The sequence below is a fragment of the Microbispora rosea genome (assembly GCF_044460045.1).
Taxonomy (GTDB): Bacteria; Actinomycetota; Actinomycetes; order Streptosporangiales; family Streptosporangiaceae; genus Microbispora; species Microbispora rosea.
The window spans coordinates 1-54,161 of sequence record NZ_JBITJO010000001.1 but is presented as its reverse complement, the minus strand read 5'-3'; the positions used below and the strand labels follow the sequence as shown (position 1 = coordinate 54,161).

Below are 54,161 nucleotides of genomic sequence, written 5' to 3'. Positions count from 1 at the left end.
GGCCAGGGAGGCCCTGGCGCACGCCGCCGAGGCGGTCCCGGCCCCTGCCCCCGCTCCCGCGCTCGTCCACGTCGCCGATGCCGCCCACACGGCGGGCGAGGTGGAGCTCGCCCGCAGACCGCCGGCCGGTGCGCAGGTCAGGATCGTCCAGGTTCTGGCCCGGGTCGGCACGCTGCTTCGGGCGACCGCCTTGCGGATCGTCATCGTCGTCGTCGCGGGGGCGGCGGGGACCGTGACGGGAATCAACCTCTTCGCTCCTGCCCCCCAGTCCCAGAGAGGGGCGCTGGAGGCGAGCGCCGTGCAGCCGTCCGCCGATCCGGCGGGAACGGGGACGGGCGCGAACCCCGCGGCGACCGGCGGAACGGACGGCGCGGCGGCGGGCGGCACCACGACCGGCGGCACCACGAGCACGGCCCCCGGCACGCCGCAGGTCACGGTGACCGCGACCGCCGCTGGGGGCGGCACCGCCGGGGGCGCCGCGCAGCCCGGCGGACAGCAGGGCACGGCGGCCGAGGGCGCCACTGGCGAGGGTGCCACGCGGTCCGGTGGGCAGGGCGCCGCTCCCGACACCCCCGCATCGCCCGGCGCCTTCCTGATGGGCGCCTGGGGCGTGCAGGCACCGTCCGTCGTCACACTCGACGCGTTCGGGAGGGGGACCCTCACTCTCTCGACGACCTCTGGAAAACCCGTGAAATGGCGGATATCGGCTCCCGGCCTGATGGTCGAGCCGTCCAGCGGAACGCTCAAGCCCGGGCACACCGACGTGCTCACCGTGCGCGCGTTGCGCGTCCGCTACTGGTGCGGGGTTCCCTCGCCCGTGACGGCGCCGCTCGAACTGCACGGCCCGAAGGGCAAAGGCACCGCCACCGCGCGATGGAGCACCTGCTGACCGCCCCTGTTTCCTCCTGTCCTCGGTGAAAGGACCCGCCCATGACCGAGATCCGCACTTCGGTGCCCACTCCTGCCGAGCAGCTCCCGGAGAGCGTGCCTCTCACGGCCGAACATCTGTTGACCAACCGCCGCATAGAGCCCACCGGCGGATGGCGGCGGCTCGTCTACCAGCTCTCCGGCGGCCGGATCATCCCCTCGGAGTCGGCGGCGGAGATGGAACGGCGCACGCTGATCGCCCAGGCCCAGACGCCCGTCGCCAGCGGTCACCACAGGATCGCGGTCATGAGCCTCAAAGGCGGGGTGGGGAAGACCACGACGACGGCGGCGCTGGGCAACACGCTGGCCTCGTTGCGCGGCGACCGGGTGATCGCCATCGACGCCAACCCCGACAGGGGGACGCTCGGCATCAAGGTCAAGTCGGAGACCGCGGCGACGATCAGGACCCTGCTGGCCGAGGCGCCGCACATCGTCAGGTACGCCGACGCCCGCGCGTTCACCTCGCAGTCGTCCGCCCGGCTGGAGGTGCTCGCGTCCGACACCGACCCGGCCGTCAGCGAGGCCTTCGACGCCGAGGACTACCGTACGGTCGCCAACCTGATCGAGCGCTACTACTCGATCTGCATCACCGACTGCGGCACCGGGCTCCTGCACGGCGCGATGGGCGCCACGCTGGAGCTCGCCGATCAGATCGTGCTGGTCACCATGGTCGCGGTGGACGGCGCGAGCTCGGCCGCCGCGACCCTCGACTGGCTCACCGCCCACGGCCACGGCCACCTGGTCAAGAACGCCATCGTCGTGCTGAACGCGGTCGAGCCGAAGTCACACGTGGACGTCGACCTGCTCGAACGCCACTTCGCCGGGCGCTGCCGCACGGTGGTGCGGGTGCCGTTCGACCCGCATCTGAAGGAGGGCGCGGAGGTCGACCTGGCCCGGCTGCGGCCCACCACCCGGGGCGCGTACCTGCGCCTCGCCGCGGCCGCCGGGCAGGCGTTCTCGCAGCGGCAGGACCGGAGCAAGTAGTGGGACCGGTCATCCCCGATCCGGCGCTCGACTGGGACCTGGGACCACCGCGACGGTGGGATCCCCGGCACCTGATCGTCGCCGTCGCGGGGGTCGTCACCGTCGTGGCCGTCGCGGTGATCGTGCTGCAGACCCGGCAGGGCGCGCCGCCGCCCACGCCGGCGCGCGTCGTCGCGCCGGCCGTCGCGCTGGCGGTGCCCACCGGTCACGAGGGCGACGGGGGCTATCCCGTCGGCTTCCCCCACACCGAGATCGGGGCGGCGTCCGCCGCGGCCGCCGCCCTGGAGGCCGCCTGGACGCTCGACGTCGGCCAGGCGGAACAGGCGGCCGCGCTGTACGCCCCGCCGGACCAGCGTGAGGCGGCACGCGAGGGTGCCCGCGACGCCGTACGCGGCTGGCGGGAGACCCTCGGCCTTCCCCCCGAAGGCGAACTCCCCGCCGGGGCGGCCCTGCGGACGCAGACGATCGGCGTCCAGTGGAGGGTCCGCTCCGAGGACCAGGTGCAGGTCTCCGTCCTGGTTCAGGTCACGGCGGCCACGGGCGCCGGTGCCACCGGCCCCGTCTACTCCAGCCCCTACGCCATGAGCCTGCTGATGGCGTGGAAGCCCGATATGCGTGGTGCGGACAAGGGCGACTGGGTGAACATCCCCGACCCGACCCCCCCGTCCGTGCCCGCAGCAGCTCTCCCAGGGACGCCCGAGTTCGCCACGGCGGGCTGGAAGTCCCTCATCGGTCCCCGGCCCACTCCCTAGATCGAGGAAGAGCCCTCAATGACCCCCCGAATGTCCTCCCGGCGCGCCACCCTGGTCTCCGGCCTGCTCCTGGCCGCGGTGTCCGCGACCGGCGGCGCCGTCGTCGCGCAGCCCTGGGCGGCCGTGGCCGAGCCCGGCCGGGACGCCCCCCCACCGATAGAAGGCGCCGCCCCCCTGGCCGCGCCCACCTCCGACGAGCCCGGCGGCGCCATGTCGTCCTCGTCGGATTCGTCGTCATCATCGGACTCGGCGTCGGGTTCGGCGCCCGATTCCTCGTCGGGCGGTCTTTCGCCGGGCGATTCCGGAGGCGTGCGTGCCGGTGCGCACGGCGACGCCGCGAACGCCCCGGACGACACCGCCTCCGACACCCGGACGGAGGTCAGGGCCGGCTCCGGTTCCTCCGCCGGCTCGTCCGATGTGGCCCGCGACTCCTCCGACGCCTCCCGTCGCTCCTCGCGTGGCTCCGATGGCGCCTCGGGCGCGGAGCAGGAATCGTCCCGGGGTACGGGTGATTCGTCCGGCTCCGCGGGCGACGGCCCCTCCGGGGACACGGCGAACACACCCGACCACACGACGATCGCGCCGAACCGTGCCCGCCACGAGCCCGACGGCGCCGGGAGCGCACCACGCGGCGCCGGGAACGCGGCGGAGAACGACGCGCCTGAAACACAGACGGCGGACAGGGCCGGCTCGCGTTCCTCCGGAGGCTCGTCCGGTGCGTCGCGTGACTCCGCCGGCAGCTCCGATCGCCCCTCCCGGGAATCACGGGAGTCCGCCGGATCATCCTCCGGCTCGTCCGGCGGTGCCTCGGGCACCGAGGCCGGAGCCTCCGCCCGCGACCGGACGGCCTACGAGACGCGTGATCGGGACCGTCGGGTCCGGAGCCGGAGGGCCCTGTCCGCGCCGAGGGTGCAGAGCAGGCCGGAGCCGAACGGCGGGCCGAGCGCGGCGGCGGCTCCGAAACCGGCGGCGGGCGGCGGCGCCACCGCGACTCCCGGCCAGACGGGCCAGCCCGGCCCAAACAGCCAGCCCGGCCAGACCGACCGGCCCGGCCTGTCGGGCCAGACCGGGCAGGGAGCGGCGGCGCCGACCGCGAGCAGCGGACCCACCGCGGCGGCGGCACAGGGCGCTGCGGCACAGAGTGCGGCGACACCGAGTGCGGCGGCAAAGAATGCTGCGGCACAGAGCGCTGTGGCACAGAGTGCTGTGGCACAGAGTGCTGCGGCTCGGGGGGCGGGTCCCGCCACTCCCGCACCCACCGCGAGCGGTGCGACCGCGCCCAAGGCGGGCAACGACCACACCGCGGCCGCTTCACCGCAGGCCAGCCCGCAAGCGCCCGTACCGGTGAGCGTCTCGCCCGCCCCGGGCACGACCCCCGGCACCACGCCGGGCACGACTCCGAGCACCACCCCCGGCACCACGGCGAGCACGCAACCGAGCTCCACGCCCACGAACGAACCGACGGGCACACCGTCCGAGAAGCCGTCGGAGAAACCGACGGTCACGCCCCCCGCGAGTCAGAAACCCACCACGAGTCAGAAACCCACCGCAAACCCGAAACCCACGGACAAGCAGGCGCCGACCGAGAAGCCGACGGCCAAGCCGACGCAGCAGCCTCCGCAGCCCAAGCCGAGCATGACCGTCACCGCGACCGCGCTTCCCGCCGCCACTCCACCCGCCGTTCCACAGGCGGGCGGTACGGCGAGGCCGGCGCAGACGGGCCCCCCGGCCGGGACGCCCACGTCTCCCACGGCTTCGACAGCCGGGCCGACGTCGCCGGGCAGCCCGGTGTGGGAGATTCCCGCGCAGTCGCTCACCGGCGGGTCCGCGGCGGTGCCGCCTCCCGCCGGCGGACAGCCGCCGACCGCACCGATCGTGATCCCGGGATATCTGCCGCTGCCGCCGCTGGTCGCCCATGCGCATGATCGGTGCGGGGACGACGGCACGGCCGGCTGCTGGAGTCTGGCGCCCTGGCGAAGCCGTACGTCCGGGCACTCCGCGGAGTTCTCGGCCGGCGAGCGGACGAGCGGCACGGCGACGCCACGTTGGGCCTTCGCCCCGCCGAGCGTGAAGTCGGGCGTGCCCAGCCCGTCGGGCGTCCCCGGCGCGTTCAGCGCGCCGTTCGCCGGGTCCGCGCTCGCGGCGGACGAATCGGACGCGGGCCGGGCCGGATGCTGGGCCTTCAGCCCGTCCGCCCACTGCGCGAGATGGGACTGACCGTACGCCGCCGACCACGTGTTATGCCGTCACCGTTCCGGGCACGCTGCACCGCATGGAGCACATGGCGGAGGACCCGGCCACGGTGGCGGCGGTCACGGTGACGCCCTGCGAGGACGGCCCGCTGCTGGTGCGCGGGCCGTTCACGCTGATGACGCAGGACGGACGGCGCATCGATCCGGGCAGGGCGACGGTGGCGCTGTGCCGCTGCGGCAGGTCCTCGACCAAGCCCTTCTGCGACGGCTCTCACAAGGCGGCCGGCTTCCGCGCGGCGAGCGAGCCCGACCCGCCCGGCTGACAACGCACCGGCGGCCGGTCGCCGAGGTCCCATCCGGAGGGGACGGACGCCTGGAGCGCGCGGTGGCGGAGCAGTCGCGTCGAATGCGCGGCGACACGCAGGCGACGCCCCGCGTACGGCACGCCGCCGAGCACGAACCTCGCGGCGAGGGCCGCCCAGCTGCAGGTGGCGCGTTCGAGCACCCAGACCGGCGCGAACAGGCCGGCCGTGGCGGGGAAGACCCGGCGGCCTCCGGCGCGGCGGCGTCCGATCTCCGCCAGGCCGACCGCCGCCACCGCGCCCGCCACGATCGACGCCGGCCGGCGTCGCCACAACGCCGCGCCCACGCAGGGGAGGACGGCGAGGAAGACCGCCATCCGCGCGGGCTGCGCCAGGTCGTCGTACGCCTGCCGGATCCGCTGCGACCAGAACCGGCGGGTGTCGGGCGGCAGGCGCCGCACGTACAGGTCGAGCGGGCGGACCTCCCGGCCGCCGTGGGCCCGGACCGTGCGAATGAGCTCCAGGTTCTCGAACAGCACGTCGCCGTCGTAGCCGCCCATCTTCTCGAACGTCGAGCGGCGTATGCCGAAGGTGCCCGGATAGTCCGCCCCGAGGCCGCGGTTGAGCAGGGTGCGGGCGGTGTCCCAGCGGGCGTGCCAGGGGAGCGGGTGGAAATGGTTCTGCGGGCGGACGAGGTCGGCGTGGTCGAGCAGGGCGTGGACCCGGGCGAGCGCGTCCGCGTCGTAGCGCACGTCGTCGTCGGCGATGACGACGTGCTCGGCGCGCGCACGGCGCATGCCGGTGAGCACGCCCGCCACCTTGCCGTTCGCGATCGTCAGGTCCTCGTCGGGCCGCACATGCACGGCGATGCCGCGCCACAGGCGTGCGTGCCGTTCGAACAGCGGTGACGGCGAGCCGTCCACCACCACGATCCGGGCGTGCCGGGACAGGTCGCGCAGATAGCCGGTCAGCTCCGTCAGCCCGGCGTCGTCCTGCCAGCGCAGCGGCAGCACGTAGTCGATCTCCGCGATGGCGCGGCCTGATCGGTGCGGGCGGCGGCCGTCTGTGGTCATCGCACCGTCACCTCGGCGTCCGTCTCCCGCAGCGAGGTGCGCCCCTCCCGCCAGCGGCCCAGCAGATGCTCCGCGAAGAGCCGGTCAAGGGTCAGCGCGCAGGCCGCGCCGTACAGGATGTCGCCGGTCAGGCCGGGGTGTTCCGCGGCGAACGCGCCGCACATGTCGTGCGCGGCGATCTGCTCGTGTACGGCGTCGGCCTGCACGTGCTCGTCGAAGTAGCGGCGCGCGCCGGCGTCGCCGCCCAGCCGCCGCAGGCCCTGGCTGTAGCGGCGGTTGGGAAGCGACGAGGTCATCTCGAACGCCGCGAGGTGCCCGAGGAGCGCGCCCCGGCGCCGGCGGTGCAGCCCGAACAGCGACATGACGTTGGTGATCGCGAGCGTCGCCCCGGGGACGAGGCCGAGGTAGGCGCCGTAGGAGTCGTCGAGGCCCAGCCCTCGCATGGTCGCCCGGAACAGCTCGGCGTGCATGCGCTCCGGCCTGCCGCCGCCGTACTCGTCGGACTGGATCTCCACCAGCGCGGCCTTCGGCCGCCCGAGCAGGCGCGGGATGCCCCACGTGTGGGGGTCGGCCTCCTTGAGCTGGTAGATCGACCGGTGGACCACGAACTCGCGGAACTGTGCTGTATTGGCTCTACTGCGCAGGTACGCCGACAGGGAGGGGCCGTCGTCGGCCGCCACCAGCGCCGCCAGGGCCCGGGGCACCTCCCGCGACGGCGGAGCCGGCGGGCGGGGCACGCGCCGGGCCAGCCACCCCTCGAACCACGTCTCCAGGCGCTCCCGCAGGGTGAGCAGCGACGGGTTCCACTCCCAGCGGTCGTCGACGCCGTCGACGCCCTGGTAGTGCAGCTCGTAACAGACGAACAGCGCGAGCTGGGCGTCCTCCTCGCCGAAGCACGGGTCGCCGCGCCGGTCGCCGTACGGGCCGGCGGGCGGCGGGCCGAAGGCGTGCGGCGGCCGGGCCAGCTCCGCGAAGAGCCGCTCGGTGAGCGGCCCTCTGGGCGCGGGCAACTGCATCAGCTCTCCAGCAGACGGTAGACGGACACGTGGGCGCGACTGTCGTCGGTGAACGGGGCGCCGGACCAGTCGGCCCAGCGGTGCTCCCGCCGCATCCCGGCGAGCCGGGCCATGAGGTCCAGCTCGCACGGCCAGGCGTAGCGGTGGTTGGCCGGCAGCAGCCGCAGGCCGTCCGCGGTCATCCGCAGTCTCGTGCTGTGCATGAACTGCTCGGCCGGGCTCAGCCGGGCGGCCTCGACGACGACCTCGTCGTCGCCCAGCGACAGCAGCCGCAGCGACGTCCGATCGCGGAAGGCCGCGGGGTCCGGCACCCACGCCTCGATCACGAAGCGCCCGCCGGGCCGCAGATGGGCGGCCGCGTTGCGGAAGCACCGCACCTGGGCCTCCTGGGAGGGCAACGCGAAGACGGTGTTGAAGGCCAGCAGGACGAGCGCGAACCGCCCCTCGACCCGCACCTCCGAGAAGTCGCCCACGGTCACGGGGATGCGGTCGCCGCCGGGCTTGCCGCGAAGGGCCGCCACCATGTCGGGTGACCCGTCGACGCCCGCCACGGCCAGGCCGCGGGCGGCGAGGGGAAGCGCCAGCCTGCCGGTGCCGATCCCGAACTCCAGGACGGGCCCTCCCCCGGCGAGCCGGAAGACGCGCTCGACCGCCAGACCGGTGGGCAGGTGCTCCACCATCTCGTCGTAGATGTCGGCGATCGTCCGCCCGTACGCGGACTCGTCGAATCCCCCCATACGCTCCCCCCAGCGCCCCAGCGCCCCAGCGCCCTAACGTCCCGGCACCGCGGTCGGTCCGTCACGCCCCCAGGTCGCGGGCGACCACGTCGAGCTGGTCCGCGAGCTCGCCGAGCCGCCGGTCGTCCACCGGGCCGTCTCCCAGCCGGCTCTCCAGGTCGCGCCGGCTGGCGATCACCAAGCCCTCCGCCCGCGACTCCGGCACGACCTCGCACCGGCCGCCCACCAGCACCAGCGTCGCGTCGGGCGACGGCGACTCCAGCAGTGCGCGGACCTTGTCCCGGCCGACGACACCCATGACGTCCCCTCCCGGCGCCGATCGTCTCCTCCGCCTACCCCTGCCACCTGGTCGTACACGCCCGCGCGCTCACCGAGCGTCGGTGGGCAGCAGCGTGCCGAGGGGCCCCAGGTCGAGGTTGAGGTCGGACGGCGAGAGGTCGAACCGCTCGCACAGCTCGGTCATGGCCTCCTCCAGGCGCATCAGCGTCAGGCCGAGCGTCTCGACCTGCTCGTCGGACAGGTCGCCCTGGTCCATCCGCCGGATGGCCTGCCGTTCCACGAGCTGGCGCACGAGCTCGACGAGCGTCAGCACGAGACGGCTCAGGTCGCGCCGCACCGCGTCCGGGTCGGTGTTCAGCCGCCAGGGGCTGCCTCTCCCGGATTCCGTGCCCCGCTCCTCATGAGCGGTCTCCCACTGAGCTGCTTCCCGCTGAGCTGATTCCCCCTGATAGGGGCCGCCCGTCTCGGTCTCCACGCCCAGCCGCCACGGCCCCGCCGCGGTGTCCCACGGAGCGCTCCTGGCCTCACCACCGGTCATCCTCACTCTCCCTTCCGCCGCCGCGATCGACCGTCGCCCGCCCGCTTTCCGCGTACGGCTCGCCGAGCGGGTCGAACGGCTCGGTGCCGCGTACGGAGCCGAGCAGCGCCCGCAGGGAGATGCGGACGAGGTCGACGTCGGCGATCGACAGCACGATGTCGCCGGTGATCACCACGCCGCCCGCGAGCAGCCGGTCGAGCAGGTCGACGAGCGCCACGCGCTCGGGCGGCAGGCGGCCCTCGTCGGCGAGGGCGGCGCCCCGAGGCCGCTCCGGCAGGTACGCCGGGGTCCCTCCGGGCGTCATCGCACGCCCCCGGCCCGGCCCGCCCCGAGGTCGATCGAGGTGAAGGAGTAGGGCGCCCACGGGCCGGTGAGTTCGACGTCCAGGAACCGGTCGCGGTAGCCGTCGAGCACCGCGGCGAACTCCTCCTCGCGGGCCGGATCCACCAGGTAGGCGCCATTGAGCACCATCGACTCGCTCCGCCCGGACAACTGGGGGTCCTGCGGGCGGTGGCGGCGGCTCGCCACGGCGATCCGTCCCAGCTCGGCGTGCAGGAGCTCGGCCCGCTCGGCCGCCGCGCGCCACAGGTCCTCCCTGCCGCGCAGGCTCTCCTTCTTCCGGCGCAGATATGCCATGCCGGGGCTGTCGCCACCGCCCGCGGCGGTGGCCGCGGGCGCCGGGGAGGGGGGTGGCGTGTCCCGGCGCAGGTAGGCCTTGACGCCCCACTCCCGCCGTCCCGCGACACGCGACAGGATCTCCGTGAAGTCGTCGTGCCGCAGGTCGAGAAGGTCGCGGACCTGCTCTTCGCCGGTGTAGACGGTGACGAGGCGCACGGGGGCGGTCGGCCCGGACGCCGCCAGCGCCTCGACGACCCGGTGGTGGGCGCGGGCGACTCCCTCCACCCAGTCGAGGTCCTCCAGCGAGCGGCGCAGCGGTTCCTCGCCGAACCGGTCGAGGGGCACGTCGCTGACGTAAGCCACGAGTCCGCCGCGAGGCACGGGCCGCACCACGCCGCCCATGACGCCGCGCAGGTCAGGAGGCCTCTCCGCGCTCTCCATGCTCTCTCCGGCCTTCCCGCTCTCCCCGGCCGTCCCGCTCGCTCCGGCCGTCCCGCTCTCCCCGGCCGTCCCGCTCGCTCCGGCCGTCCCGCTCTCCCCGGCCGTCCCGCTCGCTTCGGCCTTCCCGTTCTCCCCGGCGGGTGTCACCGCGTACAGGTAGACCCCCTGACCGACGCCGGGGTGGTTCTCGCTCACGGCGGGGTGGTTCTTGGCGGGGTGGTGGTCACGCACGGCCGGGCTCCGTTCCGCCGGGGCGGCCGAGCCGCCGGTCGCGGGCCTCGGCCTGGCGGTCACCCCGCCGCTCACCGGCGCGTTCTCCCGCACGCTCGACCGGTCCTCGCTCCTGCGCGCGCTCGCCCGGTTCGAGTTCCGTCCGTTCCTCCCAGGCGACCAGGCGCTCCTCGACCGCGCTCAGGCGCTCGCGGAGCCGGCGGTTCTCCTCGACCAGCTCACGGTCCTTGCCGCTGAGCCACGGGTCGCGCTCCCACCAGTCGATGCCGATCTCCCGCGCGGTGTCGACCGAGGCGATGACCAGCCGCAGCTTGATGGTCAGCAGCTCGATCTCCAGCAGATTCACCTTGATGTCGCCGGCGATCACGATGCCCCGGTCGAGCACGCGTTCCAGGATGTCGCCCAGGTTGGTCGACTCCCGGCCCATGACGGCGGGCGGCCCGTACGACGACTCGCGCAGGACGGGACGCGAGCGGGGATCGGTCATAGCCCACCGCCGTAGGCGCCCGTGCCACGCCGGTAGGTCCGGGTACGCCGGTAGGACATGAGGTTTCCTTCGTCGTCCACCTGGCACTCGTAGATCGACAGCATGTCGCCGGTCGATGGGACCCTGTGGTCCTCGACGACCTCGACGTCCACAAGCCAGCCGTTCTCCACGGGTTCCACCGACGTGACCCCCTCCGTCTCCTTGGAGGTCAGATCGGCGATGTAGCGCAGGCCGAGCCGTCCGGCGGACACCGCGTTCAGCGCGGCCCGGCGCCGGCGCGGCTCGGCGCGCTCGTCCCTGCGCTCGTCCTCGTCTTCGCCCTCGGACTCGTCGTACGGCCCGTCCTCCTCCGCGGGCATGCCCGAGGAAGCCCGCCGCCCGTACGGTGCGGCGTCCTCGTCATAACGGGCTCTTCGCCGGGGAGGCACGGGACGATCACCCCCTCCGCGGGCCGCTCATGAGCCTGAGGATCTCTTCCACGGCCTGGGCCTCCTCCTCTTCGGAGATCTGGCCCGAGCGCCTGGCCTCCTCGATGGCCTCCAGCCGCCGCCGGACCGCGGCCGGATCCCGCAGCTCATGCTCGACCTGCTGCTGGATCAGCTCGCCCAGCCGGATGACGCCGTGGACCGGGGCGAGCGGCCAGGTGAACAGCAAGCTGATCAGTCCCACGGCGGCCTCCTCTCATGAGTCAGGTGGTGACGAAGTCGTACGGCGCCATCGGCCCGAGCAGCCGGACCTCGACGCGGTCTCCCCACTCCGAGCGCAGCTCTCCCACGGCGCGTTCGAAGTCGGCCTGGCGGTCGTTCTCCACGAGGAAAGCGACGTGCGCCGCGTCCCGTTCGTGGCTGGGGTCCCGGACCACCACGCCGGCCGTGAAGGGCTCGAAGCGTTCGACGACCGCCTGGGTGTCGGCCTCGCGTTTCGCGGCGATGATCTGGGTGATCAGCTCGCCGAGCCGGATGCGTTCGTTGCGCGTCACCTCTTCCGGCAACTGCCTGATCCGGTCGCGCAGCTGTCTGGCCTCGGCGTTCTCCGTCAGCACCTCGACCAGCACCGGCTGCTCGGCGTACCGCGCCTTGAGGACGAACTGGGTCCGGCCCTCGATCTGCTTCAGGGCGGCCGCGAACGAGTCGTGGTGCGGGGCCAGCAGCTCCTCCACGACCGCTTCCGGCGTGGTCATCACGGCGCCGAACCGCAGGGGGAGCACGGGGACCTCGGCCGCGGCCTCGTCGAGCAGCTGCTCGTGGGCGACCAGGTCCTGGGCGCGGCCGAGGGGGCGGTCCACGTCGACGTCGCTCACCAGGGCGGCGATCTCACCGTGCCTGACGATCGTGACCCGGGAGGGAGGATCGCCCACCCCGATGGCCTCGTCGCTGATCTCGACGTCCTCGGGGAGAATGCCGTAGACGTAGCACGCCGTGTTGCGCTGGGGGGCCTCGGCCCGGTCGCCCGCCCCGGACTGCCTCGTGGAGCCCGTCATCTCAGTCCTCCTCCCGTCGACGCCGGCGGGTACGCGGGGCGGGTTCCTCCGCATAGTTCGCCAAGAGGTCCTGCAGCTTCTCCCCGGCCGCCTCGATCACGCCCTGGGCCACGCCCTTGGACTTGCCGCGGGCGATGCTTTGAGGCGCGCTCGACAGGAGGTCGGGCAGCCCCTGCTGCTGGGAGGCGAGGTCCAGCCGGTTCACCGCCTCGGCGAATCGGAGATAGGTGTCGACGCTCGCGACGACGACACGTACGTCGATGGTCAGAATCTCGATGCCGACCAGCGAGACCCGCACATAGGCGTCGATCACGAGGCCTTTGTCCAGGATCGTGTCAATGACGTCGGCCAGGCCGGATCCCGATGACCGGCCCGGCAATCCGCCGCCACCCGCCGGTGGAACGGCTACCGTCATGCGCTTCCCCTCCTCGGTTCCCTGTCGTGTTTCTGATCATTCGCTCCGCCCGCCGCCGTCCCGGCGTACGGGCGGCTGCTCCATTGGCTCCATGCCTCTCACTCGGGAGGACGGCGACGCCGGATCAGGGGACGGCGGCGCGCCGGCTGCTCCTCGGCCTCGGCCGTCTCCCCGGTCTGCTCGCCGCCGCGGGCCTGCTCGCCCTTCCGGGTCTGCTCGCTCCTCCGGGGGCGTTCGCCCTCGCCCCGCCCGGCCTCCGACCCGCGCCGCCCGGCCGGTGCCCGCGTGCCACGAGCCTCGGGCTCGTCCGCGCGCCCGCGGGTGGCCGTGGATCCGGCGCGTCCGCCCGATCGGGCGCCCGCGTAGGCGGGCCTGCGCTCCGGCTCCGGCTCCTCCTCCTCGTACGGCTCCTCCTCGGCCTCCTCCTCGTACGGCTCCTCCTCGGGCTCCTCGGCCTCGGCCTCCTCGGCCTCCTCGGCCTCGGCCTCGGCCTCCTCGGGAGCCTCTTCCTCGCGCTCCTCGGGGGCCTCCTCGCCCCGCTCGCGGCCCTCGCGTTCGCGCTCCTCGCGCAGCGCCGTCTCGTGGTCCTTGACGACCTCGCTGTCGCGGATCTCGCCCCGCCAGCCCTCGATCTCGTCGGGACGCAGCAGGGCGCTGGTCATGACGTGCCGTCTGAAGTGCTTGAACTCGAGCCGGACGCGGCGGCCCTGGGCCCGCCACAGGTTGCCCACGCGCTCGAAGAGACCCTGCGGGTGATACTCGACGACGAGCAGGACCCGGGTCAGCTCGGGAGTGATCTCGTGGAAGGTCACCGAGCCGTCCGGGAAGCCCTTCGGGCCTTCCGACCGCCAGATGATCCTGCTGTCGGGGACCTGCTCGATGATGGTCGACTCCCACGTGCGGTGGGACCAGAAGACCTGCGCCTTCCACCCGAGCTTCTCGTCGGACTTCTGCTCGACGGTCTCGACCTTCTTCATGAAGCTCGGGAACTCCTCGAACTGCGTCCACTGGTTGTAGACCAGGCGGAGCGGCGCGCCGATGTCGAGCGACTCGACGATGTTGGTGACCTTGAGCTTCTTGCCCTTGCGGCCCTTGCCTCCGCCGCCGCCCCCGCCGAACAGCCCCTTGATCTTCTCCTTGCCGTACGCCATGAGGGCCGCGCGTACGGGGTGACCGCCGCCGCCGTCCTCGGTGAGAGCGCTGGTGACAGCGCCGAGCAGGCCGCCTCCGCCCGTCGCGCCGAGCCGGTCGGCCGCCGACTTGAGCAGGTCCCCGGCGCCCCGTCCACGGGTGAGGCCGCCGAGCAGCCCGCCGAGCGCCTCCCGTCCGCCGCCCTCCTTGCCGGTGAGCGCGCTGAACAGCCCGGAGCCGCCGTGCTCCACATAGTCCGTGAGACGGCCGGCCAGACCGTCGATTCTCTCGGTGACCCGGGACAACGCGCGCTCGGCAACGGCGGTCGCGAGGTTCTGGAACTCCTGTCCGAGCCGTTGTGTGGGCAGCGCCCCTTCGTCCGGCGCCCGTGGGCCCCGTGTCCGTTCCATCTGGGCCTGTTCCGTCTGGGGCCGTTCCCGCGTCTGTTCGGTCATCGGTCTCACTTCCTCCGCAGCACGGGACGGGTGGGACGGATGCGGGGCCGGCGCCGCTCCTCGGGTTCCGGCTCCTCCGCCTCCTCCTCGTACGGCTCCTCCTCGTACTCCTCTTCCTCGTCGTAGGCCTCTTCGGGCTCAGGCTCGCGCTGCGGGGGGCGGCGTCGGGCCGTCCGGCGGCGGCTCTCCTCCGGACGCTCCTTCTCCTCTTCCTCTTCCTCCCTCTCCGCGGCCCGGCCCCGGCCCTTGGGCTGCCGGAGCGCCTCGGCGCGTTCGTGCAGCTTGTCGCTCAGGTTGTCGATCTGGTGGCTGGTGGCGCGCATGGCGGCCGCCTTGCCGACGTTCAGAAGGTCGCCGCGTACGCGCTCGGTGAGCTTGCCGAGGTCGGGGGCGGCACCGCCGAGGATCTTGGGGACCTGTTCGAGGAGGGCTCCCGCGGCCCCCTCTCCCTTGAGGCGGGCGGCGAGGATGGCCAGCGCGAGCACCAGCGCCAGGCGCAGTTTGTGGTGCCGGCCGAGGTAGTAGCCCGCGATGACAGCCAGCGCCACCTTCAGTCCGTCTTTCATGATCGCGCCTCCTACTGGCCGCCCCGATGCGCCGTTCCGGCGATCCGCCCGTCTCGCCGTACGGCGCTGCGATCCTGACTGAACGGTATGAATGCCCTAGACGGGCACATAAAAACTCGATCTCGTACATACCGGGCAGTTTTGGACGGACTTCATCCCCTACTTGAGGCTGTCTGTTCCGCTGGTCACCAGGTTCGCCGGTCTTGGTGTGTTGGAGGGGTTCCGATGACACAACCTCGCCCCACCTCGGACGATTACTGTGTGCAAACCGGGTATCACGGGCGTGTATCGGCGGTAAGCGATACCAACCGCGCGCGAGAAGACGGGTGAGTCAGATGACCGAGACCAGAACGTCGACCGCGACTGTCGAGCCGGCGCCCGGGCGATCCATCGGGACGCAGGGCGGCTCCGGCTTGGTGACGCAGCGGGGCCGCACCACGATCTCCGACGAGGTGGTCGCGAAGATCGCCGGTATGGCGGCCCGTGAGATCGACGGAGTCCACGACTTCGGCACCGGGACGGCTCGCGCGTTCGGCGCGATCAAGGGGGCGCTCGGTGGCGAGGACGGCGTCACCCGAGGCATGTCGGTGGAGGTCGGCGAGCGGCAGGCCGCCGTGGACATCCACCTCATCGTGGAGTACGGCGTCGCGATCCCCGACCTCGCGCAGGCGGTGCGGAGCCACGTGATCCGCGCGGTGGAACGCATGTGCGGCCTGGAGGTCACCGAGGTCAACATCGCGGTCGACGACGTCCACCTGCCGAGGCAGCAGGAGCCGCAGGCGCCCGGCGACGGGGAGTCGCGGGTCCAATGAGCGCCGTCCCGGAGAACGCGGGGGCGGAACCCGGCGGCCGACGGGTCACGATGCCCGAGCGAGCCGGGCCCGCCGCCCCGGAAGGTCCGGCGCGGGAGCGGGACGCCGGAGCGGAGGCATCGGAACGCGAGGTCTCCGCTCGCGGGATCGCGGACCGCGTGCTGTCGTGTCCCGACGTCGCCGACCTGTCCCGGGGACCGTTCGGCGTGGTCGCGACGCACCTGCCCGGAGGTCTCGTCCCGGGCGTCGCCGTACGGGACGACGCGATCGAGGTCGACATCGTCGCCCGGTACGGCAGGCCGCTGCCGGAGGTCGCCGACCTGGTCCGCGACGCCATCGGCGACCTGGCGGGCGGCCGCAGGGTGGACGTGACGATCGCCGACGTGGTCACAGACGACGGTGGAAGGAAGGAATGATCATGCAAGGCTATCCGCTCTGGGGCCTCGCGGGGCTGCTGTTCGGCACGGTGCTTGGGGTGGTCGGGGCCTTCGGTGGCCTCGCCGCGTTCATCATCGTCCTGGTCCTCGGCATCGTCGGGTTCTTCGTCGGCCTGGTGCTCGAAGGCGGCGTACACCTGCCGCAGATGCACCCGAGACGGCAATGACCGTGCCCGCGGCGCACGGGACGACGACCATCTCGGACCGTGCCTTCACGAGGATCGCCGAAAAACTGGCGAGCGAGGACGAGCACGTGACCGGCCGGCCCCACGTGTCGGCGTCGGTGTGCGGGGCGGTCGCGGCGGTCCACTGCGACCTGGCCGTGCGCTATCCGGCGCCGGTGCCGCGGCTGGCCGCGAAGATCCGCGAGCACGTCCGGCGCCGGCTGCGCGAGCTGACCGGCGTCGCCGTGGAGAACGTGGACATCGAGGTCGTGGAGCTGGTGCCCGAGCGAAGGTCCGGGCACAGGCTCGCGTGAAGGCCCGAGCGGAGGGATGGCGATGACCGAAGGCCGAGGGCCGTCTGAGAGGGTGCCGCGATTCGTCCCGATGCGGGGGTTCGGGGCCGGAGGAGCCGGCCGGGCCTTCCGGCCCAGCCGCGGGCTGCCGGCCGCGGTCGCCGCACTGGCGCTGCTGGCCGTCGGGGGTCTCACCGCCGTCCACGTGGTCTCCGCGCTGCTGGGGCTGCCCGTCAGGCTCGTGCCGTACGAACAGTGGGCCCGCTGGGCGAGCACCGCGGCCTGGAACGACGGACGGACGCTCGCGGTGGCCTCCGCGCTGGCCCTGATCGGCCTGGTGCTGTTGCTGATCGCGCTGGTCCCCGGCCGGGGGCGGATGATCGCGCTGCGCACCGGAGACCCCGACCTGGTGGTCGGCCTGCCGCGCCGCGCGCTGGCACGGGCGCTCAGCGCCAAAGCGAACGAGGTGGACGGCGTGCGCGCCGCCGGAGCGCGGATGCGCGGCTGGCACGCGGACGTGTCGGTCAGGACCGACCTGCGCGACACGACGGCGCTGGGGGAGCGCGTGCGGGCGGCCGTCGAGGACGAGCTCGCCCGGCTGGCTCCCGCCCACCACGTCTCGCTGAACCTGCGCGTCCGCGGCCCGTCGTAGGCGAAGGAGGCAGGACGGTGAAGACGAGATCGGGCAAGGGCAACCGGACCGGCCTGGCGGTGTTCGGCCTGGTCCTGCTGGCGGTGGGCGGCCTCGCGATCGCGCGGGCGCTGGGCGCCTTCGGCGACGCGGCGGCGCGGGAGCCGGTGGTGGACGCCGGGGCCAGGAGCTTCGCGGCGACCACGCCGTGGTTCTGGCCGGTCGTGGCCGCCGTCGGATTCGTGATCGGGCTGATCGGGCTGGCCTGGCTGCTGGCGCTGCTGCGGGTCGACCGGCCGCGGCGGCTGCGCCTGGAGTCGGGCACGTCCGGCGTCACCGAGGTCGACGCGCATCCCGCGAGCGAGGCCCTGGCCGAGCAGGTCAGCGCTTATCCGGACGTGCGCCGGGCGCACGCCGTGCTGCGCGGCCCGTCCGACGACCCGCACCTCGACCTCGGCGTCTCCGCCGTGGAACCGGCCGACCTCGGGGCGCTGGTCACCCGGCTGCACGACGAGGCCGTCCCGGACCTGCGCACCACGCTCGGCCTGCGCCGCCTCCCGGCGATGGTCCGGCTCAACCTGACCGGCGGCCGCCGGACCCGCCCCGTCCACTGAAGCGGTCCGCCGAAGCGGTCCACTGAAGCCGGATCACCGCGACGAGTGGCCCGACAGGACCTCGGCGAGGACGGCGGCCTGGCTGTGCTCGACGTCCCTGGTCGCGGTGAGCAGGGTCAGCGGACCGTCCTCCATGAGCCGGCGCAGCCGGTCGAGGGCGGTCTGCCGCTCGGGATCGTCCAGCTCGGCGAGATAGCGGCTGCGAAACTCGCCGAACCTCTCGGGGACGTGGCCGTACCAGGTGCGCAGGGCGCCGGACGGCGCCACGTCCTTGACCCATTCGTCCAGGTGAGCGGCCTCCTTCGTGAGGCCGCGCGGCCACACCCGGTCGACCAGCACCCGTGTGCCGTCTCCGGGCGCGGGATCCTCGTACACACGACGGACCGTGACGGGCATCGCTCCCACCTCCTGCGGCCATACTCCCCGGCGTGGGGCGGCGCACGCCGGTGTTCCGGCAGCCGGACAGCCCGTGTGACTGAAAGTTTCACTTTCCGTAAGGGCGTTGTCGCTGGTCCGGGTTTCGTCCACATTGTCGACCAAATCAGCCCATGTTGCCCGCCTCGGCCCGATGTCTATGGTCCGGGGCATGAAGATGCGAATGATCACGGCGGGCCTCGCCATGCTCGGCTCGGTCGCCGCGTCGCTCGTCGTCGGTCAGGCGGCGCATGCGGACACGACGATCTGCGAGAAGTACGGCTCGACCACCATCCAGGGCGGCAAGTACGTCGTCATCAACAACGTGTGGGGGAGCAACGCCCCGCAGTGCATCAACGTCACGAACTCCGGCTTCACCGTGACGCAGGCGGGGCACAACAACACGGGCGGCACCCCGGCGGCGTACCCGGCGATCTACGCCGGCTGCCACTACGCCAACTGCTCCAGCGGTAGCGGCCTGCCCCTCCAGGCGAGCAACAGCCAGTTCAACACGGTCCAGACCAGCGTCAGCATGAGCTACCCCAGCTCGGGCGTCTACGACGCGGCCTACGACATCTGGTTCGACCCGACGCCTCGCAAGGACGGCCAGAACACCGGCGCCGAGATCATGGTGTGGCTCAATCACACCGGCTCGGTGCAGCCCGTGGGCTCCCGGGTGGGCACGGCGAACATCGCCGGAGGCACCTGGGACGTCTGGGAGGGCAACATCGGCTGGAACGTCATCTCCTACGTCCGCACCTCGCCGACGAACTCGATCAACTTCGCCGTCCGCTCGTTCTACGACGACGCGGTGAACCGCGGGTACGCCCAGCGGTCGTGGTACCTGACCAGCGTCCAGGCCGGATTCGAGCCCTGGATCGGCGGCGCCGGTCTCGCGGTGAACAACTTCTCCTACAGCATCGGCGGCGTGGTCCAGAGCCCCTCGCCGACCCCCACCGTCTCGCCGACCGGCGGCAACGGCAACGGCGGCGGCGCCTGCCGGGTGAGCTACAGCAAGAACGAGTGGCAGGGCGGCTTCACCGGCACCGTGACCGTCACCAACACCTCCTCCAGCGCGGTGAACGGCTGGAACCTCGGCTTCTCCTTCCCGAACGGCCAGAAGATCACCGGCTACTGGAACGCCGACGTCACCCAGAGCGGGTCGTCGGTGACCGCGAGGAACCTGTCGTACAACGGGTCGATCCCGGCGGGCGGGAACACCCAATTCGGTTTCCAGGGCACCTGGAGCGGCTCGAACGGCGACCCGACCGGCTTCACGCTGAACGGCACCCGCTGCTCCTGACCTCCTGACGACACCCCCCGGAAAAGCGCCGCCGGAGAGGCTCCTCTCCGGCGGCGCTTCTCATGTCATCAGGGGTTGATGTTGATGGTGAAGGTCGACGTCGTGTTCTTGATGTCCTGGTAGTTGTCGCTGAGCTTGAGGTTGTTGAAGGTCACCGACCCGACCGCCGGGCCCTGGTCGGGCTCGGGCAGCTCGTTCGCCCAGAGGCCGAAGCCCGACTTCGCGTCGAACGCGTCGCCGCTCTTGTGCGCCCCGGAGATCGAGATGTTGGTGAAGACGGTGTCCTTGATCGGGTTGACCGGCCGGCCGCCGAGGTACTGGGTCTGGAACATGATCCCCGAGTACGTCGGATCGACGATGTCAACGTTGCTGACCCGGATGCCCTGGAACACCTTCGAGGCGGAGAACAGCCAGATCGCCGGGAAGGTCTGCTGGCCCCAGAAGTGGCCGCCCGCGCGGACGATCGAGATGTTGTCGAACACCGTGGGCGGGCTCGCGCCGAAGCCGTTCATCGGGTAGCCGAAGTCGAGCGAGCTGATCGTGATGCCGGAGTAGGTCAGCGTGTCCGCGATATAGATGTTCCTGAAGGTGTTCGCGTATCCGCCGTACACCGCGATGCCGGCCGCGCGCCACGGCAGGATCGCGGTCAGGTTCTCGTAGACGTTGTTCTTCTCGTCGGCGCCTCCCGCGTCGATGGCCGAGAACAGCGCGAAGCTGTCGTCGCCGGTCGTCCTCGCCTCGATGTTCGAGACCAGGTTGTCCGTGCTGCCGTTGGTCATGTTGACGCCGTCGGCGAACGTGTCGCGGATCCGCGAGTTCCTGATCGTGATGTTGTCGGTGTTCGCGCCCCAGTACATGCAGACCTGGTGCTCGACCCAGATGTCGTCGATCGTCATGTTGGCGACGTTCTGCCAGTCGAACACCTTGCCCGGCCCGTCGATGCGGGTGGTGTAGTTGCCGAAGTAGGCGAACCCGGAGAACGTCGAGCCGTTGGCCGACGACTCCGCCCGGAAGCCGACGTCGGTGTTCTCCTGCGTGGACGGCGCGTAGAACCGGGTGAACCACGGCCCGGCGCCGACCACCTTGACCGCCTTGCCGTACACCTGGAACTTGCCCGACGTCTGGTAGTCGCCGGGCGGCAGGTAGACGCCGACGAGCTTGCCCGTGGTGTCCATCCGCACCTTGTCGAGCGCGTTCTGCACGTCCTGGTGGGTGAACCCGGCCGGGACGGCGTACGTCGCGGGGTCGGGGTTGGAGATCGCCGACGCCTGCTCCAGGTTCACGAAGTCGATCGCGTACGTGGAGGTGTTGGCGGCGTCCTTCTGCAGCCGGATCTTGCTGCCCTTCGGCACGGTCGTCCCGAGCAGGATGTTGGCCTCGTCGTAGATGTGCCGCGGGGCGCCCGCGCCCGGCGAGTTGCCCGGGCCCGCCTCCGGGCCGTACAGCCACGCGTACTTCGAGGTCAGGTTGATCGCCTTGAGGAAGCCGCCGTTGACGTAGACGTTCAGCGTGGCGTCGGTGCCGCCGCCGCCCGCCGCGTCGGGGATGGAGAAGCGGGTGACCAGGGTGTTCGTGTCGGCCCTCGTCGTCCACTCCACATAGCTGCCGGTGGTGGTGAGCCGCACGGCCTTACGGCCGGACGCCTCGCCGGCCAGGTCGCCGATGGTCCGGTTCGGGCCGACGACCGTCGCCCCGCCGCCGGTCACGCCGTCCTCGGCCTCGTACATGTCGTACGGCATGTTCGCGCCGCGGCCGGCGAAGAACGGCAGCGTGGAGGTGTTGTTGGCCTGCTTGACCTGCAGCTCGTTGGCGTCGGCGGCGAGCACGGTCTTCACCGTGTATCTGCCGTTGGCCGCCGTCCACGTGCCCAGGGTCACCGGGCTCGTGGTGGCGCCGGCCGCGATCGCGCCGCTGTAGGAGCCGGTCAGCGTCTTGACCACGGTGCCCGAGTCGTTCGTGATCGTGAGCGTGATCCCGTGGGCGCCGCCCGCCGAGGCGACCGTGCCCTGGTTCTTGATCGCGACGGTGAACGTCACCGTGCTGCCGCCCGCCGGGTTGCCGGGCGACCAGCTCACCGGGGAGGCCACCAGGTCGGAGCTGTCCACGGGCTTCACGACCAGCGGGGAGGAGGCGGTGAAGGCGTTGTTGGTCTCGTTCTGCTCGATCACCGCGTTCGACTCGTCGACCTTGGCGCTCAGCGGGTAGCTGCCCGCGTCGCGCTGGCCGATGTTCGCCGTCACGGTGGCCGAGGCGCCGGCCGCGAGCGCGCCGACCGAGGCGGTGCCCGCCTTGGTCCCGCCCAGGTAGAAGGCGACATTGGTCGCGCCGGAGCCGAGGCTGCCCGCGTTGCGCACCGTCGCCGACAGCGTGACGGCGTCGGTCTCCACCGGGGACGCGGGGGAGGCGGACAGGGAGGTGACGGTCAGGTCGGGGTTGGGCGCCGGGGCGCCGATCACCTGGAACTCGGCGACCTGCCCGGCCGGGGCGCCGGAGTTGGCGGTGAACCTGAGCTGCACGTCGGCGACAGTGCCGGAGACCGGAATCGTCACCGTGTTGCCGGCCGCCGGGTTGAAGGTGTAGGTCGCGGCGCCGGTCAGGCCGGTGAATCCCGACGCGCTCTGCTCGCGGCCCAGCACCTGGACGGTCTGCGTACGGGTGGACCAGGCGGCGTCGGGGTTGAGCTTGAGCACGACCGAGCTCACGACGGCGTTGGCCCCGAGCTGGACGGTCAGCGTCTGCGGGTAGGAGCCGCCCGCGCCCTCCCAGTATGTCGTCAGGTCGTTGTCGTTCGCGTTCGCGGCGACGTAGGTGAACGTGGAGGAGGAGGCGGTGATCGGCCTGCCGACGGCCATGTTCGAGCCGCCGCCCGAGCCGTTGCGGGTGACGGTGTTGCTGGTGATCGACTCGTTGCCCGCGGCGTCCTTGGCCCGCACGTAGTAGGTCACGGTGGCGCTGGTGGGCTGGGTGTCGGTGTAGGTCGTGGTGTTTCCGCCGACGCTGCCGCGCAGCACGTTGTTCGCGTAGACGTCGTACCCGGTCACGCCGACGTTGTCGGAGGAGGCCGACCAGGTGAGCTTGACCTGTCCCGGCGTGGTCTCGGTGTAGGCGAGGTTCGAGGGCGCGGTCGGGGCCTGGGTGTCGCCGGTCGCGCCGTTGCGGGTGACGGTGTTGCTGTTGGCCGACTCGTTGCCCGCGGCGTCCTTGGCCCGCACGTAGTAGGTCACGGTGGCGCTGGTGGGCTGGGTGTCGGTGTAGGTCGTGGTGTTTCCGGCGACGCTGGTGCGCAGCACCCCGTTGGCGTAGACGTCGTATCCGCTGACGCCGACGTTGTCGGTGGAGGCCGACCAGGTGAGCCTGATCTGGCCGGTGGCCGGCTCGGTGTAGGCGAGGTTCGAAGGCGCGGTCGGGGCCTGGGTGTCACCGGTGGGCGCCGGGCCGTACACCTCGAACTCGGAGATCTGCCCTGCGGGCCAGGCGGTGTTGGCGGTGACGTTGATCCGGACGTACCGGACGTTCGCGGTGGAGAAGGTGATGGTGACCGTGTTGCCGCTCGCCGGGGTGAAGGCGCGGGCCGCGGAGGCGGCGAGGGTGGAGAAGTCGGTGCCGTCGGTGCCGCCCTGCACGGCCAGCGTCTGGGTGCGGGCCTCCCAGGTGGGCGGGAGCTTCAGCACCACCTTGTCCACCGCGGTCGAGGCGCCGAGGTCCACCTGCAGCCATTGGGGGAAGGCGTTGTTGGCGCTCTCCCAGTAGGTGGCCTGGTTGCCGTCGTTGGCGTTGGCCGCGCCGTACACGTCGGCGTGCGCGCTCTCCTTCATGGTCTTGCCGAGGGCGAGGTTGCCGGACGCGGTGGCGGCGCCGTAGATCTCGATCTCGGACAGCTGCGCCGCGGGCCAGCCCGTGTTGGCGGTGATGTTGATCCGGACGTACCGGGTCGTGGTCGCGGTGAAGCCGATCGTCACCGTGTTGCCCGAGCCGGGGGCGAAGGAGCGGCCGGCCGAGCTCACGATCGTGCTGAAGGAGGACCCGTCGGTGCTGCCCTGCACCGACAGCGTCTGGGTGCGGGCCTCCCACGACGCCGGCAGCTTGAGCACGACCTGGTCGATGCTCGTCGCGCCGCCGAGGTCGACCTGCGCCCATTGGGGGAAGGCGTTGTTGGAGCTCTCCCAGTAGGTGCCCTGGTTGCCGTCGTTGAGGTTGCCCGGGACGTACGGGCTGTTGCCGCTGCTCGCGGTCACGGTGCGACCGGCGGCGAGGTTGGGGCCACCGGCGGCGGAGGCGGGGGAGAGGGGCGCGGCCACGGCGAGCAGGCAGGCCGCGGCCACCACAGCGATCAAGCGCAATAACGGGACATGCGTCTTCGACATTTGCGTTCCTCTGTCCGGCAGGAACCGACCGGCGGGTCATCCGATCCCGCGGTCGTGGGGGGATTTCGGAGATCGGGGGTCGCTGGGGTCGCGGCGGCGACCGGTTGCCCACTGCCGTGGCCGACATCACCTCATGTCCTTTCGTGCGAAAGGTGACGGTGGCGGGGCGCACGGACGCAGTGCTTCCTGCCGGAACTTGCGGAGAACCGCAAACTCTCGATTTAGAACTGCAAATTTTTTACTTTAGATTGCCCAGATGTTACATAGGGCCCACCGTGCCGTCAATGGGTCGGAAAAGCCGGAGAGAAGGTGACAGGTCTGTCCCGTCCCCGAGCCGGGCCTACCTGGGGATACTTCAAGTGGGCGCCGGCCGGGAACCGGTCCTGCGCCCGCCCGCGGGTCCCCCAACTCGCGAAAGGAACCCGGCAGAGGAGCCCTCATGTTTCTGCCCCCCAAGCGCTCGCTGGCGGCGTTGGCCGTGCCGCTGGTGAGCCTGTCGGCGGCCCCGGCCGCCGCGACACCCGCCTCGTCGAACGCGGCCGTTCACGCGGCCCCGCGCGTGGCGACCCTGGTCGACGTGCGCGCCGCACATCAGCCCGGACTCGACCGGGTCGTCTTCGAGTTCCGCGGGCCGCTCCCGGCGCGGCGGGGCGCCGGCTACGTGTCCCGGCTGATCGCCGACGGCTCGGGCCGCACGGTCCCGGTGGCCGGCGACGCGATCCTCAGGCTGGGCTTCGGCGGCGCGACCGGCCACGACAACGGCGGGCGCCCCACCTACGGGCCCGCCCGTGAGACCTTCGCGCTGCCCGGCGTGATCCAGGTCGTCAACTCGGGCGACTTCGAGGCGGAGCTCACGTTCGGCATCGGCCTGACCCGGAAATCGTCCTACCGCGTCTACACCCTCACGCGTCCGAGCCGCGTGGTCGTGGACATCAAGACGCCCTACCGGACGGTGCCGGTGCGCACGTACTTCCTCGACTCCCGGGCGTACGCGGCGGGGCGGCGGCCGTACACGGCGGCGGTGTCGCGGCCGGTGACGCCGCCGTCCACCGCGCGCGGCGCGCTCCAGCGGCTGTTCGCCGGGCCGACGCAGGCGGAGTATGCCAAGGGGCTGCGGTTCGTCGCCTCGGGGGCCACCGGCGTCCGTTCGGTCGGCGTCCGCGACGGGGTCGCCCACGTGCGGCTCACCGGGTCCCTGCGCAGCGGCGGGTCGGCGTTCACCGTCGCCGACGAGATCACGCCCACGCTCAAGCGGCTGCCAGGCATCCGCTGGGTGAAGATCTATGACGCCGGTGGCCGCACCGAACGCCCGAAGGGGCACTCCGACTCCGTTCCGGAGAGCCTCGAACCGTGACAGCGCGAGGGCCGGGCTCGTTCGCGAGCCCGGCCCCCGGCGCCACCTGATGGTGTCCCGCGACCGCCGGTTGAGACCATGACGGACATGACGGTGACGGCGGTGGTGGTGCAGCGAGTGCGCGTCCGGTGGTCGAAGGAGGACCGAGGCGCCCGCGAGGCCGCGCGGCGCGCTTCGCTCGACCGTGCTTTCCCGCTGCCCGCGGCGCCGCCGGGGACGCCGCTCGTCCACGACGTGCTCATCGACACCGAGGGGGGCGTTCGCATCGAGGAGCGGACGGCGGCCGAGGCGGAGGGCGTGCGCCTGCGACTGATCGAGACGGACGGCGGCCTGAAAGTCGAGCGGCTGCCCTCGCACGCCTCCTACCCCGTGCCGCGGCACCGCGCGCACCTGTTCACGCTCGGCCCGGGCCAGGTGGGCAGGTACCTCGCGAACTTCCGCTTCACCGGATGTGCCTGCGCGCCCTGCTGGCACTACGAGGAGTGGACGACGTACGTCGCCACCCTGCCTGCGCGCCGCGACCTGTTCCTCACCCGGGAGCGGTACGACGCGGAGGTCGACAGCCGAGTGTCCCTTTACGGCCTCACTCGCTGAAATCTTCGGGCAGGGTGACGGTCGTTGTCCGGGCACCGTCCCGTTTTCCGCCTGCGGCCTTTTCTGCCGTGTCGACCGCGTGAGCCCCCGGCCACGTACGTATTCCCGCCTGGTAATCGGCCTGTAACGAAGCGTGGCGATCATCGTGGGGACGAGGTCACGCACACCCGGGAGGAAAGCGCCATGGCGTCCATCTTCGATCGGATCGGCGGTTCTGACGCGGTCGCGGCCGTGGTCGAGGAGTTCTACACGCGGGTCGTCGCGGACCCGATGCTTCGGGGCTACTTCGCGGACGTCGACATGGCCAAGCTCAAGGCGCACCAGCGCAGCTTCGTCGCCGCCGCGCTCGGCGGTCCGCAGGAATACCGGGGCAAGTCGATGGACGAGGCGCACGCCGGGCTCGGCATCACGGCGGAGGAGTTCGACCAGGTGGTCTTCCATCTGGCCGGGGCGCTGGAGTCGTGCGGCGTCGACGCCGAGACGATCGGCTCCATCGCCGGGGCCCTCGCACCGCTGAAGGAGCAGGTCGTGCAGAGCGCCGTCGCGGCCTGAACGGTCCCCGGCGGGGCTGCCCCGTCCGCCGGGTGTGACTGCCCTCGACCCTGCCCCCACCCCGCTCGTCTGACCGCGCCGCCCGAGGCTGCGCGTGGCCTCAGGGGACGAGTCTCAGCTGGGGGCGATGGGCGGGCAGGCCGATCAGCTCGCGTACGCGCGCCATGGGCCAGGCGAGCTCGCGGGCCAGCGCGGGCACGGTCAGCCCGGTCTCGGCCGCCATCTCGAAGGCCTGGGCGAGCAGGACCGGCTGCTCGCCGGGGTAACCGGACACCGGCTCGGTGGCGAAGCCCGGCTGCCCGCGCAGCGCGGCGAGCCGCTGGTAGGCGCGCCCGGCCGCGGAGTCGGACAGCAGGCCGACCTCCCGGCACCGGTACAGCAGGGAGTCGACCGACACGCCCCAGACGCGGCGCAGCTCAGCCAGCCGCCGCAGGTCCGCCCGGGCGGGCAGGCTGGGCAGGATGCTGTCGCGCGGGGTGAGGAACTCCGCGGCGAAGGAGTCGGCCTCGCGCTCCTGCTGGCTGTCCCCGGCGGCCGCGTCCCCGTGCAGCACCAGGTGCCCCAGCTCGTGGGCGGCGGTGAAGCGGTGCGGGTAGACGTCGTCGAAGCGGTTGGGCGTCAGGACGACGATGGGCCGCGGCAGGCTGGACGTGGAGAAGGCGTCCACGGTGACCGCGTCCTCGTCGGCCTGGGGGAAGACGACGACGATCCCCCGGGACTCCATGTGCCGCACCAGGTGGCTGATCGGCCCGGTGCCGAGCTCCCAGTGGGCCCGCAGCGCGCGGGCCGCGCCCATGGGATCGCGGGGCAGGGCGCTGCCCGAGTGCACCTCGCCCCCGGCGAAGCCGGGCAGGTCCACGAAGGGGAGCCGCACCCGTTTCTCCAGCGCGTACGTCAGCTCCCAGACCTGCTCGACGAAGGCCACCGCCTTGGCGCGCTGGTAGGCCCGGGTGGAGCGCAGGCTGCGGAAGTGCGCCATCGAGCCGTCCAGCTTGCCGTGCGGGCGGCCCGGCAGGAAGAAGGCCGCGGGCACCGCGAGCACCTCGGCGAGGAGCGGAACCAGATCGGGACGCGGCCGGGTGACCCCTGCCTCGTATTGGCCGACCGCGGCGGGTGAGACCCCGATGCGCTCGGCCACCTCCTTCTTCGTCAGTGCCGCCAGGCGTCGCGCCTGGGTGAGGCGGGTGCCGTCGAAGGCGTCCGCCACGGCCTGCGGGCTGGGCGCTGTGGTGCCGGATTCGGGGGGAAGGGTCTCCTCGACCAGGCGCAGCCGGTCATCGTCCTTCATCGGCGGCGGCGTCCGGTGCGTACGGCGCCTCGCTCATCGGAGGCAGGTCGGTCGCGCGCTCGTAGGGCGGGCGCGGATTCAGGGCCGGAGCCGGCATCGCGCCCCTGGCGAACGCGGACGCCGCGCCGGCGGAGGCCACCACCCCGGGCAGCTCGGCCGCGGGCGCCTGCCCGGCGAGCGGAATCGGCTCGCAGTGGTGCCACCGCAGGCTGCCGGTGCGGTCGAGCAGCTCGGCCTCGCCCCACCACACGTCGAGCAGACCGGCCCTGGCGTTGCAGGCGTACGCGATGAGCACGAGGCGGGTGCCCTCGGGCAGCCGGGTGAGCGCGCGGGCGGCCGGAGTCGCGGGCTCCGGCAGGGCGGCCTCGACGCCGCCGAGCGTGAGCTGCTCGGCCCAGGGCTCCGGGCCGAACCTGGCGAACAGCGCCTGCACCAGCCCGGACGGCCTGCCGTCGCCGATCCTGGCGTTGACGACGCTGACCGAGCGGTCCTTCGCGTAGCGGAACGGGAACAGCAGGTTGCCGCCGAGCACGACGAGCTCGTGCTGGGAGCCCGGCGGCTTGACGGTCACGACGTCGGGCATGTCCGCGAACGCGCCGGCCAGGGCCTCGAACTTGCGGGACATGAGCGTGAAGCCGAACGGGTGGAGGAGCTCGGTCCGCGCCGTCTTCTGGGCGTCCTGGGCGTTCTCCAGGGCGAGCGTCAGCGCCTCGGTCACCCCCTGGCGGATCTGCTCGGCGCGCGGGCCGAACGTCTCCAGAGCCCAGGTCGACAGCATCGCCACCTCCGGTGCGTTCCGCGCAGTGCTGGGTTTGGCTTGCCTTCCAGCGGCCGCGGGTCTTCTCCAGTGACCGCCGGACGCCGGAGGCACTTTATTTTCCAACATCATAGGCCCGCGAGTGCTTCACGTGTCCCGTGCGTCACGGCTTTTCTGGCTGTGAGAGCCGCCCGGGAACGGCTGCGGAGATGGCTATAGTGCCAAATGTCGTGATCGGGGAGGGGAGCGTGGCGGGCGTGTGCGCCGCCGCACTCCCCGGCCGTACGGCGGCCGCCCGGGGCGTGTCCGCGTACGGCACGCACAACGGGAGAGCCATGGCACATCCCCCACCTGCCGGCCGATATCCGGGCGGGCCTCCCGCCAATCCCTACGGACCCGGGCCGCATGGTCCGGGGCAGCCGCCCGCAGGGCCGCAGCAGCCGTGGCCGGGCTATCCGCCGCCAAACCAACCGCCGCTCAATCAACCGCCACCGAACCAATCGCCACAGGGCTGGCCACCGGGTCCGCACTCCCAGCCCGGCGGGCAGCCGTGGCAGCGGCAACCGGCGCAGGCTCCCGGGCCGATGCCGCAGCCGTGGCCGCATCCGCAACCACCGCAGCAGCAATCACCGCAGCCGGGTCCGTGGCCCGCGCCCGGCGGTCCGTACGAGCCGGGCGGTCCGTCGTACGAGCCGGAAGGCGACGGCAGGCCGCGGCGGGGAGCCGGGCGGGTCTTCGGCGGGGTCCTGTGCGGGGGGCTCGGCCTGGTGCTCCTGCTCGGCGGGGGCGCCGTCGTGGCGAAGGCCGTGTCGAACAGCCACCAGGAGATCCGCAACACCGAATACGCGCGCAACCTGTGGCGCAACGAGCCCGCCGAGGCGCTTTTTCCCGCGGCGCTCGGCCTGCAGGACCCGGAGAAGAGACAGGGCGACCCGAACACCGAGCGCGGCTGGACCAGGGTCGCGATCTCCCCGGAGACCTCCTGCGCGAAGGCGCTGAGCGGGGCCGTGGCGAAGGAGGCCGCCCGACGCGGCTGCGTCGCGGCCCTGCGCGCCACGTACGTGGACGACACGGGCGGCACTGCCGCGACCGTCGCCATCGTCGTGTTCCGCGACCCGAAGGTCGCCCTCGATCTGGGCGACCTCGTCCACGACAAGGGGGACGCCGACCGGCCCGACCAGGCCGTGCACGCCCTCGCCGCCCCGGGGATCACCTGGAGCGACGCCGTACGGGCGGGCAGTGGGGGCGACAAGGTGCTGGACGTCTACGCGCCGTGCGCGGTGGTCGCCTCGGCGGGACCGGCGGACGGCAGGAAGGCGGGCCGGCTCCCGCAGCCCTGGGGCAAGCGAAGCTACCAACAGCGCATGGACCGCGAGCCGTGGAACGCGGTGGCGGAAGGCCTGGCCGAGTCCCTCGCCTGGCGGCTGACGGATCTGATTCCGCAGGGGAAGGCGTGACCGGGCGCGGGCTCCGCGCCGCCCTTGCCGCCGTCGCCGCGTCGGTTCTCGCGGTGGCGGGTACGGCGGTTCCGGCGTGGGCGGACGCGCCCAGGGACTGGGAGGTCGCGGCCCTGCGGCTGCCCGAGGCGCACCGGACGGCCCAGGGGGACGGCGTTCTGGTCGCCGTGCTCGACACCGGTGTGGTGGCCAAGCATCCCGCGCTGCGCGGCCGGGTGACGACCGGCCGCGACTTCATCGGGGGCGGCGCCCGGCCAGGCCAGTCCTACTGGGGCGAGCACGGCACCGCGATGGCGTCCGACGTGCTCAAGGTGGCGCCGAAGGCCCGCGTCCTGTCGGTGCGGGTCCTGTGGGACTGGGAGGACCCCGCGCGGAAGCGGGCGCTGAAGATGACGAAGGACGCGCAGAGCGAGAAGGCCGCGCATGCCCTGGCCAACGGCATCAGGTATGCCGTCGGCAAGGGGGCGAAGGTCATCTCGATGTCGCTCGGCACCGACGAGTGGGCGATCCTCTCGGGCTACGAGGAGGACACGGCCGCCGCGGTGGACTACGCGGTGAGCAAGGGCGTCACGATCCTGGCCAGTTCCGGCAACGGCGGCTCGACCGACCCGCTGGAGGTGGACGCCAACAACAGCGTGTCCTATCCGGCCGCCTATCCCGGGGTCATCGGGGTGGGGGCGCTGGGGCCCGACGGCCGCCGGGCGGACTTCTCCCAGGTGCACACCTACACCACGATCGCGGCCCCCGGCGTCGGCATCCACAGCGCCAGGAATCTCGGCGGCTACCAGTCGGTCGACGGCACCTCCCCGGCCTGCGCCCTCGCCGCAGGGGTGGTCGCGCTGGCGCTGTCCCGCAACCCGAAGCTCACACCGGGACAGATCCGGGGCATCCTGACCAGGACCGCCCGGCATCCGGCGGGCGGATACGACCCGTTCGTGGGCTTCGGCCAGGTGGACGCGGCCGCCGTGGTCGCGGCGGCCGGCTCTCCGGGAAAGTCCGCGGTCCGGGCCGTGCCGTACAAGGGGAAGAAGTACTTCGGCGACGGCCCCACCGACGCGCCCATGACCCACCCGCCCATCGACACCGGTTATCTGGCCATCGGCGGGGGCGCGGGAGCGGTCGGCCTTCTGTTCCTGCTCGTCGCCTTCCTCTTCTTCCGCCGCCCCAAGGCCCCAGTCCCGCCGCCGGAAGGACTGCCCCCGCCGCCTTGATACTGAGCCCCGGCGACGGCCGGGGCGGGCCGGGCTCCTTATCGTGAGGTATGGGGGAGATCCTGGTCGGCACGGCGTCGTGGACCGACAAGACGCTGCTGGAGTCGGGGTGGTATCCGCCCGGCGTCACGACGCCGGAGGACCGCCTGCGCCACTACGCGGGCATGTTTCCGCTGGTGGAGGTCGACTCCACCTACTACGCGCCGCCCGCCGAGGCCACCGTGCGGCTGTGGGCCGAGCGCACGCCCGCGGAGTTCGTCTTCGACGTCAAGGCGTTCTCGCTGCTCACGCGGCATCCGACCCGGCCGGGCGCGCTGCCGAAGGACCTGCGTCCGAGCGGCGGCGGCAAGAACCTGTACGCCCGCGACCTCGAGCCGAAGGTCGTGGACCAGGTCTGGGAGCGGTTCCTCGGCGCACTGTCGCCGCTGCGTGAGGCGGGCAAGCTCGGGGCGGTGCTCTTCCAGTTTCCCCGGTGGTTCCCGATCGGCCGGGCGAACAAGCACTACATCCTGGAGTGCAAGCGGCGCTGCGAGCCGTTGCGAATCTCCGTCGAGTTCCGCAACCACACGTGGATGAGCGAGGAGAACCAGACCGAGACTCTCGACTTCCTCCGCTCGTACGCCATTCCGTACGTGTGCGTGGACATGCCGCAGGGCTATCCGGACTCGATCCCGCCGGTCGTCGCGGCCACGTCCGACCTGGAGATCGTGCGGTTCCACGGGCACAGCGACAAGTGGACCAGTCACGACATCCACGAGCGCTTCGGCTACCGCTACTCCATCGACGAGCTGAAACGGTGGGCGCCGCGGCTGCGTGAACTCGGCGGCCAGGCGTCCACGACCCACGTGCTGATGAACAACTGCTACCGCGACTACGCGCAGACCAACGCCCGCCAGCTCGCCGGCGTGCTCGCGGGCCTGCCGGACTGCGACGTACGCCCCCGCCCCGCCGACGGCCCTCAGCCGACCGCGTAGTAGGACTCCACAGCCGCCTGGCCGGTGTAATTGGGGCCCGCGCGGTCGTCGGCGCCGATATAGGACCAGGGCAGGTCGATCTCCCTGCGGCCACGGCAGCTCACCCGCTTGTTCCTGGCGTCGTAGACGAGGCTGCTCGCCCGCAGATCGGCCGTCAGCCGTCGTCCGGCGGGCGTCCCGTCCGCACGCCGTACGCTCCGTACGTCGAGGTTGGCGGCGAACAGGCCGTCGTCGGTCAGCCAGGAGGCGGCCCGGGCGATAACGCCCAGCTTGTCGCCGACGTAGTGCAGCCCGTGGACGCAGGTGATCAGGTCGAACGCCGCATCGGGAGTCCACGAGGTCACCGACGCCGTGACCAGCCGCAGCCGCGGCGGCCGGGGCGGCCCGGCGAAGTAGCCGACCAGGTCCACACCGACGATCTCCGCCCGGTCTCCCCGCGCGTGTGCGGCCTCGAACAGCGCGTTCGCCGTGCCGCAGCACAGGTCGAGCCATCGGACGACCCGATCGGTGTCGCGCAGGAGGGCGAGGACGTCGACGCCGAGTTCGCGCCGGTAGGCCGGCAGGCGGCGCTCGCGGTTCATGGCGCTGTTGGCCACGACCGGGGACCGCTCCAGTGCGTCGTCGTTCAGAAGCCGGAGATCACCGTGGTCCACTCTCGTTTCCTAGCATTCCTGCGAGGTCCGCGGCGTACCAGGCGCGATGCTGCCGATGCCATATTTCGCCTAAAGTCACCTGAATGGCAGCAAACCCCTCCCGGCTGGCGTGGCTGGACGTCTTACGCGGGATCGCCGCTCCGGCCGTGGCGCTGCACCACTCGGCCTGGACCTTCGTCCCGGCGGCGTGGGGAGAGGTGGACCGCAGGGTCGACGTGGGCACCTGGGGCGTCTTCGTGTTCTTTCTGGTCAGCGGATACATCATCCCGGCCTCGCTGGAACGGCGGGGCGACCTGCGGGCCTTCTGGACCGGCCGGGCCTTCCGGCTTCTCCCGCTGCTGCTCGCCGCGCTCGCCCTCGCGCTGCTCCTCGCGTACGCCGGGGTGTTCGAGACCTCGCCCGGCCTCGACCGCCGGCCGCCGCCGCTCGTCGCGCTGGCGAACCTCACGATGCTGCAGGAACTCATCGGCGTCCCCTCGGTGATCAACGTGATGTGGACGCTCTCCTACGAGATGGCGTTCTACCTGATGACGGCCGGGCTGTTCGCCGTACGGCAGGCGCACAGGTCGGCGCCCATCGCCGTGGTCCTGGCGGTGGCGGCCGTGCCGCTCGGTCTGTTCATGCCCGGCGCGACGATCAACGGCGGCGCGGGCCCGGTCGCCGTGCTCATGGCCGTCGCGGTGATCCTGGTCATCGTCGTGACCGTGACCGCGAACGGCCGCCTCAGGACGGCCGCCGCGGTGATCGGCGGCCTGCTCGGCCTGGCGCTGGTGATCCTCGGCAGCCGGATCGGGGCGGGACAGGGCCTGGTCATCGCGGCTGTGATGTTCGCCGGGACCGCCGTGTGGCGCGCCGAGCAGGGCACGCTCCGGCCGGTCTGGGCCGTCACCGCGCTGCTGACGGTCCTCGTCTGCGGCGTCCTGGTGGCCGACGAGCCCGCCTGGGCCGCGGCGGTCCTGCTGGCGGCGGGCTTCTTCGCGCTCGCGTTCCGGCTGCGGCACCGGTCGTTCCCCCGGTGGCTCGCCCACCTCGGAGTGATCAGCTTCTCCCTGTATCTGCTGCATCCGCTCCTGCTGCGGGTCGTCCCGAACCTCCCGGTGTTCTTCCTCGTCCTGCTGGTGCTGGGTCACGTGGCGTACCGGCTCGTGGAGGTCCCCGGACAGCGCCTCGGCCGCCGCCTGAACGCGCACCTCCGCCGGCCGCGGAAAAATCGCGTCAAGTCCGGCCTGTGGCCGTGTGGGCGGCGCGTTCGCGGGGGACCAGCGGCTCTGATACCGGTGCGGAGGAGGGGACGGGTCATGAGCGAGGACCAGGACCTCCACGACCCGGGCCACCAGGGCCACGAGGCGGACGTCGAGGGCAGCTCCAAGATGACCGCCGAGCAGCTTCGTGAGGCGCTGGCCAGGGTGGGCAAGGGCGAGGACACGCAGTCGGCCAAGGCGGAGGCCGAGAGCGACCAGTGACCGCCGCAAGGCCGCCGCACGACCGTGACATGAACGGGCCGCCGGCTTCGAAGGGGAAACCGGCGGCCTTCGTACGGATCCGCTGCGGGCAGCCCGGCTGCCGACCGACAGCGAGCCGTCGATCGCGTGCCGTGCATCGCGTGCCGTGCATCGCGTGCTGCAAATCGTGAGCCCTGATCGCGGGCAGTCGATCGGCGTGTTGAGGCGTGCCGTCGGCCGGGTTTTCGGTCAGCCGGCGTCGGAGAGCGCGTCCAGACGGGCCATGTCCTCGTCCGTGAGGCGCAGCGCGGCGGCGGTGACGTTCTCGGTCAGGTGATCGGGATTGCCGGTGCCCGGGATGGCCAGCACGTGCGGCCCCTGCTGGAGCGTCCAGGCCAGTCGCACCTGCGCGGGGGTCGCGTCGTGCGCGCGGGCCACGGCGCGCACCTCCTCCTGGTCCGTGTCGCTCGCCCCCAGCTCGCGGCCCTCGCCGGCGATCGCGAAGAACGGCACGAAGGCGATGCCCTGCTCGCCGCAGGTGCGCAGCAGCTCCTGGCTGCGCACGGCGCCGATGCCGTACCGGTTCTGCACGCTCACCACCGGCGCGATCGCCTGGGCCTGCGCGAGATGCCCGGGCCGGATGTTGGAGATCCCGAGGTGCCGGATGAGACCGGCCTCGCGCAGCTCGGCGAGCGCCCCGAAGTGCTCGGCGATCGAGTCGAGCCCCGGCTGGCGCAGGTAGACCAGGTCGAGGTGGTCGCGGCCGAGCTGGCGCAGGTTCTCCTCGACCTGGCCGCGCAACTGGTCGGGCCGGGCGAACGGCAGCCACTCGCCGGACGGGTCCCGTCCCGGGCCCACCTTGGTCGCGATGACCACGTCGTCCGGATACGGCGCGAGCGCCCGGTTGATCAGCTCGTTGGCCGAGCGCAGTTGCGAGAAATAGAACGCCGCCGTGTCGATGTGGTTGACGCCGAGGTCGACGGCGCGCCGCAGCACCGCGATCGATCGTTCGCGGTCGCTCGGCGTGCCGAGGTCGAAGGCGGCGCTGCCCGTCAGGCGCATCGCGCCGAACCCCATCCTGTTGACCGTGAGGTCGCCGAGCCGCCAGGTCCCCGCGGCCGCTGCGTTGATCGCTTCTGTACTCATCGTTCCAGGATGCCCGTTACAGGCCCATGCTGTCGGCGAGCGCGTCGATGACGGCGTCGAGCAGGGTGGCACCGCTGTGACCCAGGCCGGCGAACTGCCCCTGAACATCCAGGCTCACCACGCCCTGGAGCTGGGCCCAGGCCATCACGGTTCCGGCCAGGGCGGTCGCCGGATCCCCCTCCGGGGCGAACGTGCGCACCCACTCGGCGACCGCCGGGGTCTCCTCCACCCACCGCCGCATCTGCTCCCGCAGCGGTTCTGTCCCCGGTCGGCAGCGCCCTCCGGCGAACACCGGCAGGAAGGGCCCGAGCACGCTCCGGGCCCGCAGCATGCTCTCCGGGGGAGCCTCGTAGCCGGGCGAGGGCGTCCCGGCCAGCAACTGGAACAGGTGCGGATTGGCCACCGCCCACCCGTGGAAGGCCCGGGCCAGCGCGTGCAGCCGCTCCCGCGGCGCGCCCTCGCCGGCGGCGGCCCGTACGGCCCCGGCGACGTCGTCGAAGGCCTCCAGGATCAGCTCGGTCAGCAGGTCGTCGCGGCTGCGGAAGTACTTGTACAGCGCCGGGCCCGTGACACCGAGCTGTTTCGCCACCGCGTTCAGGCTCAGCGCCGCCGCCCCGCCCGCGCCGATCTGCACGAGGGCGATCTGCTTGATCTCCGAACGGACCTGGTCCCGGTAGCGCTGCCGCGGCGTTGACATCCTCTCAGTATGGTGAGTGGCTCTCATCGACGTCTCCTGCTCGTCGTCGATGTCCGCCGTTCGACCACGACCCGGCGGGGCAGGTGCACGGTCGCGCCCGGGGCCCGGCTCAGGTCGGCGGCGTCAGGGCCGGCCGCAGTCGCTCACGGGGTGTAGATCTCCTGCACCTTGACGATCGCGCCGCGATAGACGGTGATGAGCGCCGGATGATGCTTGGCCTTCATCCGGGAGATCAGCACGCTGCGGGAGCACCGCTTCGCCCCCAGGCCGCCGCTCTTCACCGTCACCGTGGTGCCCTTGCACCCGATGGCGCTGTAGAACACCACGTTCTTCGCCACAGGCGAGGCGTACGCCGTCACGTCACCCTCGGGCGGGCCCTCGAAGTGCCCCTCCGTGTGGCCGGTCTTGTCCTTCGCCCACCTGATCGGCGCGTATTCCGCCACGCCGGACCGGTAATAGGTGACCCAGCCCCGCAGGACGCCGTCGTGCCGGGGTGAGATGTGCTTCGTGAAGTCATGGCGGGGGTCGCTCTGGAACGACGTGCCATAGGGCTTGGGCGTGGCGAACTTCGGCATGGCGGCGGCGCCGGCAGGGAGCGCCGCGGCGCAGATCAACGCGGCCGCCGTGGCGGCGGGGACGACGACGCGGAGCGAGAGGGCGTGCTTCATGTTCTGTTGGAGTCCGGGCCCCGTGGGAAGGTTCGCGTGATCGGCCGGATTTCCGCATCGCACCCCCGTACGCAGCCCCGCACGCACCTCCGCACGCACCTCTGCGCGGACCCCGCGCGCACTCCGCCTGGACCCCGCAGGGACCCCAGGAGGGTCGCGCCGATCGCCGCGGCACTCGCCTGATGGGCGGCCATCGCCAGGGCGCGGGAGAGGCCTCAGCGGGCCTCGGGCTCGTCCCGCCGCGCGGCGTCCGCGGCGGCCCTGAGCCGGGCGTTCTCCTCTTCGAGCGCACGCAGCCGCTCCTCGGCGCCCGGAGCGGCGGGTGCCGTACGGGCCTGGGCGACCGGGGCGTCGTCCTCGTCGCCGAGCCTGCTGGTCTCCCTCTTGAGGACCCGCAGCGACTGCCCGAGGGCCTTCGCGGTGTCCGGAAGCTTCTTCGCACCGAAGAGCAGCACGAGCACCACGAGCACGATCATCCAGTGAACAGGGCTGAGCGAACCCATGGCGAAGCTCCTCTGGTCGTCGTTTTGCCTGCTCACAGGCTATGTCATCGGGTGCGGGGGGCCGGCGGCGCGGGCGCCCGGCGTCAGCGAGGCGGGTTCCGTCCGCGGATCCGCGTCACATGCGTCACATGCGTCCCTTGGGGCACTGGGGACTGGCACTGGGACTGGCACTGGGGATCAAGAAATCCTCGAAGGGAGGAAGCGCGGGACCGTCCGCCTGCCGAAGCGGTTGATCCCCTATGACGGCGACGGCGACGGCGATGGGCCGTGCGAGTGTGATGGGCAAGATCCTGGTCGGTACGGCCTCCTGGACGGACAGGTCGCTGCTCGCCTCGGGCTGGTATCCCCCTGAGGCGTCCACCCCCGAGACCAGGCTCGGCTACTACGCGAGCCGGTTTCCCCTGGTGGAGGTGGACGCCACCTACTACAACCCGCCGGCCTGGCGTACGGCCGAGCTGTGGCGCGACCGTACGCCGAAGGACTTCACCTTCAACGTGAAGGCGTTCTCCCTGCTCACCGGGCATCCGACCAGGCCTGCCGCGCTCTACAGGGACCTGCGGGCCGTGCTGGGGGAGCCCGGGCGTGCGCTCTACCGGCGCGACCTGCCTCCGGAGGTCGTCGAGGAGGTGTGGCGCCGGTTCCTCGCCGCGCTGGAGCCGTTGCACGAGTCGGGGAAACTCGGCGCGGTTCTGTTCCAGTTTCCGCAGTGGTTTCCGCCGGGCGGCGCGAACCGCCGCTACATTCTCGAATGCCGCGACCGCTGCCTGCCCATGCGCGTGTGCGTCGAGTTTCGCAACGCGGCCTGGATGGCCGAGGCCACCCGGCGGGACACCCTCGACTTCCTGGCCGCCAACGACGTGCCGTACGTCGGAGTGGACATGCCGCAGGGGCACCCCTCGTCGGTCGCGCCGGTGCTCGCGGCGACCTCCGACCTCGCCGTCGTCCGCCTGCACGGTCATTCGGAGAAGTGGACGAGTCGCGTCATCGAGGAGCGGTTCGGCTACCTCTACTCCGAGGAGGAGCTCCGGCACTGGGCGGGCCGGATCGCTGACCTGGCCGGCCGTACGGTGACCACGCACGTGCTCACGAACAACTGCTGCGCGGACAACTCCCAGCGCAACGCCGCACGCCTGGCCGAACTGCTCGAAGAGCGGGGCGCCGACGTCGTCGGGCCGTCCGCCGGAGGACCCTGAGGCGCCGCCGGAGCCCGATGGCCCGCGCGGACGGGGGTGGCGGGCTCGGCGTGTCTCACCAGCCGCATGGATGAAACTTTCGTGTGTGTTTCGGAAAATTCGGTGCGGTAGTAGCGGTAATCGTGCCGCGAACAGCGCTGTTCCCCTTCGCATGGACACGGGCCGACACCCCCTCCGATTTGGGCCTTGCCGGGCTGCAACGTTTCGGTGATGCTGCGAAAAAATTCAGCTCGCGCTCGTGTCGGCGGTTCTTTACGGACCGGTGACGGGTCCGGGGCCCTCAGAAGGAAGGACGCACTGTCGTGAAAGGCCTCAAGGTCTCGGCAGCAGCAGTGGCACAGGCTGCCGCACTCTTCATCGATGCCGGTCGGCCCTCCCACGGGAGCGGGCGATGATCGGCGACATCACTTCCGGCGGCAGGAGCCGCACCCTGTCTTCTGGCGGCAGGGGCCGCCCCCTGTCTTCCGGCGGCACGAGCCGCACCTTGTCTTCTGGCGGCAGGAGCCGTACCCGGGGTGTGCGCCGTGCGCTCGTCGTCGGGGCTGTGGCGGCGCTTTCGCTGGGTCTCGCGGTGATCGAGATCCCCGGTGGCAACACCGGGGTGGGCGCACTGGTCGCGCCCTGGACGGCGCAGGCGGCCGCCGCCGCCTCCGGCGTCGAGGACGAGGGCGCCGACTGCCCCGTGCCCGACCTGGGGTCGCCGACGTCCAACTCCCGGCTTCCCGATCCCTTCAAGAAGATCAACGGGCAGCGCATCACCGCCAAATCGGAGTGGCGGTGCCGCCGCGAGGAGATCAAAAAGCAGGCCGAGCGCTACGTCTACGGCGACAAGCCCGGCAAACCGGCGAGTGTCACGGGCACGGTCTCGCGGACCGGCATCACCGTCAACGTGTCCGCCAACGGCAAGAGCTCCAGTTTCTCCGCGTCGGTGGACCTGCCGAGCGGCACCGGGCCGTTCCCGGCCGTCATCGTGTACGGAGGATTCGGCGCCGACACCGCCACCATCAAGGCGAGCGGCGCCGCCGTCATCAGCTACGACCCGTTCGCGGTCGGCAAGGAAGGCACGCCACGCACCAACAAGCAGGGTGCCTTCTACAGCGTCTACGGCTCCTCCAGCAGCACCGGGCTGCTCGCCGCCTGGGCCTGGGGCGTCAGCCGCATCATCGACGTCATCGAGCAGTCGGGCGGGAGCATCCTCAAGGCGGACGCGACCGGCGTCACCGGCTGCTCCCGGTACGGCAAGGGCGCCTTCGTGGCCGGCGTGTTCGACCAGCGCATCGCGCTGACCATGCCGATCGAGTCGGGCAGCGCCGGTGTCCCCATCCTGCGCGGCGTCGCCCAGGAATCCGGCGCCCAGCCGCTGAGCAGCGCCTACTCCGAACAACCGTGGCTGGGAGACGCGTTCAGCTCCTTCACCGGCAACCCCGCCCAGCTCCCGGTCGACACCCACGAGATGGTGGGCATGATCGCCCCGCGTGGCCTGTTCATCATGGAGAACCCGCACGTCGACTGGCTGGGCGCCCAGTCGGGCAGCGTGGCCGCGCTGGCCGGAGCCGAGATCTACAAGGCGCTCGGCGCGGGAGACAACATCAGCTACTGGTCCGACGTACAGGACGGCACCCACTGCGCCACCCGGTCCGAATGGCGCACCCCGCTGCAGCAGAACATCCAGAAGTTCCTGCTCAAGACGGGCAACGCCTCCGCCGTGTTCCGGATCTCCTCCAGGAAGTCCGGCAACCTGTCGCAGTGGAGAGACTGGACGACCCCGACCCTGACCGACTCCAACCCCTCTCCCAGCCCGAGCCCGACCCGCTCACCCAGCCCCAGCCCCAGCCCGTCACCCAGCCCCTCGCCCAGCGGGAGCCCGGGCACCAGCCCGAGCCCGTCACCCAGCCCGAGCCCCTCGCCGTCCGGCGGGGTGAGCGGCGCGTGCTCGGCGACGTTCCGGGTGATCAACTCCTGGTCGGGCGGCTGGCAGGGTGAGGTCACGGTGCGCGCGGGGAACTCCTCGATCAACGGCTGGACCGTGAACTGGACCTGGCCCGGCTCACAGACCATCACCCAGATATGGGGAGGCGTACGCTCGGGCTCCGGCTCGAACGTGACAGTACGCAACGAGTCGTGGAACGGAACGCTCGCCCCCAACGGGAGCACGACCTTCGGCTTCCTCGCCGGAGGATCCTCGGCCACCCCGGCCGCCACCTGCACCAGTCCGTGATCCACGGCTGATCCGACCCCGACGATCGGGGCCCGCGGCGGCCGCGCCGCGGGCCCTCGGCATGCCCGCGCCCGGATGCGGTGCTCACGAGCCCGCCGCCGGCTCCCGGCCGGCGGGACTCCGTCTCCGTCAGTGGCCGAAGAGCATGACCAGGCCGACGATGACGAAGTGGATGAGCACCGCGAACACCAGGACACTGGCGAAGATCCACTTGGCGGGGCCGTGCTCGAAGTGCTTGCTCTCCTTCATCGGCGGGCGCTTGGCGACGCGGTCGGCGATGCGCTCTTCGAGACTCTTCCTACGGGCCATGACACTTCCTGTGTTCTCGGCGCTGCTTAGTGCACTAACAGTTAGTGTACTAATCAAGTAGCATGGCGATGGAGGTGCACATGAGTGACATTGGCGACATCGCCGACCCGCTGGCCCTGGAGAACCAGGTCTGCTTCGCCCTGGCGGTCGCCTCTCGGTCGGTCATCGGTCTCTATCGGCCCCTGCTCGAACCGATGGGGCTCACACACCCGCAATACCTGGTGATGCTGGCCCTGTGGCAGTTCGCGCCGTTGTCGGTGAAGGACCTCAGCCGGCTGCTGCAGCTGGAGCCGGCCACGCTGTCGCCGCTGCTCAAGCGCCTGGAGGCGGCCGGCCTCGTCGAGCGCCGCCGCGCCAGCGACGACGAGCGTTCCCTGGCGATCGTGCTGACCGACGAGGGACGCGCACTGCGCCGGCAGGCCGAGAAAATCCCGGTGGCGATCGTCGATCGGCTGGGGATGGAGCTGACCGAGCTGCAGAGCCTCCACCAGGCGCTGACCCGGGTGATCGCCGCGGCCAACGGCGCCCACCTCGCCGCACAGCCCTGACGGCCCGCCGCCGGCCCGGCGATCAGCGGGGTGAAGGGGGACGGGTCAGGCGGTGACGGCGGCTCCCGGGCCCGGCAGGATGTCGACGCCGGTGACGTCCATGGGACGGTCGCACACGGAACAGTGCAGCTCGACGTGGCCGATCTCCCCGCAGGCATGGTGCCGGTAGAGCACCGGCGGCCCGGCCTCGCCCGCCGTCCAGCGGTCGCCCCATCGCACCATCACCATCAGCAGGTCGCACAACTCCGTCCCCTTGGCGGTGAGTGCGTACTCGTATCGGGGCGGCCGCTCCGAATACCGCCGCCGTTCCAGCACGTCGTTGTCCACGAGCCATTTGAGCCGCTCGGTCAGCACCTTCCGGGAGATGCCCAGGCTCTGCTGGAGCTGGTCGAAGCGGCCGATCCCCACCAGGACGTTGCGCAGGATCAACGGCGACCATGACTCGCCGATCACGTCCAGCGTGCGGGCGATCGAGCAGGCCATGTCACCGAACCGGGTTCGCTGCATGGGCTCGATGATAGCCGAAAGGGTTCCTTGAAGAGACGTACCTCTGCTAGCGTCGGCCCCGTTAGTTTCCTCAAGAGACGCACAGAGGAGTCCGCCATGCATCGTCCCCCGGTCGTGTCGGCACAGGAATGGCAGGCCGCGCGCGAGGCGCTTCTGGTCAAGGAGAAGGAGCACACCCGAGCACTGGACGCGCTGGCCGCGGAACGGCGCAGGCTGCCGATGGTCCGCCTCGCCGACGGCTACCGCTACACCGCGCCGGACCGCTCGACGGTCGATCTGCCCGGCCTGTTCGAGGGCCACCGCCAGTTGGTGATCTACCACTTCATGCAGGCCCCGGGGCAGGACTGGCTGTGCACCGGCTGCGCCACCTTCACCGACAACATCGCCGACCAGTCTCACCTCAACGCCCGGCACACCCGGCTGATCCTGATGTCCCGCGCACCTCAGGACGAGATCGACGTCGTACGGCGGCGGATGGGCTGGACCGTGCCCTGGTACTCAGCCGGCGCCGACTTCTACGACGACCTTGGGCTTGGCAACGGTTTCGGGCTCAGCGTCCTGCTACGCGACGGCGCGGAGGTCTTCCGCACCTACTACACCAGCGGCCGAGGGGTCGACCGGCTCCGGCTCGACTTCAACCTGCTCGACCTCACGCCCTACGGACGTCAGGAGGAGTGGGAGAACTCCCCGGAGGGCTGGCCGCAGGACCCGACGATGAGCTGGCTCCGGCCGCGCGATCAATACCCTGGCCCGCCGCGACCGTGACCGCCCGCCCTCGATTTCCGCAGTCCCCGACCGCTTGTCCAGGAGGCAGCCGTGGCACGAACCCTCACCGCCCCCGAGCGCGAGCACTTCCTCGCCCTGCCGCACGTCGGCGTCCTCAGCGTCGCCGCGGACGACGGCCGTCCCCCGCTCACCGTGCCCGTCTGGTACGCCTACACGCCCGGCGGAAACCTGAACTTCTTCACCGGCAGTCAAGGCCGGGTCGCGCGCAAAACCCGGCTGCTCCAGCGGTCGGGAGCCTTGAGCTTCTGCGTGCAGCAGACCGAGTTCCCCTACAAGTACGTCACGGTCGAGTGCACGGTGGTGGAGGAGGACTGGACGCCTTCGGCCGAGGAGGTGACGGCCATCACCTCTCGCTACCTGCCGCCCCACCTCGCCCGCGCCTTCGCCGAGGCCGAGACTGCCCACCCCGCCGGCACCTTCGTGCTGTTCACCGCGCGTCCCGACCGGTGGCTGAGCTTCGACTTCGCTGATGACGCGCCCGCCTCGGCCGGAGACTGAGACGCAGGTGCTCCGGCGGAACGCCGGATCCATGCCTCCGCCCACACTCTCGTCAACCCCCTGGAACCGCACCCGGTGGGCTCATTCCTGCGGGATGACCCGCTCTCCTTCGCCCACCGGCTCCTCGAAGCCTGCCAGGTATGACCGTAGAAGTTCCTCGGAGACTGTGACGCGGTTCGGCCCAGTCAGGGCGTTGCGCGCCGCGAGCCGCCGTCGCAGGGTCTCCGGGTCCGCTTTCAGGTAGACGAGCTCCCACCGATACCCGTGACTCTCGATCAGCGACTTGTACCGGTCGCGCGTCGCGCGCCGCCAGAAGCTGTAGTCCAGGACCACACTCCGGCCTGCGCGCATCAGGCGCACCAGCTCCTGCCACAAGGCCTCCTCGGCACGGGCCTTATGATCCTCGTACTCCTCCGGGTCGAGCCGGCCGCCGTCGCGCCCGATCAGTGCCCAGACGGCCTCGTCGATGGACAGCCTGATGTAGCCGCGCTGCTCCAACTCCTGTGCGTACGTCGTCTTGCCCGCGCCCGCGACGCCGCACATCATCACGACCCGCCGCTCGGTCTCGTCCTGAAGCCGAGCGGCGGGACGCCCTGTGTGCACTCAGCTCCCCATGCAGATCACGTAGATGGTGCCGGTGATGCTCTTGCCCCAGAGCCTCCAGCCGACCGCCTTGCCGTTGACGAGGTACGGCGCGTTCATGGTGATGTAGGGCGCGCTCGGGGTGCTGCCGGAGATGAAGCCGCCACCCGTGGCGACCATGTTGTCCGGGCACATGATGTCGTCGGAGCCGCCGTTGGCCGGCAGGTAGAGGGCGTCCGCCTTCGTGACGACGTTGGCGGAGCCACTCGCGGGGCCCGCGGGCCCGGCCGGGCCAGCAGGACCACGCGCGCCGGCCTCGCCCTTGTCTCCCTTGGGGCCCTGCGGGCCCGCCAGTCCGCGCTCGCCCTTGTCGCCCTTCGGACCCTGGGGACCCGCGGGGCCGCGCTCGCCGTTCTTGCCGGGAGCGCCGTCCTTTCCGTCCTTGCCCGGGGCGCCGTCCTTGCCGGGGTCGCCCTTGGCTCCGGCGGCTCCGGCGGCTCCGGTGTCCCCCTTCGGGCCCTGCGGGCCGGCCGGACCGCGCAGACCCTGGGGACCACGCAGACCGCGCGGGCCCTGGGCTCCGGTGTCGCCCTTCGGGCCGGTGCCGCCGATCCCCACCGGACCCTGCGGACCGGTCCTGTTCCACGACACCTTCGTCTCGGTCGCCTTACACGTCGCCGTGGCATTTACCAGACGCATATACCGCGTGCTCTTGTTCACACATGCGTACAACGGCGCGTCACTCGCCGACGAAGCGGTGGCCGCGCCACCCAGAACCAGGACAGACCCGACCAGGGCGCCGGCCGTAACGAGGCCGATGCTCCGGCCGCCCGGCAACTTGATAGCCACGGATTTCCCTCTCTGCGGCATAAGGGGCGACTGATGCGCAGGAAGCGCGTGTGGTACACGTCCGAGCGGAAGCGGCGGTTGTCTTCCCGTAGATCACGTATGCGCATCACCGCTCTGTGTCAGCCACCTCCGTCAGGAGCAGGAAAGGAGCCGCCCGGGACCGGAACGCTCACGCCCGGGGGCAGCGGGCCGTGAAGTCGTCCGCGATGGCGTCGAACGTGGACCACCGGACGCCCTCGTGCGTGTTGATGTGCTCGATGAGGCGCTCAAGCATGAGCAGGACCTGCGGGCGGCCCGAGACGTCCGGGTGGATCGTGAAGGTGAAGACGGCGTAGTCCGACTCGCGGTAGACCCAGTCGAACTGGTCGCGCCACATCTCCTCGACGTGCCGCGGGTTCACGAAGCCGTGGCTGTTCGGGCTGGTCTTGATGAACATCATGGGCGGCAGGTCGTCGAGGTACCAGCTCCCCGGGATCTCGACGAGGTCGGTCTCCTCCCCGCGCACGAGCGGCTTCATCCACTCGCGGGCGTCCTTGCCGTAGTCGATCTTCGACCAGGTGTCGCCCACACGCACGTAGTACGGCTCGAAGTCGCGGTGCATGAGCGAGTGGTCGTACTTGATGCCGCGTTCGAGCAGCAGCTCGTTGGTGACCGGCGAGAACTCCCACCACGGCGCGACGTACCCGGTGGGACGCCGGCCGGTGCGCGTCTCGATGAGGTCGATGCAGTAGTCGAGGACGGTCGACTCCTGCTCGCGGGTCATCGCGATCGGGTTCTCATGGCTGTAGCCGTGCACGCCGATCTCGTGTCCTGCGGCCACGACCTGCTCGAACTGCTCGGGAAAGGTCTCGATGGAGTGACCGGGCCAGAACCAGGTCGACGGCAGGTCGTACTTCTTCATCAGGGCGTTGAGCCGCGGCACGCCCACCTCGCCCGCGAACAGACCGCGCGAGATGTCGTCCGGGGAGTCCTCACCGCCGTAGGAGCCGAGCCAGCCGCCGACCGCGTCGACGTCGATCCCGAACGCTACGAAGATTTCCTTGGCCACAGCGCATCCTCTCTTCCTGGTGTCGACGGGTCGCACATGGGCGAGGGTCTGCCGCGTGACGAGGCCACCCCCGGGGAGCAGCAGCGCCGGCAGCAGCGCCGGCAGCAGCCTCGCCTGATGAAGCCATGCCCAGCAGCCCCGGCGCGCACGAGGTCCACCCGGGCGGGGTGGCGGGAAAATCGTTCGCTCTTCCCTCACGCGCTGCGAGACCATGACCACGGCGGGTTCGGCGGCGGGGAGGGCTGATGGCTGCGCTCGGATCACTTGAGGACGCTGATAACGGCCCATCCGTGCGCAGATCAGCGGTTCTGCTGGTGCTGCGCTACTACTGCGGCGAGCTGAGGCGCCAATGGCCGGTCGCGGTGCCCGCGCTGACGTTGCCGGCCCTGGGGAACATCTGCCTGTTCTACCTGGCGCCGCTGGCGGTGGCCGGGCTCGTGGGGCATCTGTCCGGCGGCGGGGACGGCACCGTCGGTGCGCTCCTGCCGTACGTGCTCGGGTTCGGCGCGATGCTGCTGACCGGTGAGGTGCTGTGGCGGGTGGGACTGCACTTCCTGAACCGCACCGACGCCCGGGGCATCGAGCGGCTCGGCGTGGTGGGCATGGACGAGCTGCTGGCCAAGGACGCCGCGTTCTTCCACGACAACTTCGCCGGCTCGCTGACCAAGCGGGTGATCGGCTTCTCCTCCAGGTTCGAGGAGTTCGCCGACACGCTCACGTTCTCGATCATCGCCAAGCTGGTGCCCCTGACCTTCGCCTCGGTGGTGCTGTGGCGATACCACCCGCTGCTGGTCCTCGTTCTGGTGGGCCTCATCATCGTCACCGGGTTTCTCGTCGCCCCGCTCATCCGCCGCCGCCAGGCGCTGGTGGACCGGCGCGAGGCCGCCAGAGTGCTGGTGTCGGGTCACGTCGCCGACGTGCTGGGCAACATGGACACGGTCCGCTCGTTCGCCGCCGAGGAGCGCGAGGCCGCCGAGTATCGGGCGAGGATCGCCGAGCAGCGCAGGTTGTCCCTGCTCTCGTGGGACTACGGCAACCTCAAGGTGGACACCGTCGTCGCCCCGCTGTCGGTGCTCACCAGCTCCGTGGGCCTGCTCCTCGCCGTGGCGCTCCGCGGTGGCCTCGGCGTGGAGGCCATCGTGGTGACGTTCACCTACTACACGAACGCGATCGGCATCATGTTCGAGTTCAACCAGATCTACCGGCGCGTCGAGAGCGTGCTCACCGAGGCGGCCCAGTTCACCGAGCTGCTTCTCGTGCCGCCGACCGTGGTGGACCCGGTCGATCCGCAGCCGCTGCGCCGGGCCGACGCGAGCGTCCGCTTCGAACGGGTGCGCTTCGCGCACGGCGGCGGCCCGCTCCTGTTCGACGGCCTGGACCTGGACATCCCCAGCGGCGCCAAGATCGGGCTGGTCGGCCAGTCCGGCGGCGGCAAGACCACCCTCACCCGGCTGTTGCTCCGGCTCATGGACATAGACGGGGGCCGCATCCTGATCGGCGGCCAGGACATCGCCCGGCTGCGCCAGGCCGACCTGCGCAGCCTGATCGCCTACGTGCCGCAGGAGCCCGCCATGTTCCACCGGTCCGTGCGCGACAACCTCGCGTTCGCCCGGCCGGGCGCCACCGAGGCCGAGATCCTCCGGGCCGCGCGGGCGGCGCACGTCACGGAGTTCGTCGAGTCCCTGCCGGACGGGTTCGACACCCTGGTCGGCGAGCGCGGCGTCAAGCTCTCCGGCGGCCAGCGGCAGCGCATCGCGCTCGCGCGCGCCATCCTGCGCGACGCCCCGATCCTGCTGCTGGACGAGGCGACCAGCGCGCTGGACTCGGAGAGCGAGATCCTCGTGCAGGAGGCCCTGTGGCAGTTGATGCAGGACCGTACGGCACTCGTGGTCGCGCACCGCCTGAGCACCGTGGTCCGCATGGACCGGCTCGTCGTGCTCAACCGGGGGCACATCGTGGAGCAGGGCACCCACAGCGAACTGCTCGAGGCCGAAGGCCCCTACGCCCGGCTCTGGCACCACCAGTCCGGGGGTTTCCTCATCGAGGACGACACCCCGGACATGCTCCACCGCTGACCGGCGTTCCGCTGCTGAGCTCCACTGCTGACCGGGGCCCGGGTCATGAGCGCGACCGTGTCATGACCCGGACGACCCACGTCGCGCGAGCGCCGTACGGCGGCCGGCCGGACACGGTCACGTGAGCGGCACGGTGGTCGACTCCCGGACCACGAGGCGGCAGGGGTGGGCGTGCCGACCGGGGGAGGGGGAGCCGTTGATGGCGGCCAGGAGCATCTCCGCCGCCGATCGGCCGAGCCCTTCGAGGTCCAGATCGATGCTGGTCAGCGGCGGCTGGCAGGCTTCGGTCATGACGTCCCAGTTGTCGAAGCCGATGAGGGCGACGTCCTGGGGGACCCGGCGGCCGGCGGCCCGCAGCGCGTCGCAGACGCCCCGGGCGATCTGGTCGCTGCCGCAGAAGACGGCGTCGAACTCGGCCCGGCCGGCGAGCAGGATGCCGACGGCCTGACGGCCCCACACCTCGCTCCATCCGCCGAACAGCGGGGGAGCGACCAGGGACAGCCCGTCCTCGGCGAGGCGCTCGGAGGCCGCGGCCGCGCGCACCCGGGCGGAGTTGTGGTGCTCGGGCCCCGTGACGTGGGCGATCCGGGTGCGCCCGACGGCCAGCAGGTGCTCGACCGCCTTGCGGGCGCCGCCCGCCTCGTCAGGGACCACCGAGCAGTCGCCGGGGTCGGCCGAGCTGATGAAGGCGTAGACGACGGGCACGGGCAGGTTGGCGCCGATGGGCGCCCGCGCCTCGGTGCGCCGGCCGGTGACGATCATGCCGTCGACCCGGCGGCTGAGGAGGGTCTTGACGTAGTACTGCTCGCGGATGGGATCGTCGCGCCCGTCGCAGAGGAAGACCGACATCTCTCCGGCGCCCAGCGCGTCCTCCGCGCCCATCAGCACGGGGATGCTGAACCGCCCGATCGTGTCGGTGGTGATCATGCCGACCGTGTAGGTGCGGCCCGAGTGCAGGCTTCGGGCGCCCGCGTTCGCCTCGAAGCTGAGCTGCCGGGCCGCCTCCCTGACGCGCATGCGGGTCTCCTCCCGCAGCGATCCGCGTCCGTTGAGCGCCTTGGAGGCCGTGCCCACCGACACCCCGGCCAACGCCGCGACGTCGGCGATCGTGGCATGACGCTCCAGCTTTCCCACGTTTCCTCCACTTTCCTAGGGGGTTGCCTGAGCCCCACTCTATAGGCCGTACGTGCGACTACGAAGCCCTCGTAACAACGCGGAAACAGGCTATTGACGGTCTGGAAGCCGGTTGGATACCGTGACGGCAATCGTTTTCCTAGTTTCCTACTGCGGGCGACCTGCCCTCTGGCTTGTCGCTTCGCAGGCACCAGGGCGGTCCGCCTCGGCGGACTTCCCGCGTCCCTCGCCGTGAGCAGGAGACTCCTCCGTGAGCAGGAGACTCCTCGGCGGCGTGAAGGACGACCCCTGCTCCACGAAAGATGAGGCATGACTGAGCAGAAGTTGTCAGACACCTCCCCGGTCGACCTCCGCGGTTCGGCGGAGCCGGCGGCGCTCCGTGGTTCGGCGGGGCCGGCGGCGCTGCGTGGCTCGGCGGGGCCGGTGGCCCCGGGGCCCGGGGCGACCGCCGCGCTGTGGCCGCTGAGCCCGGACCAGGCCCGTCTCGACCCGGGGGGTCTGCTGGGGCAGTGGCAGCGGCGCAACGCCGAGGACACGCTGCCGCACTGCGTGGACAACCTGCACCGCGCCGGGAACATCGGCAACCTCCGAGCCGCCGCGGGCGAGTCGGACGCGGCGTTCGCCGGCATGTGGTTCGCCGACTCCGACGTCCACAAGACGCTGGAGGCCGCGGCCTGGGAGCTGGGCACCTCGCCCGGCGACGGGGCGCTGCGGTCGTTCGTGGAGGACACGGTCGCGTTGCTCGCCCGCGCCCAGCAGGCGGACGGCTACCTCAACTCCTACTTCACCGTCGTCGCGCCGGACGAGCGGTGGCGCAAGCCGGACTGGAGCCACGAGCTGTACTGCGCCGGCCATCTCTTCCAGGCGGCGGTGGCCGCCGCGCGCACCGGCGTGAGCCCCGCGCTGGTGGCCGTGGCCCGCCGGTTCGCCGACCTGCTGGTGGAGCGGTTCGGGCCTGACGGTGTCGAAGAGGTCTGCGGGCATCCGGAGATCGAGACCGCGCTCGCCGAGCTCTACCGGCTGACCGGCCACCGGCCCTACCTGGACCTGGCACGCCGGTTCCTCGACCTGCGTGGACGGGGTCTGCTCGGGCACGGGCGGTTCGGGCCCGCCTACTACCAGGACCACGTGCCCGTACGCGAGGCCCGCGAGGTCACCGGCCACGCCGTACGCCAGCTCTACCTGCTGGCCGGGATGGTCGACGTGGGCGTGGAGGCGGGCGACCATGTGCTGCTGGACGCGGCCGAGCGGCTGTGGGAGGACGCCGTCCACCGGCGCACCTACGTGACCGGCGCGCACGGCTCGCGCCACCGCGACGAGGCGTACGGCGGCCCGTACGAGCTGCCGGCCGACCGGGCCTACGCCGAGACCTGCGCGGCGATCGCGAGCGTCCACGTGAACTGGCGGCTGCTGCTGGCCACCGGCCGGGCCCGCTACGCCGACGAGATGGAGCGGGCGCTGTACAACGCGGTCGCCCCCGCCGTGTCGTCCGACGGCAGGCGCTTCTTCTACTCCAACCCCCTGCAGCTGCGCACGGGACACGCGAGCTCGGGCGAGGAGGAGGCGGCCCGCCGGCTGCCCTGGTACTCGTGCGCCTGCTGCCCGCCCAACATCGCCCGGCTGATGGCCTCGCTGCACGGCTATCTGGCCACCGCCCACGACGACGGCCTGCAGATCCACCTGTACGCCTCGGGCACCGTGAACGCCGAGGTCGCGGGCGCCGCCGTACAGGTGGACATGCGCACCGAATACCCCTGGCAGGGCCGGATCGAGCTGACCGTGACCGCCGGGACCGCCGTCCCCTGGACGCTCGCGCTGCGCGTGCCGGCCTGGTGCGACGCGTACACGGTCAGGATCGACGGCGGCCCGGTGATGGCCCCCGCGCGGGACGGCTACATCCGGCTCACCCGGGTCTGGGCGCCGGGCACGACGGTCGTCCTCGACCTCGACATGCCCGTCCGGCAGGTGACCGCGCACCCGCGCGTGGACGCGGTGCGGGGGTGCGTCGCCCTGGCACGCGGCCCGCTCGTGTACTGCCTGGAGCAGGCGGACCTGCCGCCCGGCACGGTCCTGGAGGACGTGCGGCTGGACCCCGCCGCGCCTGCGGTCACCGCCGCTTCGGCCGCATCGGACCGCGGGGAGGGCCTGGCGGACATCCCGGTCATGATCAACATCGGCGGGCTGGTCACCCAGGCCGGCGACTCGCTGTACGCCACCGGGAGAAGGCGGGAGCGGCCGGGCACGCCGCTCACGCTCACGGCGGTGCCGTACTTCCTCTGGGGCAACCGGAGCGAGGGCCCGATGCGGGTCTGGATTCCGGTCGCCACGGAATGACCTCGCGGGCCGCGTAGTGCGGCCCGCGCCGGAAGAGGGAACCGCCCGCGGCGCACGCCGCCGATTTCGGGGCGGGCGGTTCCCGGCTCCACCTCCTCTCCACCCCCCACCTGAGCATTAGAAAGAGCGAGGTAGGTATATGCGCAGACCCCGACGCACGACCCTGTTACCCGCGCTGGCCGCGTCGCTGTCCGTGTCACTGGCCGGGGCGCTCGTCCCACTGGCGCCCGCCGAGGCGGCGGGCGCCACCCTGACGGTGAACGTGGCCCAGCCCTTCCGGCCCGTCACCCACGTCGCCGCCGGCGGCCTGTACGGCCTGGCGGAGAACAGCAGACCGGCCGACTCCGCGCTGCTGCCGCTGAAGGTCAACTCGCTGACGCAGCCCGCCCCCGGCGTGGGGCAGCGGCCCAACGGCCAGCCGCCCGGCGGCGACGCGCTGCTCGTGGCCCCGCAGGCCACCCGGGTTGGGGCCGGTGAGTTCGTCCGGATGCCGGACATCTACCCGAACTTCCCCTACCAGTGGGTGAGCTGGAACGACTGGCTGGCCAAGGTGAACACGATGGTCGCCGCCCGTCGCAACGCGACCTCGGTGACCAACGTCATCGGCTGGGAGCTGTGGAACGAGCCCGACGGGACCTGGAACACCTCCGCCGCCGGGTCGTTCAACGACGGGTGGACGCGCACCTACCGGGCCGTGCGGGCGCTGGACACCACGACGCCGATCGTCGGCCCGAGCATCTCCTACTACAACCACTCCTGGTTGTCGTCGTTCCTGAGCAGCGCCAAGGCCGCGGGCACGCTGCCCGACGTCATCTGCTGGCACGAGCTGGGCGGCGACCCCAGCGGCATCGCCGCGCACATCGCCGACTACCGTGCGCTGGAAAGCTCGCTCGGCATCAGCCCCCGCCGCATCGCGATCAACGAGTACGCCGCGCCGGGCGAGGTCGACGTCCCCGGCCGGATCGCCAGTTACGTGGCCAAGTTCGAGCGCGCGGGCGTCGAGACGGCACACAGGGCGTTCTGGTACGAATACGGCACCATGAACGGGCTTGTCGTCAATAACAGCCAGCCCACCGGCACCTGGTGGCTGTACAAGTGGTACGGCGACATGGCCGGCCGCATGGTCACCACCACCCCGGCCACCCAGACCGGGCTGGACGGCTTCGCCTCCTACGACTCCACCCGCAAGATCGTCAACGTGGTCTTCGGCAACGAGTCGGGCACCAACACGGTGCGCGTCACGGGCATCGGCGCGCTGGGCTCCTCGGTCCGGGCGACCCTGCAGTCGACCCCCGCGAACGGCCGGTTCACCGCCGTGACCGCGCCGGCCACCATCTCGACGAGCACCTACACCGTGAGCAACGGGCAGATCAGCGTCCCGGTGCCGAACATGTCGGCGACGAGCGCCTACAACCTGGTGATCGAGCCGGTCAGCGGCGTGCCGTCCTATCAGCAGCGCTACGAGGCGGAGAACGCGGCCGTCTTCCGCGCCCAGCGGCTGACGAGCTCGAGCGCGTCCGAGGGAGGCTACGTGGGGCGCATCGACAACAACAACGGCGATCACACCACGGACAGCTACGTCGACTTCGTGGTGAACGTGCCCACGGCCCGGGCGTACACGATGACCATCGGCTACGCCAACGCGACCGGGGCGACCGCCACGCAGGGGCTGGCGTACAACGGCGGCGCCTGGACGACGGTCAGCTATCCACCCACGGCCGCCTGGGGCCAGTTCGGCGCGACGGTCAGCACCACAGTGAACCTGCGGGCGGGCTACAACGTGATCCGCCTGGCCAAGGGGTCCCCCTCCTTCGGCGGTGGGACCGGCTATGCCGAGCTGGACTACATCCAGCTCACCTGAGCAGCGCCCGAGCCGCAGCGCGGGTTCGCACCCTGACCGCGCAGACCCGCTCCGGTGAACGAGATGACAGCGGCCGGACGCCGGCCGTCGAAAGGAAGAACGATATGAAGAGCCTCGACAAAGGCCGGCGTGCCGCCGGCCTGGGCCTGGTGGTCCTCGTCGTCGCGGGTGGTCTCACCGCGTGCTCAGGGTCGTCCGGGAGCGACGCCGGTGCCGTTGCCTCGGCGGGCACGGACCAGGCCGCCGGGGGCGGGACCTACACGATCTGGGACCCCTACCCGCAGTTCGACGACTCCTCCGACTGGGTGAAGCTGCTCACGCAGTGCGGCACCCAGGCCGGGGTGACCGTCAAGCGGACCGGCTACGACACCACCGACCTGACCAACAAGGCGCTGCTGGCCGCCCAGCAGGGCAACTCGCCGGACGTGCTGATCGTGGACAACCCGGTCGTCTCGACGCTGGCCGAGGCCGGCGTGCTGACGACGACCGATGAGACGAAGATCGACACCTCGGCCGTCTCGCCGAACCTGCTCGCCGCCGGCCAGCTCGGGGGCAAGACGTACGGCATCCCCATCGGGGCCAACACGCTCGCCCTCTACTACAACAAGGAGGTGCTGAAGAAGGCCGGGGTGGACGCCGACTCGGTGAAGGACTGGGCGTCGCTGACCGCGGCGCTGGAGAAGGTGAAGGCGGCGGGCAAGAAGGGCATCACGTTCTCGGGCATCGGCACCGAGGAGGGCAGCTTCCAGTTCCTGCCCTGGTTCTGGGGCTCGGGCGCGAACCTCACGAAGCTCGACTCGCCCGAGGGCGTCGCGGCGCTGTCGCTGTGGGCCGACTGGGTGAAGAAGGGCTACGCGCCCACCTCGGTCATCAACAACACCCAGACCACGAGCTGGCAGGAGTTCGCGACCGGGGACTTCGCCTTCAGCGAGAACGGCACCTGGCAGCTCGCCAACGCCAAAAAGACCGGCTTCGACTACGGCATCATCCCGATCCCCGCCAAGGACGGCGGCACCGCCCCCGCCCCGACCGGCGGCGAGTTCGTCACCATGCCCGTGCAGAAGGACGCCGCCCGCTACGTCGCGTCGCAGAAGCTGGTGACGTGCCTGACCAGCACCGGCAACTCCCTGACCACCACGACCACGCTGTCGTACATCGCGCCGACGGAGGACGTGCAGACCAAGCAGGTCGAGCAGAACGCCGAGCTGAAGGTGTGGGTGGAGGCGGTCAAGGCGGCCAAGGGCCGCACCAGCGACAACCTCGGCAC

58 protein-coding genes (1 of these 58 running past the window's edge) are annotated in these 54,161 nt (G+C 71.7%); 28 read left to right on the top strand and 30 right to left on the bottom strand.

Annotated elements, in window-relative coordinates; all coding sequences use genetic code 11:
- The 3 genes in view from ACIBK1_RS00290 to ACIBK1_RS00280 are tightly spaced (at most 41 nt apart) and all read left to right on the top strand, a layout consistent with a single transcriptional unit that may run on beyond the window.
- A protein-coding gene (locus ACIBK1_RS00290) for a hypothetical protein (protein WP_396731158.1) crosses the window boundary here: on the top strand, positions 1-889 show its 3' end. Its footprint begins 1,493 nt before the window's first position; 889 of the gene's 2,382 nt are visible here — the last part of the coding sequence; the start codon falls outside the window, past its left edge; its stop codon occupies positions 887-889.
- Between the two features lie 41 nt (positions 890-930).
- A complete protein-coding gene (locus ACIBK1_RS00285; RefSeq protein ID WP_396731155.1) occupies positions 931-1,911 on the top strand; it encodes a MinD/ParA family protein in 981 nt (326 codons plus the stop codon).
- Positions 1,911-2,663 carry a hypothetical protein gene (locus tag ACIBK1_RS00280; RefSeq protein WP_363537205.1) on the top strand — a complete coding sequence of 251 codons (753 nt, stop codon included), beginning with the start codon at positions 1,911-1,913 and terminating at the stop codon, positions 2,661-2,663. Before ACIBK1_RS00285 ends, ACIBK1_RS00280 begins: the two co-directional genes overlap by 1 nt.
- An 848-nt stretch (positions 2,664-3,511) precedes the next feature.
- Here the strand turns inward: ACIBK1_RS00280 and ACIBK1_RS00275 are convergent.
- On the bottom strand, positions 3,512-4,168 hold the full coding sequence (locus ACIBK1_RS00275) for a hypothetical protein (protein WP_396731152.1): 657 nt from the start codon (positions 4,166-4,168) through the stop codon (positions 3,512-3,514).
- 130 nt (positions 4,169-4,298) lie between these two features.
- On the opposite strand from ACIBK1_RS00275, the gene ACIBK1_RS00270 reads away from it, so the two are divergent.
- On the top strand, positions 4,299-4,880 hold the full coding sequence (locus ACIBK1_RS00270; protein ID WP_396731150.1) for a hypothetical protein: 582 nt from the start codon (positions 4,299-4,301) through the stop codon (positions 4,878-4,880).
- A 55-nt stretch (positions 4,881-4,935) separates the two neighbouring features.
- A complete protein-coding gene (locus tag ACIBK1_RS00265; protein ID WP_357327196.1) occupies positions 4,936-5,178 on the top strand; it encodes a CDGSH iron-sulfur domain-containing protein in 243 nt (80 codons plus the stop codon).
- Here ACIBK1_RS00265 and ACIBK1_RS00260 read toward each other — a convergent pair.
- From ACIBK1_RS00260 to ACIBK1_RS00195, 14 genes are all read right to left on the bottom strand, one after another.
- Complete coding sequence (locus ACIBK1_RS00260; protein ID WP_396731147.1) at positions 5,127-6,230, bottom strand: glycosyltransferase; 1,104 nt, start codon at positions 6,228-6,230, stop codon at positions 5,127-5,129. The genes ACIBK1_RS00265 and ACIBK1_RS00260 overlap by 52 nt on opposite strands.
- Entirely contained in the window at positions 6,227-7,246 is a 1,020-nt protein-coding gene (locus ACIBK1_RS00255) for an iron-containing redox enzyme family protein (RefSeq protein ID WP_030509747.1), read from the bottom strand. Before ACIBK1_RS00255 ends, ACIBK1_RS00260 begins: the two co-directional genes overlap by 4 nt.
- Complete coding sequence (locus ACIBK1_RS00250; RefSeq protein WP_030509748.1) at positions 7,246-7,983, bottom strand: class I SAM-dependent DNA methyltransferase; 738 nt, start codon at positions 7,981-7,983, stop codon at positions 7,246-7,248. The genes ACIBK1_RS00255 and ACIBK1_RS00250 overlap by 1 nt, the downstream gene beginning before the upstream one ends.
- 61 nt (positions 7,984-8,044) lie before the next feature.
- Positions 8,045-8,281 (bottom strand): hypothetical protein, encoded by a 237-nt coding sequence (locus tag ACIBK1_RS00245; protein ID WP_030509749.1) that lies wholly within the window; start codon positions 8,279-8,281, stop codon positions 8,045-8,047.
- Between the two features lie 69 nt (positions 8,282-8,350).
- Complete coding sequence (locus ACIBK1_RS00240; RefSeq protein WP_081903742.1) at positions 8,351-8,800, bottom strand: gas vesicle protein K; 450 nt, start codon at positions 8,798-8,800, stop codon at positions 8,351-8,353.
- Positions 8,787-9,104 (bottom strand): gas vesicle protein, encoded by a 318-nt coding sequence (locus tag ACIBK1_RS00235; protein ID WP_081903743.1) that lies wholly within the window; start codon positions 9,102-9,104, stop codon positions 8,787-8,789. Before ACIBK1_RS00235 ends, ACIBK1_RS00240 begins: the two co-directional genes overlap by 14 nt.
- The gene (locus tag ACIBK1_RS00230; RefSeq protein ID WP_396731140.1) at positions 9,101-10,090 is read right to left on the bottom strand and encodes a GvpL/GvpF family gas vesicle protein; all 990 of its coding nucleotides are present in this window, start codon (positions 10,088-10,090) and stop codon (positions 9,101-9,103) included. Before ACIBK1_RS00230 ends, ACIBK1_RS00235 begins: the two co-directional genes overlap by 4 nt.
- On the bottom strand, positions 10,083-10,577 hold the full coding sequence (locus tag ACIBK1_RS00225; protein WP_083744695.1) for a gas vesicle protein: 495 nt from the start codon (positions 10,575-10,577) through the stop codon (positions 10,083-10,085). The genes ACIBK1_RS00230 and ACIBK1_RS00225 overlap by 8 nt, the downstream gene beginning before the upstream one ends.
- Complete coding sequence (gene gvpO, locus ACIBK1_RS00220; protein WP_231514010.1) at positions 10,574-11,005, bottom strand: gas vesicle protein GvpO; 432 nt, start codon at positions 11,003-11,005, stop codon at positions 10,574-10,576. The genes ACIBK1_RS00225 and gvpO overlap by 4 nt, the downstream gene beginning before the upstream one ends.
- Positions 11,006-11,012: 7 nt before the next feature.
- Positions 11,013-11,246 carry a gas vesicle protein GvpG gene (locus ACIBK1_RS00215; RefSeq protein ID WP_030509755.1) on the bottom strand — a complete coding sequence of 78 codons (234 nt, stop codon included), beginning with the start codon at positions 11,244-11,246 and terminating at the stop codon, positions 11,013-11,015.
- A 19-nt stretch (positions 11,247-11,265) separates the two neighbouring features.
- A complete protein-coding gene (locus tag ACIBK1_RS00210) occupies positions 11,266-12,057 on the bottom strand; it encodes a GvpL/GvpF family gas vesicle protein (RefSeq protein ID WP_030509756.1) in 792 nt (263 codons plus the stop codon).
- 1 nt (position 12,058) lies between these two features.
- On the bottom strand, positions 12,059-12,472 hold the full coding sequence (gene gvpJ / locus ACIBK1_RS00205) for a gas vesicle protein GvpJ (RefSeq protein WP_030509757.1): 414 nt from the start codon (positions 12,470-12,472) through the stop codon (positions 12,059-12,061).
- 98 nt (positions 12,473-12,570) lie between these two features.
- Positions 12,571-14,058, bottom strand: a complete 1,488-nt coding sequence (locus ACIBK1_RS00200; RefSeq protein ID WP_396731135.1) for an SRPBCC family protein — start codon at positions 14,056-14,058, stop codon at positions 12,571-12,573.
- Positions 14,059-14,063: 5 nt separating this feature from the next.
- Entirely contained in the window at positions 14,064-14,624 is a 561-nt protein-coding gene (locus ACIBK1_RS00195; RefSeq protein ID WP_030509759.1) for a hypothetical protein, read from the bottom strand.
- 335 nt (positions 14,625-14,959) lie between these two features.
- On the opposite strand from ACIBK1_RS00195, the gene ACIBK1_RS00190 reads away from it, so the two are divergent.
- Genes ACIBK1_RS00190 through ACIBK1_RS00165 form a run of 6 tightly spaced genes read left to right on the top strand, consistent with a single transcriptional unit; the run spans position 14,960 to position 17,575 of the window.
- Entirely contained in the window at positions 14,960-15,436 is a 477-nt protein-coding gene (locus tag ACIBK1_RS00190) for an Asp23/Gls24 family envelope stress response protein (RefSeq protein ID WP_030509760.1), read from the top strand.
- Positions 15,433-15,852 (top strand): Asp23/Gls24 family envelope stress response protein, encoded by a 420-nt coding sequence (locus tag ACIBK1_RS00185; RefSeq protein WP_231514012.1) that lies wholly within the window; start codon positions 15,433-15,435, stop codon positions 15,850-15,852. The genes ACIBK1_RS00190 and ACIBK1_RS00185 overlap by 4 nt, the downstream gene beginning before the upstream one ends.
- Positions 15,853-15,854: 2 nt before the next feature.
- Entirely contained in the window at positions 15,855-16,040 is a 186-nt protein-coding gene (locus ACIBK1_RS00180; RefSeq protein ID WP_030509762.1) for a hypothetical protein, read from the top strand.
- On the top strand, positions 16,037-16,351 hold the full coding sequence (locus ACIBK1_RS00175) for an Asp23/Gls24 family envelope stress response protein (RefSeq protein ID WP_396731130.1): 315 nt from the start codon (positions 16,037-16,039) through the stop codon (positions 16,349-16,351). The genes ACIBK1_RS00180 and ACIBK1_RS00175 overlap by 4 nt, the downstream gene beginning before the upstream one ends.
- 52 nt (positions 16,352-16,403) lie before the next feature.
- On the top strand, positions 16,404-16,982 hold the full coding sequence (locus ACIBK1_RS00170; protein WP_156081035.1) for a DUF6286 domain-containing protein: 579 nt from the start codon (positions 16,404-16,406) through the stop codon (positions 16,980-16,982).
- A gap of 17 nt (positions 16,983-16,999) precedes the next feature.
- Positions 17,000-17,575: an Asp23/Gls24 family envelope stress response protein gene (locus tag ACIBK1_RS00165; RefSeq protein WP_030509765.1), complete on the top strand. Its 576-nt coding sequence runs from the start codon at positions 17,000-17,002 to the stop codon at positions 17,573-17,575.
- Between the two features lie 33 nt (positions 17,576-17,608).
- On the opposite strand, the gene ACIBK1_RS00160 is transcribed toward ACIBK1_RS00165, so the two are convergent.
- The gene (locus ACIBK1_RS00160) at positions 17,609-17,971 is read right to left on the bottom strand and encodes a DUF488 domain-containing protein (RefSeq protein ID WP_030509766.1); all 363 of its coding nucleotides are present in this window, start codon (positions 17,969-17,971) and stop codon (positions 17,609-17,611) included.
- Between the two features lie 190 nt (positions 17,972-18,161).
- Here ACIBK1_RS00160 and ACIBK1_RS00155 point away from each other — a divergent pair, with 190 nt between their 5' ends.
- The gene (locus ACIBK1_RS00155; RefSeq protein ID WP_396731125.1) at positions 18,162-19,292 is read left to right on the top strand and encodes a GH12 family glycosyl hydrolase domain-containing protein; all 1,131 of its coding nucleotides are present in this window, start codon (positions 18,162-18,164) and stop codon (positions 19,290-19,292) included.
- A gap of 68 nt (positions 19,293-19,360) precedes the next feature.
- Here ACIBK1_RS00155 and ACIBK1_RS00150 read toward each other — a convergent pair whose 3' ends face one another.
- Positions 19,361-23,656 carry a discoidin domain-containing protein gene (locus ACIBK1_RS00150; protein WP_396731122.1) on the bottom strand — a complete coding sequence of 1,432 codons (4,296 nt, stop codon included), beginning with the start codon at positions 23,654-23,656 and terminating at the stop codon, positions 19,361-19,363.
- Positions 23,657-24,095: 439 nt separating this feature from the next.
- Between ACIBK1_RS00150 and ACIBK1_RS00145 the strand changes: the two genes are divergently transcribed.
- From ACIBK1_RS00145 to ACIBK1_RS00135, 3 genes are all read left to right on the top strand, one after another.
- Positions 24,096-25,010: a GerMN domain-containing protein gene (locus ACIBK1_RS00145; RefSeq protein ID WP_051762026.1), complete on the top strand. Its 915-nt coding sequence runs from the start codon at positions 24,096-24,098 to the stop codon at positions 25,008-25,010.
- An 87-nt stretch (positions 25,011-25,097) separates the two neighbouring features.
- Positions 25,098-25,604 carry a hypothetical protein gene (locus ACIBK1_RS00140; protein WP_396731119.1) on the top strand — a complete coding sequence of 169 codons (507 nt, stop codon included), beginning with the start codon at positions 25,098-25,100 and terminating at the stop codon, positions 25,602-25,604.
- 183 nt (positions 25,605-25,787) lie between these two features.
- Entirely contained in the window at positions 25,788-26,156 is a 369-nt protein-coding gene (locus ACIBK1_RS00135; protein ID WP_030509771.1) for a group I truncated hemoglobin, read from the top strand.
- A 100-nt stretch (positions 26,157-26,256) separates the two neighbouring features.
- Here ACIBK1_RS00135 and ACIBK1_RS00130 read toward each other — a convergent pair whose 3' ends face one another.
- Complete coding sequence (locus tag ACIBK1_RS00130; RefSeq protein ID WP_396731116.1) at positions 26,257-27,444, bottom strand: helix-turn-helix domain-containing protein; 1,188 nt, start codon at positions 27,442-27,444, stop codon at positions 26,257-26,259.
- Positions 27,431-28,222 (bottom strand): hypothetical protein, encoded by a 792-nt coding sequence (locus tag ACIBK1_RS00125; RefSeq protein ID WP_396731113.1) that lies wholly within the window; start codon positions 28,220-28,222, stop codon positions 27,431-27,433. Before ACIBK1_RS00125 ends, ACIBK1_RS00130 begins: the two co-directional genes overlap by 14 nt.
- Positions 28,223-28,785: 563 nt before the next feature.
- Between ACIBK1_RS00125 and ACIBK1_RS00120 the strand changes: the two genes are divergently transcribed.
- Genes ACIBK1_RS00120 through ACIBK1_RS00110 form a run of 3 tightly spaced genes read left to right on the top strand, consistent with a single transcriptional unit; the run spans position 28,786 to position 31,843 of the window.
- Entirely contained in the window at positions 28,786-29,658 is an 873-nt protein-coding gene (locus ACIBK1_RS00120; protein ID WP_357313789.1) for a hypothetical protein, read from the top strand.
- The gene (locus ACIBK1_RS00115; protein ID WP_396731109.1) at positions 29,655-30,869 is read left to right on the top strand and encodes a S8 family serine peptidase; all 1,215 of its coding nucleotides are present in this window, start codon (positions 29,655-29,657) and stop codon (positions 30,867-30,869) included. The genes ACIBK1_RS00120 and ACIBK1_RS00115 overlap by 4 nt, the downstream gene beginning before the upstream one ends.
- Before the next feature lie 50 nt (positions 30,870-30,919).
- Entirely contained in the window at positions 30,920-31,843 is a 924-nt protein-coding gene (locus tag ACIBK1_RS00110) for a DUF72 domain-containing protein (protein ID WP_396731106.1), read from the top strand.
- On the opposite strand, the gene ACIBK1_RS00105 is transcribed toward ACIBK1_RS00110, so the two are convergent.
- A complete protein-coding gene (locus tag ACIBK1_RS00105; RefSeq protein WP_396731103.1) occupies positions 31,828-32,496 on the bottom strand; it encodes a class I SAM-dependent methyltransferase in 669 nt (222 codons plus the stop codon). The genes ACIBK1_RS00110 and ACIBK1_RS00105 overlap by 16 nt on opposite strands.
- An 83-nt stretch (positions 32,497-32,579) precedes the next feature.
- Between ACIBK1_RS00105 and ACIBK1_RS00100 the strand changes: the two genes are divergently transcribed.
- Complete coding sequence (locus ACIBK1_RS00100; RefSeq protein ID WP_081903746.1) at positions 32,580-33,959, top strand: acyltransferase family protein; 1,380 nt, start codon at positions 32,580-32,582, stop codon at positions 33,957-33,959.
- A gap of 228 nt (positions 33,960-34,187) precedes the next feature.
- On the opposite strand, the gene ACIBK1_RS00095 is transcribed toward ACIBK1_RS00100, so the two are convergent.
- The 4 genes from ACIBK1_RS00095 to tatA form a co-directional block, all read right to left on the bottom strand.
- Positions 34,188-35,084 carry an oxidoreductase gene (locus tag ACIBK1_RS00095; RefSeq protein ID WP_396731100.1) on the bottom strand — a complete coding sequence of 299 codons (897 nt, stop codon included), beginning with the start codon at positions 35,082-35,084 and terminating at the stop codon, positions 34,188-34,190.
- Positions 35,085-35,100: 16 nt separating this feature from the next.
- Entirely contained in the window at positions 35,101-35,781 is a 681-nt protein-coding gene (locus tag ACIBK1_RS00090) for a TetR/AcrR family transcriptional regulator (protein WP_036407681.1), read from the bottom strand.
- Positions 35,782-35,924: 143 nt separating this feature from the next.
- The gene (locus ACIBK1_RS00085; RefSeq protein ID WP_030509781.1) at positions 35,925-36,449 is read right to left on the bottom strand and encodes a hypothetical protein; all 525 of its coding nucleotides are present in this window, start codon (positions 36,447-36,449) and stop codon (positions 35,925-35,927) included.
- Between the two features lie 215 nt (positions 36,450-36,664).
- Positions 36,665-36,952 (bottom strand): Sec-independent protein translocase subunit TatA, encoded by a 288-nt coding sequence (gene tatA / locus ACIBK1_RS00080; RefSeq protein WP_030509782.1) that lies wholly within the window; start codon positions 36,950-36,952, stop codon positions 36,665-36,667.
- Between the two features lie 239 nt (positions 36,953-37,191).
- On the opposite strand from tatA, the gene ACIBK1_RS00075 reads away from it, so the two are divergent.
- Positions 37,192-38,145, top strand: a complete 954-nt coding sequence (locus ACIBK1_RS00075) for a DUF72 domain-containing protein (protein WP_197042746.1) — start codon at positions 37,192-37,194, stop codon at positions 38,143-38,145.
- A 517-nt stretch (positions 38,146-38,662) separates the two neighbouring features.
- The gene (locus tag ACIBK1_RS00070; protein ID WP_396731094.1) at positions 38,663-40,363 is read left to right on the top strand and encodes a glucuronyl esterase domain-containing protein; all 1,701 of its coding nucleotides are present in this window, start codon (positions 38,663-38,665) and stop codon (positions 40,361-40,363) included.
- A gap of 129 nt (positions 40,364-40,492) precedes the next feature.
- Here ACIBK1_RS00070 and ACIBK1_RS00065 read toward each other — a convergent pair whose 3' ends face one another.
- Entirely contained in the window at positions 40,493-40,672 is a 180-nt protein-coding gene (locus ACIBK1_RS00065; protein WP_030509785.1) for a hypothetical protein, read from the bottom strand.
- 80 nt (positions 40,673-40,752) lie between these two features.
- Between ACIBK1_RS00065 and ACIBK1_RS00060 the strand changes: the two genes are divergently transcribed.
- Positions 40,753-41,220 (top strand): MarR family winged helix-turn-helix transcriptional regulator, encoded by a 468-nt coding sequence (locus tag ACIBK1_RS00060; protein WP_030509786.1) that lies wholly within the window; start codon positions 40,753-40,755, stop codon positions 41,218-41,220.
- Positions 41,221-41,265: 45 nt separating this feature from the next.
- On the opposite strand, the gene ACIBK1_RS00055 is transcribed toward ACIBK1_RS00060, so the two are convergent.
- Positions 41,266-41,727, bottom strand: coding sequence for a winged helix-turn-helix transcriptional regulator (locus ACIBK1_RS00055; protein WP_030509787.1), 462 nt, complete (start codon positions 41,725-41,727; stop codon positions 41,266-41,268).
- Positions 41,728-41,823: 96 nt separating this feature from the next.
- On the opposite strand from ACIBK1_RS00055, the gene ACIBK1_RS00050 reads away from it, so the two are divergent.
- Both ACIBK1_RS00050 and ACIBK1_RS00045 read left to right on the top strand, forming a co-directional pair.
- Positions 41,824-42,492: a DUF899 domain-containing protein gene (locus ACIBK1_RS00050; RefSeq protein ID WP_357316622.1), complete on the top strand. Its 669-nt coding sequence runs from the start codon at positions 41,824-41,826 to the stop codon at positions 42,490-42,492.
- Positions 42,493-42,543: 51 nt separating this feature from the next.
- Positions 42,544-43,011 carry a pyridoxamine 5'-phosphate oxidase family protein gene (locus ACIBK1_RS00045; protein ID WP_363401960.1) on the top strand — a complete coding sequence of 156 codons (468 nt, stop codon included), beginning with the start codon at positions 42,544-42,546 and terminating at the stop codon, positions 43,009-43,011.
- 81 nt (positions 43,012-43,092) lie between these two features.
- Here ACIBK1_RS00045 and ACIBK1_RS00040 read toward each other — a convergent pair whose 3' ends face one another.
- The 3 genes from ACIBK1_RS00040 to ACIBK1_RS00030 all read right to left on the bottom strand — a co-directional run bounded on the left by ACIBK1_RS00040 (position 43,093) and on the right by ACIBK1_RS00030 (position 45,490).
- The gene (locus tag ACIBK1_RS00040) at positions 43,093-43,614 is read right to left on the bottom strand and encodes an AAA family ATPase (RefSeq protein WP_396731089.1); all 522 of its coding nucleotides are present in this window, start codon (positions 43,612-43,614) and stop codon (positions 43,093-43,095) included.
- Positions 43,615-44,292, bottom strand: a complete 678-nt coding sequence (locus tag ACIBK1_RS00035; RefSeq protein ID WP_197042748.1) for a collagen-like domain-containing protein — start codon at positions 44,290-44,292, stop codon at positions 43,615-43,617.
- 319 nt (positions 44,293-44,611) lie between these two features.
- Positions 44,612-45,490 (bottom strand): polysaccharide deacetylase family protein, encoded by an 879-nt coding sequence (locus ACIBK1_RS00030; protein ID WP_030509792.1) that lies wholly within the window; start codon positions 45,488-45,490, stop codon positions 44,612-44,614.
- A 290-nt stretch (positions 45,491-45,780) separates the two neighbouring features.
- On the opposite strand from ACIBK1_RS00030, the gene ACIBK1_RS00025 reads away from it, so the two are divergent.
- A complete protein-coding gene (locus ACIBK1_RS00025; RefSeq protein WP_231514013.1) occupies positions 45,781-47,565 on the top strand; it encodes an ABC transporter ATP-binding protein in 1,785 nt (594 codons plus the stop codon).
- Between the two features lie 117 nt (positions 47,566-47,682).
- Here the strand turns inward: ACIBK1_RS00025 and ACIBK1_RS00020 are convergent, their stop codons facing one another.
- Positions 47,683-48,699 carry a LacI family DNA-binding transcriptional regulator gene (locus ACIBK1_RS00020; RefSeq protein WP_197042749.1) on the bottom strand — a complete coding sequence of 339 codons (1,017 nt, stop codon included), beginning with the start codon at positions 48,697-48,699 and terminating at the stop codon, positions 47,683-47,685.
- Between the two features lie 309 nt (positions 48,700-49,008).
- Between ACIBK1_RS00020 and ACIBK1_RS00015 the strand changes: the two genes are divergently transcribed.
- The 3 genes from ACIBK1_RS00015 to ACIBK1_RS00005 all read left to right on the top strand — a co-directional run.
- Positions 49,009-51,033 carry a glycoside hydrolase family 127 protein gene (locus ACIBK1_RS00015; protein ID WP_396731084.1) on the top strand — a complete coding sequence of 675 codons (2,025 nt, stop codon included), beginning with the start codon at positions 49,009-49,011 and terminating at the stop codon, positions 51,031-51,033.
- A 139-nt stretch (positions 51,034-51,172) separates the two neighbouring features.
- Positions 51,173-52,894: a hypothetical protein gene (locus tag ACIBK1_RS00010; RefSeq protein WP_396731081.1), complete on the top strand. Its 1,722-nt coding sequence runs from the start codon at positions 51,173-51,175 to the stop codon at positions 52,892-52,894.
- A 104-nt stretch (positions 52,895-52,998) separates the two neighbouring features.
- Positions 52,999-54,161: sugar ABC transporter substrate-binding protein (locus ACIBK1_RS00005; protein WP_396731078.1), on the top strand; the 1,163-nt coding region annotated here is incomplete at its 3' end.

Excerpts from the sequence above, each read along its gene's own strand:
- ACIBK1_RS00145 (WP_051762026.1), top strand. The coding sequence starts at position 24,096 with ATGTTTCTGCCCCCCAAGCGCTCGCTGGCGGCGTTGGCCGTGCCGCTG.
- ACIBK1_RS00180 (WP_030509762.1), top strand. The coding sequence starts at position 15,855 with ATGCAAGGCTATCCGCTCTGGGGCCTCGCGGGGCTGCTGTTCGGCACG.
- ACIBK1_RS00160 (WP_030509766.1), bottom strand. The coding sequence starts at position 17,971 with ATGCCCGTCACGGTCCGTCGTGTGTACGAGGATCCCGCGCCCGGAGAC.
- tatA (WP_030509782.1), bottom strand. The coding sequence starts at position 36,952 with ATGGGTTCGCTCAGCCCTGTTCACTGGATGATCGTGCTCGTGGTGCTC.
- ACIBK1_RS00140 (WP_396731119.1), top strand. The coding sequence starts at position 25,098 with ATGACGGTGACGGCGGTGGTGGTGCAGCGAGTGCGCGTCCGGTGGTCG.
- ACIBK1_RS00010 (WP_396731081.1), top strand. The coding sequence starts at position 51,173 with ATGCGCAGACCCCGACGCACGACCCTGTTACCCGCGCTGGCCGCGTCG.
- ACIBK1_RS00155 (WP_396731125.1), top strand. The coding sequence starts at position 18,162 with ATGAAGATGCGAATGATCACGGCGGGCCTCGCCATGCTCGGCTCGGTC.
- ACIBK1_RS00015 (WP_396731084.1), top strand. The coding sequence starts at position 49,009 with ATGACTGAGCAGAAGTTGTCAGACACCTCCCCGGTCGACCTCCGCGGT.
- ACIBK1_RS00175 (WP_396731130.1), top strand. The coding sequence starts at position 16,037 with ATGACCGTGCCCGCGGCGCACGGGACGACGACCATCTCGGACCGTGCC.
- ACIBK1_RS00240 (WP_081903742.1), bottom strand. The coding sequence starts at position 8,800 with ATGACCGGTGGTGAGGCCAGGAGCGCTCCGTGGGACACCGCGGCGGGG.
- ACIBK1_RS00050 (WP_357316622.1), top strand. The coding sequence starts at position 41,824 with ATGCATCGTCCCCCGGTCGTGTCGGCACAGGAATGGCAGGCCGCGCGC.
- ACIBK1_RS00035 (WP_197042748.1), bottom strand. The coding sequence starts at position 44,292 with ATGCGTCTGGTAAATGCCACGGCGACGTGTAAGGCGACCGAGACGAAG.
- ACIBK1_RS00085 (WP_030509781.1), bottom strand. The coding sequence starts at position 36,449 with ATGAAGCACGCCCTCTCGCTCCGCGTCGTCGTCCCCGCCGCCACGGCG.
- ACIBK1_RS00100 (WP_081903746.1), top strand. The coding sequence starts at position 32,580 with ATGGCAGCAAACCCCTCCCGGCTGGCGTGGCTGGACGTCTTACGCGGG.
- ACIBK1_RS00235 (WP_081903743.1), bottom strand. The coding sequence starts at position 9,104 with ATGACGCCCGGAGGGACCCCGGCGTACCTGCCGGAGCGGCCTCGGGGC.
- ACIBK1_RS00130 (WP_396731116.1), bottom strand. The coding sequence starts at position 27,444 with ATGAAGGACGATGACCGGCTGCGCCTGGTCGAGGAGACCCTTCCCCCC.
- ACIBK1_RS00125 (WP_396731113.1), bottom strand. The coding sequence starts at position 28,222 with ATGCTGTCGACCTGGGCTCTGGAGACGTTCGGCCCGCGCGCCGAGCAG.
- ACIBK1_RS00090 (WP_036407681.1), bottom strand. The coding sequence starts at position 35,781 with ATGTCAACGCCGCGGCAGCGCTACCGGGACCAGGTCCGTTCGGAGATC.
- ACIBK1_RS00075 (WP_197042746.1), top strand. The coding sequence starts at position 37,192 with ATGACGGCGACGGCGACGGCGATGGGCCGTGCGAGTGTGATGGGCAAG.
- ACIBK1_RS00185 (WP_231514012.1), top strand. The coding sequence starts at position 15,433 with ATGAGCGCCGTCCCGGAGAACGCGGGGGCGGAACCCGGCGGCCGACGG.
- ACIBK1_RS00150 (WP_396731122.1), bottom strand. The coding sequence starts at position 23,656 with ATGTCGAAGACGCATGTCCCGTTATTGCGCTTGATCGCTGTGGTGGCC.
- ACIBK1_RS00110 (WP_396731106.1), top strand. The coding sequence starts at position 30,920 with ATGGGGGAGATCCTGGTCGGCACGGCGTCGTGGACCGACAAGACGCTG.
- ACIBK1_RS00190 (WP_030509760.1), top strand. The coding sequence starts at position 14,960 with ATGACCGAGACCAGAACGTCGACCGCGACTGTCGAGCCGGCGCCCGGG.
- ACIBK1_RS00065 (WP_030509785.1), bottom strand. The coding sequence starts at position 40,672 with ATGGCCCGTAGGAAGAGTCTCGAAGAGCGCATCGCCGACCGCGTCGCC.
- ACIBK1_RS00210 (WP_030509756.1), bottom strand. The coding sequence starts at position 12,057 with ATGACGGGCTCCACGAGGCAGTCCGGGGCGGGCGACCGGGCCGAGGCC.
- ACIBK1_RS00135 (WP_030509771.1), top strand. The coding sequence starts at position 25,788 with ATGGCGTCCATCTTCGATCGGATCGGCGGTTCTGACGCGGTCGCGGCC.
- ACIBK1_RS00285 (WP_396731155.1), top strand. The coding sequence starts at position 931 with ATGACCGAGATCCGCACTTCGGTGCCCACTCCTGCCGAGCAGCTCCCG.
- gvpJ (WP_030509757.1), bottom strand. The coding sequence starts at position 12,472 with ATGACGGTAGCCGTTCCACCGGCGGGTGGCGGCGGATTGCCGGGCCGG.
- ACIBK1_RS00225 (WP_083744695.1), bottom strand. The coding sequence starts at position 10,577 with ATGACCGATCCCCGCTCGCGTCCCGTCCTGCGCGAGTCGTCGTACGGG.
- ACIBK1_RS00255 (WP_030509747.1), bottom strand. The coding sequence starts at position 7,246 with ATGCAGTTGCCCGCGCCCAGAGGGCCGCTCACCGAGCGGCTCTTCGCG.
- ACIBK1_RS00270 (WP_396731150.1), top strand. The coding sequence starts at position 4,299 with ATGACCGTCACCGCGACCGCGCTTCCCGCCGCCACTCCACCCGCCGTT.
- ACIBK1_RS00055 (WP_030509787.1), bottom strand. The coding sequence starts at position 41,727 with ATGCAGCGAACCCGGTTCGGTGACATGGCCTGCTCGATCGCCCGCACG.
- ACIBK1_RS00250 (WP_030509748.1), bottom strand. The coding sequence starts at position 7,983 with ATGGGGGGATTCGACGAGTCCGCGTACGGGCGGACGATCGCCGACATC.
- ACIBK1_RS00260 (WP_396731147.1), bottom strand. The coding sequence starts at position 6,230 with ATGACCACAGACGGCCGCCGCCCGCACCGATCAGGCCGCGCCATCGCG.
- ACIBK1_RS00195 (WP_030509759.1), bottom strand. The coding sequence starts at position 14,624 with ATGAAAGACGGACTGAAGGTGGCGCTGGCTGTCATCGCGGGCTACTAC.
- ACIBK1_RS00265 (WP_357327196.1), top strand. The coding sequence starts at position 4,936 with ATGGAGCACATGGCGGAGGACCCGGCCACGGTGGCGGCGGTCACGGTG.
- ACIBK1_RS00060 (WP_030509786.1), top strand. The coding sequence starts at position 40,753 with ATGAGTGACATTGGCGACATCGCCGACCCGCTGGCCCTGGAGAACCAG.
- ACIBK1_RS00200 (WP_396731135.1), bottom strand. The coding sequence starts at position 14,058 with ATGACCGAACAGACGCGGGAACGGCCCCAGACGGAACAGGCCCAGATG.
- ACIBK1_RS00245 (WP_030509749.1), bottom strand. The coding sequence starts at position 8,281 with ATGGGTGTCGTCGGCCGGGACAAGGTCCGCGCACTGCTGGAGTCGCCG.
- ACIBK1_RS00095 (WP_396731100.1), bottom strand. The coding sequence starts at position 35,084 with ATGAGTACAGAAGCGATCAACGCAGCGGCCGCGGGGACCTGGCGGCTC.
- ACIBK1_RS00120 (WP_357313789.1), top strand. The coding sequence starts at position 28,786 with ATGCCGCAGCCGTGGCCGCATCCGCAACCACCGCAGCAGCAATCACCG.